Below are 56,122 nucleotides of genomic sequence, written 5' to 3'. Positions count from 1 at the left end.
GGCCGGGGTTGAGGTCGGACTCGGCCAGGTCGTCCGCTCGCAGGCCCGCCTCACGCAGCGCGGTGCGCATCCGGGGCAGATGCCGGGCACGCTGCCGTGTCCAGCCGAAGTCGAGCGGGAGCAGGCCAGGCACCAGCACCTTCACCGTGTGGAGACCGAGTACGCGCTGCTCGGGCGCGGTCTGGTCGACGACCACCACGTCGAATCCGGCGGACGTCACGGCGCTCACCACGGCGAGCAGGTCGTCCCGTACGTCCGGACCGGAGCCGTCGGCGTGCGCCCAGCGCAGGCCAGCCACGCCCACCGGCGCGGAGGGCGGGGACCGGCGGAGCAGGAAGTCGGCGTGGCGGCCCATCTCCGGCACCGCGTACACCAGCGGATGGTCGTGCAGACTGGTGATCTTCCGGAAGTCCTCGGCCATGGCGCGGTACGCGGCCTCGTCGCGCCGGAAGCGCTGCAGCAACTGCACGGAGTCGGTGGCGATCTCGCACAGGGCCGCGGCGAGCGCGGCCTCGGGGTCGAGGGCGGCACCGGCCCCGAAGCACATCCGGGCGGGCCCGCCGTCGAACCGCTCGGCGACCGCGGTGACCACGGGGACGGGGAAGGTGATCCGGGTGTCGAAGAACCTGGCCCGGTAGCCGTACAGGGCCATCCGGTCCACCATCAGCCGGGTGCGCGGGTCGGCGCTGGTCGCCGGGTCGATCTCGGGCAGCGGCTGACTCCCGTGCCAGGCGAGCAGGAAGGCGTCCCGCTCCAGGACCTCCAGCAGGCCGCTGAGTACGGCCTCCTCCGGACTGCCCCCGGACGCACAGCCGTTGGAGCTCTCCTGGACGAACCGGTGCTCGATTCCCGGCTTGTGGTAGAAAGCGAGGATCTCGGGGACGGGCCGGGGCACCGCGTCGCGCAGCGACCAGCCCCACACCCACGGGACGGGCCGGTCCGGGGCGAACGGCGGAACCCAGGGGTTGGCCCGGTGGAAGTCGTCCGTGTACAGGCCGGTCTCACGCGGGTCGACGGCGGCCGGCCCGAGCTCGTCCAGGGAGGCGGTCAGCGTGACGGCGCGGCCCCGGGCGCGCATCCCGCTGTAGCGCTCCAGCCCCTCCAGGATGCCGATCCGGGTGCTGACGCGGTAGGTGTCGGCGTGGCCGCCCCAGAACGTCTCCCGCAGATAGTCGCCGGAGCGGCTGGAGAAGCAGCCCACGGTGGCCGAGGTGGTCGGCGAGGTGACGTCGCACACCACCGACGGCCCGACAGCGCCCCAGTGCGGGTTGGCGAACGCGTCCACCTGGAGGCCGTACGCGTCCACCGGCCGGACCCTGCTGATGCCCGCCCGGTACTTGGGCGCGGGCCGCAGGGCGAGGACGGCCGACCCGGCGGTCACCGGCTCCGGTGCGCCGCAGCCGGGGCAGTCCGGCTCGGGAACCAGCGGATGATGACGGACCGTCAGCTGTTCCAGGTCCACCAGCCACACATCGGGGAACGGCCGAAGCCTGTCCGGGGGAGCGGCGGCCAGCCGGGCGATCAGCGCGGCGACGGCCTGCGCGGCGAACGGCACCGCGTAGGGCCAGAGGCCCGCCTCGCGGGTGCCGCCCCGCAGTTCGATCCCCTCCCGCAGCCCGACCGACCGCACCCCCTGCCACCGGCGCCGCAGACAGCCGCCGCAGCCGGCCCGTCCCTCCGCGGGCCACGGCCCGACCATCACGTGCCGGCCGTAGAGGTGCACCGGAAGAGTGCCGCCCTTCTCGCCCTCACCCTCGTCCTCGTCCTCAAGACGGGCGGTGTCGGCGAAGGCGTCCCGCATGCCGAGGGCGCGGACCGTGATCCCGGGGACCTGGCGGCCGGGTCCGGACGGCAGGTCCCCGAGAGCACGGCGGAGTTCCCCGGCGAAGGGGTGCTCCGGTGCCCCGGACTCCGGTGCCCCGGCCCCGTCGGCGGTGGCGGTGGCTCCGGCGAGGTCAGCGGTCATGGGCGGCCGTCCTGGTGAGCAGTACCCGGACCGTGTGGATCCCGGCCGCGGGCAGGTCGGCGCCGTGCGTGGGCACGACGAACGCGTCCCGCCCGGCGTCGGCCAGCCGCTCCAGGACCTCCGCCCAGGTCACCGCGGGCCGCCCGGCGGGGTTGTCCTGCGCCGTGACCGGTACGTGCTCCGTGACCGGTATCAGCGCCGCGTCGAGATCGGCCAGCAGCGGGTCACCGGTGTCCGGCGCGCCCGGCAGCCCCTCCTCGGCGAGCTGGAGCGCGCCCAGCAGGTCACGCAGGGCGTCGACGGCCGCGGCGGCCCGGTCCAGGGCGGCACCGGTGGCCCACCGCACCGGCTCGTCCGGATCCGCGGGCCGGGTCCTGGCCAGAACGACGGACACCCCGGTGCGGTCCGCCTCGCCGAGATCGAGGAGTTCGACGTCCAGACCGAGATGACCGGCTGAGCGCAGCAGGAAGGCCGCCTCGGGATCGTCGGCCAGTACGGCCGATGGGATCACCGCGGTACGCCCGGCCCCGCGTACGGACCGCTGCAGCGCGTCGTGGGCGAGCGCGGACAGCAGCCCGGCCGCCGCGGCCCCGGGCAGGCCGTCGCCCGCCCCGGCCCCGGCGCGGGACGGTTCGAATCGGCGGTCCTGGTTGTCCGGGCCGAAGGGCCGCACGGCTCCGGCCGGCACCAGCGACTGTTCCTTGGTCACCAGTGAGGTGGCCAGGGCCCAGGAGGCGACCGGGTCGCCCCCGGCGCCGGTGGCCGTGGTCAGCGCGTCCGGGTCCGTCCTCGGCGGCGCGTCCGGTTGGTCCCCGAGGGAGGTACCGCGCGGCGCCGGGGAAGCGGGCACCACATACTCGGCGTAGACCACGGCGGCGGCGTCGAGGGCCCGCAGCCGGGCGCCCGCGGTGTGACGGACGTCGAACGCGACGACGGTCCGGGTCCCGGCCGTGCCCAGAGCGATCTCGACGGCGCCGACCTTCAACGGGCTCTGGGCAACGGGCTCGTCCGCGTACCGGGTGAACACTCCGACGGACGGCCGGACCGCGACGGAGCGGCGGTCGAGCTCGGCAAGCGGCCCCTCGTCCGTCCCGGCGTCCGGGGCGGCGGCGACGACCGGCTGGAAGGCGGGCCGGTCCGGGGCCGCGGTGAGGTCGACGGGCTCGGGAGCGGCGGGCGGGGTACGGCAGAACGGGCAGCGCGGATGGGGCAGCAACTGCTCCGCGAGGACGTCGAAGGAGGCCATGTCCTGCAGCAGGATCTGCCCCCGGGTCTCGGTCGGCAGCGCCTTGGTGACCAGGCGGAACACCTCGTAGCCGAGCAGATTGCCGAGCATCGCGGCGAGCGGTCCGCGCGGCCCGGGGCTACCGGCGGGGCCGGGGTCCGAAACCGTTCCGCCGGTGCCGCTCAGGGCGAGACCGCCCAGGGCGACGCCGCTCCACAGGTCGGCCGCGACCGCCGCGTCCCCCGTCGCGCCGAGCCGCAGCGCCGCGCAGACCGGGCAGCCCGCGGAGTCCTGCGCGCCGAGCGGTCCGACCACGACCCGGTTGCCGAAGCCCCAGGCCGGCAGGAGGAAACGGCCCTCGGGAACACCCTGGCCGAGCAGGGCGACCGCGGTCCGGAACGCCTCCCGGCCACAGGCGGCGACCACCACGGCGTAGCCCTCGTACGCGCTCCAGCCGCCTACTGTGCCCGACCCCGACCCCGACCCCGACCCCGACCCGGTCCCCGCGCCGGCTTCGGCGCCGGGCAGAATCACCACCTCGGCGGGGCTGCCCTGCGCGGTGAGTTCCGCGGCCTCGGCCCGCAGCGCGCCGAACTCCGAGGCGGTGGCGGGATTCTCGGCCAGGGCGGGCTCCACCCCGACGTGGGCGCAGCCGTTGCGGATCAGCGAGAGCGCGCACCAGCGGGCGACCGGACCGTCGCCGAGCACGGCCACGCGGGTGCCGCGGAACGCGGCGAACCTGCCGGCGGCGCCGTCCACGTAGTGGTCGATGTACGCGATCTGCTGCCCGAAGCGGTCGGCGACCGCAGGCGGCACGGCTCCGCCCGGCTCCGCCCCGGCCGGTTCTGGCACGGGCCGGGCGAAGCCGCGGCCGTAGAGCGCCTTGACCAGGCTGCCCACCATCGCCTTCTGCGGGTCCCTGAAACCCGCGCAGATCTCCGCCACGGTCCGGCTCCCGTCCAGGTGGGGGACGAGCAGGGTGGCGAACCGGTAGGCGGACGGCGAGCTGAGCTGGAAACCTCCGTCGGCGTTGTGGAAGACCACGCCGCCGGGTGTCTCGGTGTACAGCACGTCGCGGCGCACCCTGGGCCGGGTGTCCGCGGTCTCCTCGTACGGCGTCGTGGGCATGCGGGGATCACACCTCCGGGTCGGGGCCTGGCGGCCACTCGGTTCTGAACGGGTGGGAAACGGCGAGGCGTTCGTGTTATTCGGCCGGCAGGTCCGGACCACCGGACGGTAGGTCCGGACCACCGGACGCGGCCCGGGGCCGTCGGGCGAAACCTGTCTCGCCCGGTCCGGGCTCAGCCGGTCCGGGCCCGGCCGGATCGGGCGAGGCCGGCTCCGGACGCAAGCGTGTGCAGGGCCGTGTCGGCGGTGGCCTGCGGAAGGTCTCCGGTCCGGGCCGCCCTGTCCAGCGCGTGAGCACGGAACAGGGAGTTCATCCGGAGGGCCCCGGGCTGCTCCTCGTCGAGGAGTCCGGTGTCGAGAAGCAGCTCCAGCACCTCCTCGGCACGGGTCTCCGGGACGGCGAGCGCGGCGGCCGCGCCGGGTACGGAGATCCGCCCGTCGAGCCGTGCCAGGCGCAGGTGGGCGTCCGCGAGCGGGGCGCCCAGCCTGTCCAGGGCGCCGTCGAGGGCCAGCGGTACGGACATCCGGGGATCGTCGGGAAGTGCCAGCCGGGCGGGCAGGTCCCGCAGCAGCCATGCGGTGTGGTCCGCCAGGCGCAGCTTCGGCCTGGTCAGCAGCCGGGCCGCCACGATCCGCAGCGCCAGCGGGAGATGCCCGCACAGGTCCGCGAGGGCCCGGGCGGCCGCGGCCTCGGCCGCCACCCGCTCCTGACCGAGGACGGCGGTGAGGAGTGCGTACGACTCCTGCGGCGGCAGGGCGCCCAGGTGCAGCACCGCCGGGCCGTGCGTGGCGACCAGGGCGGCGAGCCCCATTCGGCTGGTGACGACGACGGCGCCGCAACCGGCCAGGCCGGGTAGCCCGCGTACCTGGTCCGGGTGCACCACGTCGTCGAGGATCACCAGGCACGATCCGAGGCAGGCGTCGGACGGGAGCATGGAGAGCAGTTCGCCGGCGGCCTCGTCGGCGGGCCGTGGCGTGCCGTCGGGTCCGGTCACTGTCACCAGCACACCGCCCCCGGGATACCGGTCCGCCACCAGGCGCGCGGCGTGCAGGGCCAGCCCGGTCTTGCCCGTGCCGGGTCCTCCGGACACCACCGCCATCACCGGACCGGTGTCCGCCCGGCCGCCTGGCAGGCCGCCGCCGAGGTGGCCCACCAGGCGGGCGGTCTCACGGGCGCGCCCGGTGAAGCCGGGGACGCGGGGCAGCCGGGGCGCGGACGGGCGGGTGGCAGCCGGGCGGGTGGCATCCGGGGCCGGCCGGTCGCCGCCGGGCGGGACGGAACCGGACCAGGAGGGGCGTCCGTGCCGCGTCGCCGCGGTTCCGGCCGCTCCGGCTCCCGCCCCCGCCAAGGGTGCCGCCAAGAGCGCCGGACGTGCTGCGGGGACCAGCGAAGCGGCTTCGGCGGCGTTCGGGCCCCGGGGTTCGTCCCCGCGCAGGATGGCCAGTTCAAGGCTCCGGAGCTCCGCGCCGGGGTCCACACCGAGTTCGTCCCGGAGGTGCGTCCTGATCCTGCGGTACTCGGCCAGCGCCTCGATCTGCCGTCCCACCTGGTAGAGGGCCCGCATCAACTGGGCGGTGAGTCCTTCGTGCTGGGGATGTGCCCGGGTGGCGTCCCAGAGGTCCACCAGGACCTCCCGGGACCCGCCCCGGGCCAGCTGGATCTCGCAGACGCGCTCCAGGACGCGCAGCCGCTCCTCGACCAGCCGGGGGACCTCGTCCCGGTGCAGGAGTTCGGAGGGGACGTTGGCCAGCAGGGGCCCGCGCCACAGACCGAGTGCCCTGCGCAGCAGAGGGAGTTCGGACTCCCCGGGCCCGGCCCCGGCCGCCTCGGCCACCAGACGGCGGAAGTGCAGCAGGTCCAGGGTGCCGTCGTCGGCCGGGACGCGGTAGCCCCCCGCGACCGCGACCACGGACTGCTCCTCGATGTCGTACTTCGCGAAGAGCCGGCGTAACCGCAGGACGCAGCTCTGCAGGGCGGCCTTTGCCGTCGTCGGCTGGTCCTCCCCCCAGACGGCCTGCCGCAACCGGTCCACCGGGACCACCTCACCGGGACGGACCAGCAGCGCGGCCAGCAACGACGTCGGTTTGGAAGGCGGAAGGACGACTACGTCACGCCCGTCGGTGATGCTGAGCGGGCCGAGCAGCTGAAAGCGCACCGAGTACCCCTGTTGACCGTCGAACACCTGCTATACCGGCGCACCACGGCACCCTCCGGAACACCGTGTCCTGGGAGACGTGTCCGTCCCGGCCGCGAGCGGGGGCGCACACAGGACCCCGGCGTCCCAGCGGGAGCGGGCGGGATGGAGCACTTGTGAAGTCGGCTTCACGAAGTCGTTGGCCTTGCGGCCGTGGCGAGTGTCTACCGGCGTAGACCGTGGGTCAAGGGGGAACTGTGGATTGCCTGAGAGACGAAATCCGGCCACCGGGACCAGATCTGACGTGCCGTCATGAAAAAATCTTCACAGGTGCGGGACCCGTCGCCGTCCCGTGCGGTATGAACGCCGCCGTACAGCAAGCGCGTTCCCCGTGCAGTGATTTCCCGACGCTGGCGTGATCTGTGCGCCGCGCCCACGGCCACCGGGGCCGGGTACGTTCCCACCGGGAGCCGGTATCTCCGTACGGCCGCTCCCGCAGACACCGCGAACGCCCGGTCCGCGCCCGCTCCCTGGGGCCTGTCAGGGAGAAGACACCGACCGGGCGCTGCCGCACCGGGCCCAGGTCAGGCGGAGCAGGAGGTGGTGCTGCAGGTGGAGCTGGACGTCGAGGTGGAGCTGGTGCTGGTGGAACCGGCCAGGACGACCTCGCTGGCGTCCGAGTAGTCGGAGATCTCGAAGGTCTCGGCCTCGAGTTCGAGGATCTCGTCCGCGAGGGTGCTCAGGTCCTTGCTCATGCTGCCTCCCGATGAGTCGGGCCGGAGCCGCCGTTGCCCGGCGGCCCGCGCCGTGTGCGTACGGCACCATTCCAGCGCCCGCCGCTCACCGTTCGGCACGTCTGCCGCTGACGTCCCGCTGGCATTCCACTGGCACGCGCGCCGGCCGCGCTCGCCGCCGTTGCGACGCCCGATGCGACCCACCGCGCACGGGACACGCCCCAGATCCGTACGACGCCCGTACAGGCCCGGTGCGACCGGGCCTGCGGCAGGCCACTCTTCCGATGCCGCCGTTCACTCGTGAGTCCCTCAAGCGACCGCGTTCCGCCTCCTTTCATATGTCTGCTCTTTGCTTTTTCCTGCTGCATTTCTTCCCGTGTTCACTTCGCTCTCTCGTGTGGACAGCGTTGCCCTATAGTGAGCCGACTTTTGCGTCTACCCGTTCCGGAAACGACGATCGGTGTCCGATGTCAGGTAATGCCCGACGCATTGCACAAGAAACGGCAGAGCGGGAGGACCGCGGCACCGGGCGCTTACCCGTGGCGAACCTCCGGCCGCCGGACGCCGAAGTACCGGTGAACGGACGTCGGCCGGTGGTCGATCCTCGAGCGGTGCTCGGTCTTCAGCGCACGGCGGGCAACCGGGCCACCGCGCGAACCGTGCGGATCCCGTTGGAACCGGGCAACGTGCTGCGCGTGTGCGAGGCCGCCGTGTACAACGGGTCCGCCGCGGGCCTCACACCGGGCAGGCGGGCTCGCGAGCTGCGGAACATCGTGTGGGAGAACCACTGGTCACCCATTTCGGCGGTCTGCGCGAAACACAAATACACCATCGCCGTCCGGATGACCGGGGAGCATTCCGTCCGGCGTATCGCGCAAGGCGCCAGACCCAAGCCGCACGGCATCATGGAGAAATCCATCAAGCCCTCGTCCGTCCGCAAACGGTACGGCACCGGGCCCGGGAAGGCGGAGGGGGACCCGGTGGCCGTGCTGCGTTGGCTGCGCGCACAGGACCTGGACGGCTTCGTCGGCCACTGGGGCGAACGGGGCCTGATCGGCGTACGGATCGACCACCCGCCCCGGGAGGTCCTGGACACGGGAATCGTACGGACCGGTGCCAAGGGCGAACAGTACGTACCGCTCGACATGAACGCGGCCGGCGGCGGCCCGGAGATGATCCGCCTGAAGGCCGATCCCCGGTGGAGGCACTACCTCTACACCGGGGACTACGACCTGCACGAGGTGTACGCGGCGCTCGGCGGCACGGGCGGCGGTCAGATCCCGGAAGCCACACCCGAGAAGGCCAAGTTGCTGAACCGGCTCAACGGCGGGATCGCGCGGGACTCCCGGGAGGAGGTGGTGCGCGGCGGCACGGTGGCCGAGGGGAAGGGCAGGCTGCGGATGGCGGAGGGCTCCGACTACGCCATGTTCCAGCACGGCGACCAGGCCACCTTCCGGATGAACCAGTACCTGGAGGCGCAGGCCGCCGCAGAGGAACAGGCCGCGCTGGAGGGGCCGGTGGCACGGCAGGCGGCGCTGCTGGTGCGGGCGGTGGCCACGGAGAGCGACGAGCCGATGGCGTGGTGCCGCATGGGACAGTGGTTCGTGACCAGGAACCGCGAGGAGCACGCGGTCCTGCGGACCCGCTGGAAACTGGCCGTACCCCACACCTGGAACCCCGAGGAGGTGGAACGCACGGCCCGCGGCGGCTACCGCACCGCCCGCTTCGAGGACTGAACCGCCGACGGCGGAGGCCGCGCGAGGAGGAAGCCCCAGCCGACCTCGACTGCGCCACACCCGAACTCCTGGCCGGCCCAAACCCGCGCGCTGGACGGCCGCGGAGACCTGTACGCCGTCGGCTGCCTGCTGCGCACAGCGCAGCCTCCTCGGACCGAGCCACCCAAGTGACGAGAACGAGCCCGTCGTTCCGCTCAGTCCTACTCCATCGTGAGCGCCACGAACGCCGCCCACTCACTCCGGCCGACCCGCAGCACCGGCCCGCCGCCGACGGCCTTCGAGTCCCGCACGTACACGGCGTCCAGGTCGGCGGCCACCTCCACGCAGTCGCCGCCGCCAGACCCGCTGTAGCTGCTCTTGAACCAGCGCAGTCCGCCCACGTTCTCGGTCACCTGCTTCATGCTCACGTCTCTCCCGCCAGCCGTCCGATGAGCCGTGCAGACTCCACGCTGTTCAAAGCCTGCGATCGCAGCTTGCCATAGCGCAACCCGAAGGCGCTGGCCTCTGCCGGGTCCTGCACCACGCACCCGACTTCCTGGGACTCGACGTACCCGAGGTGCTGGTGCTCCCTGCTCTCCAGCACCACGAACGGCCCGTTCAGGCCCGAGTGGAACCCCGGAGCGGCAGGCATGACCTGCACCTCGACATTGCGCAACGCACCGACCTCCAGAAGGTGTTGCCACTGCCCGCGCATAACCTCCGCGTCGCCCACCGGATTCCGCAGTGCTTCCTCGCCGATGATGAACGACAACTCGGCGAGCGGCACCCGCGTCAGCAACTTCTGCCGACTCAGTCGCGCCTCGGTGTGCTGGTCGATGATCTCCTCGCTCAGCGGAGGACAGTGACCCGCGAACAGGGCCCGCGCGTACCCCTCCGTCTGCAACAACCCCGGCACCAGCAGCGGGTCGTAAGAGAACCGGCTCACCACCTCCGCCTCGATCAGTGCGAAGTTGCGGAAGAACCGGGGCAACTTGGCCCGGTCCACCCCGTCCTGGAGCGCCTCCAGAACCCCGCCCGCGTTCAGCACCCGGTCCGCCGCCCTGGTGAACGTCACCTTGGCCGGCCGCCGCCCCTGCTCCACCGAGGCGACCTGCTCCACCGAGTACCCGATGGCTTCCGCGAGCTGCTGCTGACTCAACCCGGCCCGCTTCCGCAGGAACTGAAGCACCACCCCGTAGGCCGCCCACACACCCGGCACCTCGGGCCCCTCGCCCCCGTTCTTCGCCGTACGTGCGATCCGCGCGTCCCCTGCGTCCCGTACGGTCTTCACCGTCCCACGTCCTTCCGGCCCGCTCCACCCCGCCCACGGCCGCGCTCGCCGCCGCTCCGATGCCCAACGCGACACGCAGGGCCCGGGACACGTATCGGACCCGTACAACGCCCGTACAGAACCCGTACGCTCCGCCCGCCCCCGACCCAGGAGCCGGTACTGTGAGGATCTTCGGGCGGCGTCGGACGGGTCGGCACCCTCTGGCTCCGCACCGGCGACACCCGGCTGCGCATCGAGGCGTGACGGCCCGGCCGCGGCGGCGACCCCGGCCGACCGGACACGAGGCGGCGAGCCCGTGCCCCGGCACACCGGTCGGCCTGGCCGCATCCCTTCAACCACGGCGGGACCAAGGCGGGCGGATGCCTCTGCCGCCCCCTTGACCGCTCAACTTGCTCTCGATCCAGTCGATGGCGAAGCCGACGACCTCCGCGGCCTCGAACAGATGGCAGTCGGCGGCGCCGACTACGCCCCGCCGACCGATTCCCGAGATGAGCATGTCCCGGACGATGACCTCGAACGGATCTCTCCCCTCGGGCACCACGGTCGAGTAGTCGAAGGCCCCGTGTTCCGAGTCGATGTCGTGGAAGCGGCGCCAGACCCGTCGGCCCTCCACGAGGATCGGCTGTTCGTAGTCGACGAACCGTTTGCCGGGGGCCTCGGCGAGTGCCTCGGCGTGGTGCAGCAGCGTCATGGTGTCGAGGGGAGCGCCGAGCAGCAGGACCCGGCCGCCGTGGGCGACCAGCCGTGCGAGGGGGCTGCCGGGGCCATGGGGATCGTCCCAGGGATGGTCGGCCGTCAGCTCGGCGGCCACCGCCCCCAGGGCCGCGAAGCTGACGTCCGGGTGACGGCTGCGGACGGCTCCCGGCAGACGGCGCAGCGCTTCCGGGAGACGGCCGTTGTCGTGGTCGGCCTCGCTGAGGACGGGGTCGTAGGCGGGATGCTCCGCGCGCAGCGCGTCCTGCCGGTCCTGCGGCCAGGTGACGAAGTCATAGGGAGGCGCGTCGTTCCAGCCGCAGGTCACCATGAGGGTTCCCCGTGCTCCGACGACGTCCTGGAGGGCGCCGATGACGGTCTGCGGCCCGCCGGCCACGTAGCCGATGGCGGACATGCGGGTGTGGAACATGACGACGTCGCCGTCTCCGAGCCCGAGCGCGCCCAGGTCACGGCTGATCCGGCTCCGCGTCACGGGACCGCCGGAGCGCTCGGGCAAGCCCATGTCGTCCATGGTGACGAACTTATCCCCGCCCGTGGACTTCGGGCAGCGGACGGCGCGGATCGAGGCGCGAGACCCGGCCCGCCTGTCCTGGGGTCGGACACCGCAACCGCGTTCGAGCCCGGTCGAAGTGATGTGAGTGATCGTGAGTGATGTGGCGCAGGCCGGTCTCAGTCGGTACACCTTGCTCGCTCGGCCGGGACGTGTGAGGACTGCTGCCGTCGTCGACGGCTTCCGCGAGAGTGAACACGGTCGCGCTCCACCGGGAGTCGTCTGCTGTCAGCCGCACCTCCACGCCGACATTGCGGACGGCACCCAGATCCTCGCCGGAGCCGGGCAAGAACGACACCCGCCGCGCACTCGGCGCCTCCGGCAGGGCGTGATGTGCTGCGGCAGGGCCACGACGGTACCCTCGCACCTATCGCAGTCTCATACCGCTCGCGCACGACGCCAGAAAGCCCATGCTCGATCTCAAGGCGGCGGACGGCACGCTCGGCAGCACCCAGAAGTATGTACAGACCTGCTACCGCGAGTTCCGTGCTCTGGCGGAGGGTGCCCTGGCCCGTGCTCAGGAACTCGGCAAGGGGTGGCGGTCCGCCGTTCCCGCCACGGGCGGGGACTCGGGGGCCGTCGGCAGGTCGGTTGTCCGCCCTCTGCGCCTCACCTGCTCACGCCTGGAAATCCCGTCGAGTTCCGTCCGTGCGGCGCCTACCCTGCCGACATGCCCCACGCGAAGACCTCGTACGTCTGCCTCCCCTGCCGGGCCTCGTACAAGCAGCCGTACGACCCCTGCGACCGACCCCGGCAGCGGATCTGTCCCCGCTGCGCGCAGCCGCTGATCCACGCGGGCTCCGCCTTCGCCCCGCCACGCCGCCGCGACACCGCGGCATGGCGGACGCTGTCCGTGCTGCTGCACGTGGGCATCCGCTTCCACAAGAGCTGCTGCGGCGGCCCCGGTTACCGTCCCCGCACCCTGTCCGAGGTCCGTGAGCGGATGACGTACGCCCGGCGCAGCGGCGAGCCCTTCGCACGGGCACTCGTACGGCCGGAGGTGCCCTGACACCGACGCATGTCCGATACGGCAGGCCGGACGTGTCTGTCCGACCCCGACTGCCCCGTGGACTCCGCCTGCGTCCGGCGTGCCCGCAGCACGACCCGCACCGACCGAGCCGCTCTCCGCCTCGATCGGCAGCGTGCCGAGATTCCTGCCTGGGCAACACGGTCGGCCACCTCCTGTACCTGCACGACCGCGCGGCCGACACCGCCGAACTCGGCAGCCTGCCGCACACGACGGCCTCGGCACTCCTGACCCGAGAGGGGAGCGGGCACGGCGTCAAAGTTCCCGCAGGACGCGACAGCCGACGCCAGGTCCCTCCTCGCCCGGCGTCGGCAGGCGGTAGGCGGCAGTTCAGCCTTGCCTGCGGAAGTCCAGCATGCAGAAGACCTTGTCGTAACGCTGTTCGCCGATGGCCACGAAGGCGGGTAGACGGCCGTACTCCCTGAATCCCAGGGACCGATAGAGCCGCAGGGCGACGGAGTTGTCGCCACGGGCGTCCAGGGTAAGGACCTCGATGCCCGACTGCCGCGCGTCAGCGATCAGGGCAGCGGTCAGCGCCCTGCCGACACCACGACCATGGGCGGCAGCGTCTACGGCGATCTTCTCCAGATCGGCGTGCGGCCGGTGGGTCGGGCGGGTGTGGCGCAGCCAGTACCCCAACCCGACAAGCCGTTGGTCCAGGTAAGCGGCACGCAGGGCTCCGTCCCCCGCCCTCGCCGCGGAGACGACGTGACGGAGCAGTTCCGTCACCTCGTCCCGCGAGGGCGGTTCCACCCAGCCCAACGCGGCACCGCCCCCGACCAGGTCCGCGAGGATCTGATGGGCCGACTCCGCGAACCGGCCGGCCAGTTCCGGGTCGGAGGCCGGCTCCGTGCCGTCGACGATGACGGGCTCGTCAGTCACACCATTGGTCATGGCCGGGTCCATGACCAGCAGCCTACGGGCCGTCCCGCGACCGTCGGCGGCCGGTATCAGCGAAACCCAGCCGATGCCGTCGGGGCGAGCGGGGAACGGCCGACGGAAAAACCCGCTCGACGGTGGTCACCGCGGTAACCGATCATGCGTTCATGCCTCTGAGAGAGACACTTGCCCGAGTGGATGCGGACCTGGCCGCAGGCCGGGTCCCGGTCGCGCGACAGCGTCTGCGTGGGCTGGTGTCGTCCTTTCCGAACGACTTGATGCTCCGCCGGCGCCTGGCCGAGGTGTACCGCCTGTACGGAGAACCTGCCGAAGCGGGGCGCTGGATGTACCTCGAACAGGACCGGGACGCGGCTGAGGTCTCCGCCTTCGAGGCGAGATACCGGACAGCTCCGCAGCGTATGAGAGCACTTGCCTGGCAGGGCCTGGAGGCTACGGCCGGAACAGCCTTCGCCGGAGAGCAACTGGCAGCGGTACGAGCAGCCTGCTCCGAAGCCATGGGACACCCCGTCGACTGGGACACCGTGCCGTCCGGCGAGAAGGCGGTCGGCAGGACAAGCACTTTCGTCGGGTTCCTGGCAGGGGTTGGATGCCTGATGGGGGCCCTCGCGTTCCTCGCTGTCTGGATCAACGGACTCATCGCCCTCTTCGACTGACCCAGGCCGCCGAGGCCCGCGGGCGCCGTCGAGGTTCGGCGGGCTGTCCAGAACCGTCGTGAACAGGACACCGGGGACGAGGCCGATACGCCGGACCAGCCCGGTCGGCTCCCGGACGGAAACCCGGACGCGCCGCTCCCCGTCTCCACCATGATCCCAAGCATGCGCAGACTCTGGCACTCCTCTCCGGCAACAGACCTTGCAGGATCCACGGCCCCATCCCGCCAGGCGGCAGCCGGCCTCAGCCGTCCAGACGCACCGGCATCAGGAGGGAGAGGAAGCCTTCGTCGTCGGGTCGGCGGATCGCGATCGGCGCCGTAGAAGTGCCCAGCTCGAGGACCAGTTCGTCCCGGGCTCCGGCAGCGAGGGCCTGCAGCAGGAACTCCCGGTTGACGGCCACGTTGTCCCGGTCGTCGGCACCGGCACCGGCACCGTCACTGCAAATGATCACGGTCCCGTCCTCTGTCGCCCTGAGCACACTGAGGTCAGGAAGCTCACCGGCCTGCTCCCGCGTCTCACCCGTGCGCACCGGACCGGTCTCCAGGGACTTCCGGAAGGCCGCCGTTTCGACGCGGACGAGGCGGCCGGCCGGGAGGCGGACGAGGCGGCGGTAGTCGGGGAACTCGTCACCGAGACTTCGGCCGGACGTCTGCCGGTCACCGGTCTCCAGCGTCACACGGTCTCCGTCCACCACCAGACGAACGGACTGTTCCCGGGTCAGCAGCGCCCGCATCGCGTCGGCGAGCGGAAGGGGAACCACGACCTGCGTGTGTGGCCCCTCATATCCGCCCGTGCGTGCTCGCGCCACCGCCATCCGATAGCGGTCGGTGGCCACGAGGCGCAGTTCCTCTCCTCCGGCATCGAACAGGATCCCGCTGAGCATCGGCAGCTCCGGGTCGGTACCGGCGGCGAAACGGACCGCGTCCAGCGCGGCGGCCAGCTCACGGGAAGAAACGGACAACCGAACGGTCGTGGTGCGGAGCGAGGTCATGGGGTGTGTCTCCCTGCGGTCGAGTAGGGCTCGGAGCGCGGAGAACTCGTTGCGGGCCTCGGACAGCCCCAGTTCGAGACGGCGCAGGTGCGCTTCCAGAAGCCCCCGCACCAGGTCCGTGTCCCCGCCGGTCCAGGCGGCAAGGACGAGGCGGATGTCGGCCAGGGGCGTCCCCGCCCGGCGCAGCCGGGCCAGCAGCCGGGCCTCCGTCAACTGCTCGGGCTCGTACCAGCGGTAGCCGCTGACCGGGTCCACCCAGGCCGGGACCAGCACACCGGCACGGTCGTAGAACCGCAGCGCGCTCACGCTCAGCCCGCCGTCCCGGGCCATCTCCCCGATACTGCGCATCTCGTTCTCCACACCCGGAACCCTGACCCCTCGACAAGGTCGAGGGTCAACCCGACCAGTTCGTCCGCACCCCTACCCGGAGCGGACAGCCAGCCCGCGCGACGGACGGGTCTCGAACAGATCACCAGGCAGTCGGACGGACCCCTGCGCCGGGAGAACGGCACAATGCTCGGCGTGAACGGGTACCACGCGGATCCGGCCGACGACTCCGTCGTGGGCGACCGCCCTGCGGAAGACCTCAGGAATCGGACGTCGATCGCGCTCTTCGACAACTGCCGTGGAGTGCGGAAGACCACCCTGACCTACCACCTGGCCCACATGTTCCGCCGACTCGGGATGACGGTTCTGGCGGTCGATCTCGACCCTCAGGCGAACCTCACCGCGATGTGCCTGGACGAGACCGAGATCGAGGAACTCTGGGACAACGAGTCCGAACTGATTGCTCAGGGGGCGGCTTCCTCGGCCCTGCCCGGAACCGGCCGTGTGAACACCGGGCAGACCATCGCCGACGCGGTGCGTCCCGTCCTGGAGGGCACGGGAGACGTCGCTCCCATCGAGCCCGCGCAACTGCAGCCGGGGCTCTGGCTGCTGGCCGGGAGCCTCGACCTCAGCCGATTCGAGGACAAACTCTCCAACGAGTGGTTCAAGACCTTCGCCGGCGACATCGCGGCCATTCGCACCACCACGGCCTTCCACCGGGTGGTGGAGCAGGCAGCCGACCTGGTCGGCGCGGACATCGTCCTGATCGACGTCGGACCCAACCTCGGCGCGATCAACCGGGCGGCGCTGATCGCGGCCGACAGCGTGCTCATGCCGCTCGCAGCCGACCTGTTCTCCCTCAAGGGCCTCAGCAACCTGGGCCCCACCCTTCGCGGCTGGCGCAGGGACTGGCAACAACTCGTCCTGCCCCGCGTGCGCGAGGGCTTCTCCGCCCCGCGTGCGGAGATGAGGCCCCTCGGCTACGTGATCATGCAGCCGGAGATGCGGCTCGACAGACCGCTGAAGGCCTACGAACGGTGGCTGCAGCGCATTCCCTGGGTCTACTCGGCAGCGGTGCTGGGCGAGCGGGTACCGGTCTGCGCCGACGACCGGTACCGCATCGCGACCCTCCGCAACTACCGCAGCCTCATGCCGCTCGCACTCGACGCCAGAAAGCCCATGTTCGACCTGAAGGCCGCTGACGGCGCGCTGGGCAGTACCCAGAAGTACGTCCAGACCTGCTACCGCGAATTCCGCGACCTGGCCGAGGGCGTCCTGGCACGCGTGCGGCAACTCGGCACCGAATGACGCCGCCCGGTCAGGCGCCGGGATAGCGCCCCCGCCAGTGCTCGTCCCAGCCCGCCGTGTACTCGGTCCCGCTGGGACGGTCGGTGAGCTGGGTGATGAGGTCGTGGGCCAGGGTGTCGAGGACCCAGGCCAGTTCGTGCCGGCTCACCAGATCGACGGGCAGTGCCTCCGCGCCGTGCGCCGCTCCGAGCAGCGCCCCGGTCACACAGGCCACCGAGTCGCCGTCCGGCGCCCCGGCGGCGAAGCGCAGCGCGGCGCCCACCTGGCTCCGCTCCGGGAAGGACGCGGCGACGTACACCCCGCCCAGCAGCGCCGAGGGCGCGGTGGCGTCGGGGGCGATGCGGGCGAGGTGCCTCGCGTCGGCGGGATGGGTACCGGCTTGCTCAAGTGCCGCGGAAAGACTGCCGAGTTCGTCGCCGGTGGCGATCTCGCGAAAGGAGCGGATCCCCTCCTGGAGGGCCTGCCGCACCTGCGGCCGAGGGCCGCCGGCCAGGCAGCGCGCGGCCAGCACGACCGCGTGGGCGGTGGCGGACCGGGCGGCGGGGTCGCCGTGGGTGAGGGCGGCCATCGCGCGGGCCTGCTCGACCCAGTAGCGCGAGTCCTGCCCGGCGACGGCCACGGCGACCGGAAGGGTACGGGTGAGGGCATGGCAGCCACGGCTGGCCGTGGGCTTTCCCGGGCCGCCCGACGTGCCCGCGGTCAGGGCGGCGACGGTCGCGGGTGCCGAACCCCGCCGCTGCGCGAGCACGGGCACCTGGGCGAGCCAGCCGTCCGGCCACGGTCCGCCGCTCCCCGACCCGGGGTGATCCGGCAGCTCTATGCCCTGCAGTGCGGCCCACCGGCGGTAGGCGTGCCACACCACTCCCGAAGGTGAACAGATGCCCTTGTGGTCGCCCCGCACCGACGCGCGGATGGTCCCCTCGGCGGTGAAGCAGGCCAACTGGGTACTCACCCCGGCCCGCAACGAGACCTCGGCCGGCGCCTTCCCCCGGGCCGCGCCCAGGGTGTCGCCCACAGCCAGCCCCAGCAGCAGTCCCCGCACCCGCGAAGCCGCCCACCTCTGCCTCAGGAACCCGGTCCGCTCCTCCGGCTCCGGGCCGACGGCCACCGGGCCTGCCAACGCGTGCACGGTGTCCAGCAGTTCGGCGTGCGCCGACAGGTGCCAGCCGTGCGTCAGCGCGTTCCGCAGGTCCGACAGCGCGGTCTCGGCATCGGTACCGGTGGCCAGGTTGCCGTAGACCGCGGCAACGGCCGGGGTACGGCTCTGACCGGCGACGCAGTGGAGCAGCACCCGCTTGCCCGCCTGACGCAGCCGCAGCACCGCACGGGCGGCCTGGTCCACGACAAAGGGGAGATTCGCGTTGTGGCCGTCGGTGTCCACCAGCCAGACGCGCACATGCTCCACGTCGGTGCCGGGCAGCACGGGCTCCGTGCCCATGCGGCACAGCGACACCACGGCGTCGACGTCGACCGGCTCGGTTCCCTGGAGCAGGGCGAGGTTGCCCAGCACCACCCCAGGGTCGTGCGGATGGGGGACGGCGAAGCCCTGCGGACCACCGGCCGGAGCGGGCATGCGGGCCGCGGAGGGCCAGCCGACGCCGTCGTCCTTGCCGCCCCGGGCGGTGAGCACCGCCAGCCGGACCAGATCGGCAGCCGTCAGACCGGGCCAGCCGTTCACCGCCTGCTGCCACTCCAGCGGGATGCCGGAGCAGCCCCACCGCGCGCCGAGCAGCGCACCGGCGATCGCCGCGACCGTGTCGGTGTCGTTCCCGGCCCGGACGGCGGCCTCCAGGGCGAGCTGCAGGTGCTGGGCGGGGAAGCGCTTTCCGGCGGGGTCCAGCTCCGGCACGGGGGTTCGCGTGATCGCCGACCAGGCGGCCTGGAGCGCGGTGACGACCCAGCCGTTGGGGGAGAAGCGGTGCGGGGGCCGGGCCTCCGCCTCGTCCAGCCGCTCGGCCCAGACGGCCCGGCGCTCGGGAGGAAGCAGGTCCAGGCCGGCGCGTACGCCGCCGAAGGTCCCCTCCAGCACGGCGGTGCGGATGCCGGAGCACCACAGCACGCAGGCGTCGGCGCAGTCGGGGTCCGGGTGGGTCAGCGCGCTGACCGCGACGGCTGCCTCGGCCATCGCGGTCGTGTCCCCGAGGTGGGCGAGGGCGACGATCCCGGTACGCATCAGCGAGCCGTTGCCCGCGCTCTGGAGGTGGGCGGCGGCGTAGTCGCGGGCGGCATCCAGCATCGCCGCGCCCGCCGCTCCGGACGCGCGGCCCGTGGCGTACAGGACGGCTCTGGTCTGGTTGCCGACGTCGCTGGCGCCTTCGCGCAGCCAGCGCCGGAAGTTGGCGGCGATCGCGTCCAGGGCGTCGGCCGAGCGCAGATCGGCTCCGGTCGCCGCGACCTCGGCGACGCAGACCTGCATCTGGGTGTCGTCGGAGTACTCCCCTGGCTTGTACGGTCCCAGGCCGCCGCCGATCATCCGCGGCTGCTGGTCGTCCCGCAGCGTCGCCTGGAACTCGTACGGCACACCCAGCGCGTCACCCACCGCGGCACCGAGCAGCACACCGGCGGCCCGGTCGGTTCTCTGCGCCTTCAGAGGCGGGTCCGGGGTGAATGCGCTCGCCATGGGCACTCCATCTGGTCAAGTCAGGCGGCGCACGGCAGGCGAGCCGGGCCGACGGCGGTGGTGACGCGAGATCCCGCACGAGGACGACCCGACCGCGCCGAAGCCAGGCGGCGTCATATCCGGTGGCTGCCGCCCGAGATCACCGACGTTGTGCCAGCTTGGCACGGCGATCCGATTATCGTCAACTGGACGATAGCGGTCGCCGGGGGATGGCGCCCACGAACGTCAAGGGTGTGCGATGTCGGTGATGACCTGGTCGTACCGCTGGACGTTCCCGGTGAAGGTCGAGTTCGGGTTCTGGGCCCGCAGGCGGGTCAGGGCCGCGTCGACGTAGGCCCACATGTCGTCGACGTCGGAGTGGGCCGCGAAGGTGGCCTGGGCCACCCGTTCCTCTCCGTTCGCCACCACGTACGCCTCGTACTTCTGTTCTTCGGTGGTGACGGCCATGGGCGTATCGGTCTCCTGGATCGTGGTGGCGAGGGTGTCCTCGCTCCTGTCTTTCGCGGCGTCGGCGGCTCCGGCTGTCCCCGCCGTGGTGAGAAGCACCGCCGCTGCGGCCGGCCCGGCGGTGCCCAGTACGGTCCGCCGTGAGATCTCTGCCAAGTCTTCCTCCCCTGAATCGGCACCCCGGGTGAGGGGCCGCAGCCGAACTTACAGTCAAGTCCGTTTCAAGTAACTGCAGTTGGCGGATGGCGGCCGCGTCCGCGCCGTGATCCGGCCGACGGTGCAAATCGTCCCTCGAACCGGCGGATCTCACCATATGGGCGCCTCGTGCCCGTTTCCGCCTCCCTCCGCATAGCATCCGGCCAACCAGAGGAGGCGCGATGGGCGAACACGTGCACGTCCGTATCGGTGCCGGTGTCAGCGTGAGCGACGACGGCGAGTTGGTCGAACTGTCCCGCTGCCGCTGCGGCACCACGTGGACCAAGACCTACCAGGTGGAGGACGGGCTTCCCGAGGAGTGAGCACGGGAGCCGCGCGGGGGCGGGGCACGGACCCCGGCAGGGGTGTCACGGGTGTCATCGCCCTCAGGCCAAGGCGTTCACCGCCGCCGTGAAGAGGGCAGGCAGGCGTGCGGCGGCGGGCGTGATGCGGTGGGCGAGCGCGGGCTGCCGGCGTGCCCTGAGGAGCAGGTCCGTCAGCAGCCGGTGGCGGCGGGTCGCGCGGCGCCAGTCGGCCTCGTAGCGCTCCGGGGTGCCGCGGCACACGTTCCTCACCAGGACCTCGGCCCCGGCTAGGGCGAGCAGCACGCCTTCCCCGGTCAGCGCGTCGACGTAACCGGCGGCGTCGCCGACCAGCAGGACCCGCCCGTGGACACGGGTGCGGGCCCCCTGGCGCAGCGGTCCCGCGCCGCGGACGGCGGTGACGGCCGCTTCCGCGGGCAGCCTGGCCGCCAGGCAGGGGAAGTCCCGCAGCTGGTCGGCGTAGGCGCCGCGGCGGGCGGTCAGCAGCGCGACGCCCACGAGTCCCGGGCCGAGCGGGGTGACGTAGGCCTCCGCGTGCGATCCCCAGTGCACCTCGACACGGGACGACCAGGGCGGCACCGCGTAGTGGCGGCGCAGCCCGTACCGGGGCGCCGCCGCCGTCCGGGCGCTGAGGTCGAGGCCGAGGCGTCGGCGGACGGGGGAGTGCAGGCCGTCGGCGGCGACCAGCCAGCGGGCCCGCAGTCCCGTGCCGGGCAGGGTCACGCCGGTGCCGTCCTGCCGTACGTCCCCGACCGCGAGCGGCAGGACCGGCACCCCGGCCTCCAGCACCGCCCGGTGCAGGGCGGCGTGCAGATCGGTGCGGCGTACACCGAGGCCCGGGCCACGGCGGAACGCGGCATCGGCTCGGCTGCCGTCCTGGACGTACCGGATGCCGGAGAGGTGGTGCCCTGGCAGCTCGATGCCGAGGGCGGTGAGGGCACGGACGGCGCCGGGCATCAGGCCCTCGCCGCACGCCTTGTCGACCGGTGCCGGGCGCGGCTCGGCGACGACGGCGTCGAGACCGGCGCGCGCGGCGTACAGGGCGGTGGCGAGACCGGCGGGGCCGCCACCGGCGATCAGCAGGTCGAGGCTGCCGGTGCCGCGGTTCACGCGGGCACCGCCCGGGTCAGGGCGGTGTTCTCGCAGCGGACGCGGACCGTGAGCAGCACCCCGTTGGCGGCGGTGAACACCGCGGCGGTCAGCCAGGCGGAGTGCACCAGCGGCAGGGCGGCGACCTCGACGACGACGGCGACGTAGTTGGGGTGGCGCAGATAGCGGTAGGGGCCGGCGGCCACCAGCCGGGCGCCGGGGACGACGATGACCCGGGTGTTCCAGTATGGGCCGAGGGTGGCCACGCACCACCAGCGCAGGGCCTGCGCCAGCAGCACGAGCGCCAGGGCGGGCAGGCCGAGGGCGGGCACGAACGGGCGGTCGGCGAGGGCGGGTTCGAGCAGGCAGCAGGCCAGCAGCCCCGTGTGCAGGGCGACCATCACGGGGTAGTGGCCCCGGCCGTGCTCCTCACCGGCGCGGGCGCGGGTCCATGCGGCGTTGCGGCGGGCCACGGCGAGTTCCACGACGCGTTCCGCGGCGACGGCCAGCACGAGCAGGGTGTACCAGGACGGGAAGGAGGTCATGACGGGCCGTTCACCACCGCAGCAGCACGAGTTCGGAGCAGAACCCCGGTCCCATCGCCAGCAGCAGCCCCCAGGTGCCGGGCCCGGGCCGGTGCGGCTCCCGCGCGACGTCCTCCAGGATGTGCAGGACGGAGACGGAGGACATGTTCCCGGCAGCGGCGAGGGAACGCCGCGAGGGGTCCAGGGCGTCGTCCGGCAGGCCGAGCGCGTCGGTGACCGCCGCGAGGATCTTGGGGCCGCCGGGATGGCACAGCCAGGTCCCGATGTCCTGCGGGGTGAGGCCGTGTTCGGCGAGGAAGGCGCGCAGGTGCCGGCCGAAGTGGTCGCGTACGAGGGCGGGGACGCCCGCGTCCATGACGACGTGGAAGCCGTCCGCGCCGATGTCCCACCCCAGGAGCCGCCCGGTGCCGGGGTACAGGCGGCTGCGGGTCGCGACCACCGAGGGCCCGGCCGACGCGGCTCCCGCCGGTAGGGCTCCGAAGGCGGAACCGTCCGCGCCGCGCGCCACGAGCGCGCCCACGCCGTCCCCGAAGAGCGCGCCCGCGACGAGGCAGGCGCGGGAGCCGTCACCCGGCTGGAGCGTCAGCGAGCACAGTTCGACGGTCAGCAGGACCGCGGTGTCGCCCGGGTGCCCGCGCAGATAGTCGTGCACCCGGGCGAGTCCGGCCGCGCCCGCCACACAGCCCAGCCCGAACACCGGAAGCCGTTTGACGTCGGGCCGCAGCCCCACGCGTCCGGCGAGCCGGGCGTCGAGGGAGGGCGCGGCGACCCCGGTGACGGAGGCGCACACCAGGAGGTCGACGTCGTCCGGTGCCAGCCCGGCGTCGGCCAGGGCGCCCGTGAGGGCGTCCTCCGCCAGTTCGAGACCCTGGGCGAGCCAGGCGTCGTTGCGCCGGCCGAAATCGCCGAGACCGGCGTACCGCTCGATCGGCAGGGCGAGGTGGCGGGTGCGCACACCGGCGGACGCGTGCAGGCGGCGCAGCAGGGCGCGGTCGGCTCCGGCGGGCAGACACAGGTCGCCGATCGGTTCCGTGAGGTCCCGCTGGGCGTACCGGTGCGGCGGCAGGACCGTGCGCACCGCGGCGATCGCGGTCGCCGTACCGCCGCCCGCGCCCGCGCCGGCCCTGCGACGACGCGGCGCGACCGGTGCCGACAGGGACGGAACAGTCGGGGGCAGCGCCGGAAGGGCGGTCATGGCCGGAGCCGGAGCCGGAGCCGGAGCCGGAGCCGGAGCGGGAGAGGGGGCGGTCAGGGACGGGACGGAGGGCGCGGCGGGAGGTGCGACGGTCACGGGAACACGCATGTCGCTCATGCCTTCCTCACCGGCCCGCCGCGACTACCGTGCGTACGTGCATCTCCACCCGTCCGGGGTGCCGGCGCGCGGCACGCGCGGTGTCCCGGCGCTGCTGCGCTCGTGCCACCCGGAGCCGGCCCTCGCTGTGACGGCGTTCGTGACCGCCCTCGCCGTGGCGGCGGGCCGCGGCGCGGCGGGCTCGGCGGCCGTGGCCGCGGCGGTGCTGGCCGGTCAGCTCTCGGTGGGCTGGTGCAACGACGCCGTCGACGCGCGGCGCGACGCGCAGTGCGGGCGCGAGGACAAACCGGTGGCCCGCGGCGACCTGCCGCCCCGGACGGTCGCCGTCGCGGCGGGGACCGCCCTGGCGGTGTGCGTGCCGCTGTCGCTGCTGAGCGGGGCCGCGGCGGGAACGGCCCATCTGACCGGCGTGGCCGCCGGGTGGGCCTACGACCTGCGGCTGAAGCACACACCACTGTCCCCGCTGCCGTACGCGGCCGGGTTCGCGTCGCTGCCGTTCTTCGTCACGCTCGGGCTGCCGGCGCCGTCCCGGCCCGCGTGGTGGGCGGTCACGGCCGCGGCGCTGCTGGGCGTGGGCGCCCATCTGGTGAACGTCCTCCCCGACATCGAGGACGACCTCGCCACCGGTGTGCGGGGGCTGCCCCAGCGGCTGGGCCGTCCCGCCTGCCGCCTGCTGGCCCCCTGCGTGATGCTGACGGCCGTGGGCGTCGTGGTCGCGGGACCGCCCGGGGCGCCGGGGACCCCCGGCCGGGTGCTGGCGGTGACGGCCGGGGCCGTGGCCGTGGCCGGTACGGCCCTGGCGCGAAGCACGCGCAGCCGGTGGCCGTTCCGCGCGGCGATCGCGGTGGCCGGTCTGGCCGTGGGCCAGCTGCTGCTGCGCGGAGCGGACCTGGTCCCGCCCCGCGGCTGAGCGGTCCGCGAGCCCGTACGGAAACGCCCCGGCGCCCACGTCGGGCGGGTCTGCTTTCCGGACGGTCGGCTGCATCCTCCGGACCGCGGGGCATACGGAGGGGACGGACGACGAGGGAACGTGCAAGGACGTCCGACAGCGCCCACGCTGGAATGCGGGGGTGGAAAGCCGAACCATTGGAGGGGAGAACATGGCGGGGTCGGAGGACAAGGGGGCCGGCTCGGCGCGGTCCCGGGCAGTGACTGTCGCCCGGCTCGTCCCGGCGCTGGAGGCCATCGGGACGGGGGCGTACGTCGTGGACGCGGGAGGCCGGATCGCGGCGGTCAACAGCCAGGCCGAGGACCTGCTGGGCCGCTCCGCCCCGGAGCTGCTCGGCAGGGACGCCCACGACCTGCTGCACCGCGGGCCGGAGGGGCAGCGGCTGCCCACGACGCAGTGCGGCATGCGGCAGGCGTTCCACGCCGGCCGCCCCGCCCAGCGGGACGAGGACTGGTTCGAACGCGCCGACGGCTCCCTGCTGCCGGTCTCCTGGCTGCTCGCCCCGTACGACCTCGGTGAGTACGGCACCGGCACGCTCATCGTCTTCCACGCCAGTGACGGGGCCCGCCCCTGCGGTCTCCGCGCCGAGCAGCTCGCCCAGCCGCTGAGCGAGCTGGAGCGACTCGCCCTGCTGGCCGAGACCACCACGCAGCTGACCTCCACGCTCGATGCCGACGACGCGCTGCGCAAGCTCGTGGCCCTGGTCCTGCCGCGGCTCGCGGACTGGGCCGTCATCGATGTGATCACCGAGGCCGGCGAGGTGTGGCGTACCGCCGTCGTCCAGGCCGACGGCGGCCGTCTGGTGCACCACGAGGAGCTCGAGGGACCGATGCCGCCGGTCCTGGAGACCTCACTGATGCCGCTGTCCCGGGCCCTGCGGGGCGTCGCCTCCTCCCTCGCCGGACCGGACACCTATCAGGGCGCCCCGGACTCCGGCATCGCGGTCGAGCAGCGCCGCATGTTCGACGCCACCGGCATCCAGTCCGCGGCCATCGCACCCCTGCAGGGCACCCGCCACGTCCTGGGAGCGCTCACCCTGGGCCGTGCCGGGAAACCGGGCGAGTTCACCTCCGCCGAGCTTCCCCTGATCGAGGACATCGCCCGGCGGGCGGGTCTGGCCCTGGAGAACGCCCGTCTCTACCAGCGCCAGCGCGCGGTCGCCGAGACGATGCAGAACCACCTGCTGCCCCAGATGCCGAGCGTGCCCGGACTGCGGATGACCGTCCGCTATCTGCCCGCCCCCGACGCCTCGCAGGTCGGCGGCGACTGGTACGACGCCTTCACCCTGTCCGACGGTGCCACCGCCCTGGCGGTCGGGGACGTCGTCGGCCACGATCTGGAGGCCGCCGCGGGGATGGCCCAGCTGCGCAACATGCTCCGGGCCTACGCGTGGTCCCAGCAGGAGCCTTCCAGCCGGGTCGTCGAACGCCTGGACGAGGCGATCCTCTCCATCACCGACGTCACCATGGCCACCCTCCTCTTCGGCCGGGTGACCCGGATCGAGGACGGTCACTGGCAGCTGTCCTGGACCAACGCGGGCCATCCCCCGCCCCTGCTCGTCACACGCGACGGGGTGGCGCGTTACCTGACCGACGGCCACAGCCTCCTGCTGGGCACCGGCGTGCGCACGGCCCGCCCGGACGCCACCGCCGAGCTGCCGCCCGGCGCCACGCTGCTGCTGTACACCGACGGTCTCATCGAGGCCCCCGGGCAGACCCTCGACGAGGGTCTGGACCGGCTGCGCCAGCACGCCGCCGCCCTGGCCCACCGGCCCCTGCCGGTCTTCACCGACCAGCTCCTGCACCGTGTGCGCCCGCCCGGCCTCGACGACGTCGCCGTCCTGGCCCTGCGGACCCCGTCACCGACGGCCGCCCACCGGCCGACCGGCCGTCCCGACGGCCCCGGCGCCGAGCACGCCGAGTACCCAGAGCACGCCGACCGCGGCTGACCGACCGCCGACGTGAGCTGCCGACGGCGGGATCAGTGGCCGTCGAGCTCCGTGGCGAGCAGGGCCGCGAGGCGGTCGAGCGCCGGACCGGCCGCCTCGTCGTCGGAGGCGAGGACGACCTTCTCGCCCTCCCGGAGGCCCAGGCCCATCAGCTTGAGCATGCTGCTCACCGCGACCGGTTCGCCGTCCGTCCTGCGGATGGTGACCCGGTGACCGGCCTCGGCCGCCGCGCGGGCGAAGGCGGCGGCGGGCCGGGCGTGCAGGCCCTGCGAGCACAGGACGGTGGCGTGACGTTCCGGCATTTCCCACTCCTAGGGGTTTCGGGTATCGGGGTTTCGGTGTGTCCGAAGGTGTTTTCCGGGCGCCGTTCCTTTTCCCGTGGCGCCGGAAACCGGGGTGAAGACGGGTGTCAGGACGAAGAGACGTCGGCGGTGGTCCGGCCGGTGGACACGGGCGGCAGAAATCCCACCTCCACGACCTCGGCACGGTTTCCGGTGAACTCGACGGTCGACACACTGGAATTGCCGAGCGGTACGACGCCCGTGCCTCCGAGGTGTGTCAGATAGGTGACGAGGGTGATGCCGTGGCTGACGACGAGGACGTCGCCGTCCGGGTGGGCGCGGGCGATCCGCCGGAACACGTCGACCACCCGGACGAGATACGCCGCGGCGGGTTCCCCGCCGGCCAGCCCGGGGTGCCTGCCGTTGATCACGTCAGCAAAGAATGCCCGTGGGTCCACCTGGCTGAACAGCTCGCTCTCGGGACGGCCGTCCAGCTCGCCGAACCCGTACTCCCGCAGTCCCTCGTCGGTCCGCAGCCGCAGCCCCGCGTGATGGCGCAGGATCTCCCGCGCGGTGGTCCGCGTCCGGCCGGACGGGCTGGCCCAGGCCGCCGTGAGGCGGACGCCGGACAGATGGCCGGCGGTGGCCCGCAGCTGATCGAGTCCGTCGGGCGTCAGGGGCGAGTCGCACCAGCCCTGGAGCCGCCCGGAGGCGTTGTACTCGGTGCGCGCGTGCCGTACGAGATGCAGCCTCATCGCCGCCCCGCCGAAAACGCGGCGGAGGGCGCCGGGGCGGCGGCGGGGCCGGCCGTGAGGACGCCGGCGATCCTGCCCGCGCCGAGGATCACCCGCTGGACGTCACACGTTCGCAACCGCACTCCCTGCTGACTTCGGGCCGCCCGCGGCGGCCGCGGACCGCACAAAAAAAGACCCGGGAGCCGTTGCCGTGGGGCAACGCGTCCCAGGTCTTGCCCGGCTGGTGCCGGTCACAATCCGTGCCACGGACCATAGCCGCGCCCCGGTCCGGACGTCAACGTGATCCTGCCGGGCCGTATACGGACTGTGCGGCCCGCCGGAACGCGGCCGGGGTCTGGACACGGGGAATTCCTGCGTCTATCGTCTCGCCCCAAGACACCGCCAGGTGTTCTGGCAAAAGCTGGGATTGTTACTGGACCGCAGGCAAAACCCAAGCTGAGACCCGCCTTTCTCAGGAAAGGCAGATCCGGGTCACAGCTTGGGTTTTTTTGTTGCCCGAGACAACGGGGCGGGCAGGTCCGGGACAGCGGGGCTCGAGGAGGAGCCGTGACAACAAGCAAGTACGCAACGATCGCCGAGGACGTCCTGCGGGGCGTCGGCGGCAAGGACAACGTCAGATCCCTCGCCCATTGTGCGACCCGGCTGCGTTTCGTTCTCGTGGATCCCGCCAAGGCCGACAAGGCCGCCGTCGAGGCCACGAGCGGCGTCATCACCGTCGTCGAGGCCGGCGGCCAGTTCCAGGTCGTCATCGGCAACACGGTGGGCAAGGTCTACGAGGCGGCCCTCGCCCAGGGCGTGGAGGCCGGCTCCGCCGCGTCCTCCGGCGGCCTGCTCGCCCGCACGATCGACCTCGTCACCAGCATCTTCACCCCGTTCCTGTGGACCCTGGCCGCCGTCGGTCTTCTCAAGGCATTCCTCGCGGTCGCCGTCAAGATCAGCCCCGGCTTCGGCACCTCGTCGACGTACGCGATCTGGTTCGCGGCCGCCGACGCGGTGTTCCAGTTCCTGCCGATCCTGCTGGCCGTCACCGCGGCCAAGCGCTTCAAGGCCAACCAGTTCACGGCGATGGCCGTGGCCGGCGCCCTGATCTACTCCGCCACCGTCGCCGTCATCCCCGGCAAGGGCGGCGCGACCCTGACCCTGCAGGCGTTCGACGCGGCAGGCGGGAAGCTGACCTTCCTCGGCATCCCGGTCGTGATGGTCAGCTATCTGTCCGCCGTCATCCCGACCGTCCTGGCGGTGTACTTCCAGTCCCACGTGGAGCGCCTCGCGGAGCGCGTCGTGCCGTCCGTGGTGCGCAACTTCGCGGTCCCGCTGATCGCCATCGCGATCGTCGTGCCCGTCACCTTCCTCGCCATCGGACCCGCCTCGACCTGGATCGGCGACGGCATCGCCTCCGGCGTCGACAACCTCTGGGGCCTGGCGCCCTGGGCGGCCGGCGGGGTGCTCGCCGGTCTGTGGCAGGTCTTCGTCCTCTTCGGCGTCCACTGGGCCTTCGTCCCGATCATGACGCAGCAGCTGACCGCCTCGGGTCACTCGGTGATGGTGGCCTCGCTGTTCGCCCCCGTGCTCGCCCAGGCCGCCGCGACCTTCGCGGTGGTCCTGCGGACCCGCAACCGCGACCTCAAGGTGGTCGCCGGACCCGCCGCCGTCTCCGCCTTCCTCGCGGGCATCACCGAGCCGGCGATCTACGGTGTGACGCTGCGCCTCAAGCGTCCCTTCGTCTTCGCCTGTGTCGGCGGCGCGATCGGCGGTGCCGTCGCGGCCGCGGGCGGCTCGGCGGCCAACGGCTTCGTCTTCCCCGGCGCCATCACCGTCACCGCCACCCTGGGCGTCGGCAGCTTCGCCCTCCAGCTGATCGGCTGCGGGATCGCCATGGCCGTCGCCTTCGGCCTGACCCTGGTCCTCGGATTCAAGGACCTGCCCGCGGCGGCCCCGACGTCCGGCGCGGCAAACGCCCCGGCCGGTGACGCCGCCGAGGACGCGGTCGCCACGCTCCAGATCCCGGTCGCCGGCAAGGTCGTCCCGCTGGAGGAGGTCCCCGACCAGGTGTTCGCCTCCGGGGCGATGGGGCCCGGCCTGGCCGTGGTCCCCAGTGACGGCAAGGTGTACGCGCCCGTCTCGGGCATCCTGGAGAGCGCGATGCCGCACGCGTTCGGCATCCGCACCGACTCCGGCGTCGAGGTGCTCGTGCACATCGGCCTGAACACCGTCGAACTGCGGGGCAAGGGCTTCACGCCCGCCGTCACCCAGGGCCGGCGGGTGAACGCCGGCGACCTGCTGACCGAGGTCGACCTGGAGAAGGTCATGGCGGCGGGCTACAACCCGATCACCGTACTGATCGTGACCGACCCGGGCCGCCACACCTCGGTCGTGCCCACCGCCACCGGTGTCGTGGAACCCCGCCGCGCCGCCCTCGAACTCATCGGCTGAGGAACCGCATCAACATGACCGACTCCACCCCCGCCCGCCCCTTCCCGCCCGGCTTCCTCTGGGGCGGCGCGACCGCCGCCAACCAGATCGAGGGCGCCTACGCCACCGGCGGCAAGGGCCTGTCCATCCAGGACGTCATGCCCCGCGGCATCGCCGGCCCGCGCACCGAGCGGCCCACGCCCGACAACCTCAAGCTGGAGGGCATCGACTTCTACCACCGCTACGCCGAGGACATCGCGCTCCTCGCCGAGATGGGCTTCTCCGTCTTCCGGTTCTCGATCGCCTGGAGCCGCATCTTCCCGAGCGGCGACGACGAACTGCCGAACGAGGAGGGCCTCGCCTTCTACGACCGGGTCCTCGACGAACTCGAGAAGCACGGCATCGAGCCGCTCGTCACCATCTCCCACTACGAGACGCCGCTGGCGCTCGCGGAGAAGTACAACGGCTGGACCAGCCGCGAGCTGATCGGCTTCTACGAGCGCTACGTCCGGGTCCTCTTCGACCGCTACGGCCGGCGGGTCAGGTACTGGCTCACCTTCAACGAGATCAACTCGGTGCTGCACGCCCCCTTCATGAGCGGCGCGATCACCACCCCGAAGGAGGAACTCTCCCCGCAGGACCTCTACCAGGCCGTCCACCACGAGCTGGTCGCCAGCGCGCTCGCCACCAAGATCGCCCACGAGACGGCGCCGGACGCGCGGGTCGGCTGCATGGTCCTCGCCATGCCCGTCTACCCGCTCACCCCCGCACCCGCCGACGTCCTCGCCGTGCTGCACGCCGACCACGCCAACCTCATGTTCGGCGACGTCCATGTGCGCGGCGCCTACCCGGGCTACGCGCTGCGCCACTTCCGCGAGAACGGCATCGAACTCGACATCACCGACGAGGACCGCGAACTCCTCAAGCACACCGTCGACTTCGTGTCCTTCAGCTACTACATGAGCATCTGCGAGACCGCCGACCCCGAAGCGCGCAAGGCCGGCGAGGGCAACATCATGGGCGGTGTGCCGAACCCGACCCTCCAGGCCAGCGAGTGGGGCTGGCAGATCGACCCGACGGGTCTGCGGATCGTGCTCAACCAGTTCTGGGACCGCTGGCAGAAGCCGCTGTTCGTCGTCGAGAACGGCCTCGGGGCACGGGACGAGCTGATCGAGGCGGACGGCCGGCTCACCGTCGAGGACGACTACCGCATCGCCTACCTCAACGACCACCTGGTCCAGGTCGGCGAGGCCGTCGCCGACGGCGTCGAGGTCCTCGGCTACACCAGCTGGGGCTGCATCGACCTCGTCAGCGCCAGCACCGCCCAGCTGAGCAAGCGGTACGGGTTCATCCACGTCGACCGTGACGACGACGGCACCGGCACCCTCGCGCGGCGCCGCAAGAAGTCCTTCGACTGGTACGCCGGCGTCATCCGCAGCCAGGGCGCGTCCCTGCTGCGGGGCGACGACGGAGCGTAGTCCCCGCCACGCTCACGGCCGGGCCCGGGGGACGGGTTATCCTGCCCCCTGGGCCCGGCAAGTAAGGACTCACCTGCGATGCGCGTCAAGAAGATCTTCAACAACAACGTGGTGCTCGGCGCCGACGAGCACGGCGCCGAGACCGTGTTCATGGGGCGCGGGCTCGGTTTCCAGGTCAGGCCCGGGGACCTCGTGGACGCCGCGCGGGTCGACCGGCAGTTCGTGGCCCAGGCGATGCCCGCCGAGCGTCTCGCCGCGCTGGCCGCCGAGATCCCGCTCGACGAGATCGAGGTGATGGAGGAGGTCGTGGCCGCCGCCAGGGTCCGGCTCGGCGACCGGATCAGCGAGCACGTCCTGCTGCCGCTCGCCGACCACGTCCATTTCGCGCTCGCCCGGGCCCGTGAGGGAGCCTCGATCGAGTACCCGCTGAAGTGGGAGATCGAGAACCTCTATCCGGCCGAGACCGAGATGGGCACGGCCGCCCTGGAGATCATCGAGCGGCGGCTCGGCGTGCGCATGGACGCCACCGAGGCACTGCCCATCGCCCTCCACTTCGTCAACGCCCAGATCGGCTCCGGCGACATCGCCGCCACCGTGCAGATGACGCAGTGGCTGAAGATCGCCCTCGACACCATCGGGGAGGACTTCGGCCTGGTCGTCGACCAGCGCTCCCTCGCGGCGGCGCGGTTCATCACGCATCTGCGCTACCTCTTCCTGCGGGCCCGGGACGGCAAGCAGTCACCGGAGACCGGCGGCGCGATCGGCGAGGCGGTCCGCAGCGCCAAACCCCTCGAGTACGCCTGCGCCGAGCGCCTGGCGCACCGTATGGCGGAACTCTTCGGGCGGGAACTCGTCCAGGAGGAGATCCTCTACCTCGCGCTGCACGTCAGCCGGCTCACGGCCCAGCCCGACATCGCAGAAGGGACGACCCGTGCCGGCACCTGACGGCGAGGCCCCCGCGGACCTGATCCTGCGCTGCGCCGGCGGCCCCGGCAACGTCACCCGGCTGACCCACTGCTTCGTCCGCCTCCGCTTCCGCCTGCGCGACCCCGCGGCCGCCGACCTCGACACCCTCCGCGCCCACCCCCTCGTCGCGCTCGCCGTGTGGCAGGCGGACGAACTCCACATCGCCCCCCGCCGCGACCTCTTCCGCCTCTTCGCCGACCTCCGGGCCGTGCTCGGCGACACCGCCGTGTCCTGACGGCCCGGTGGTCCGACGGCCGGCGGCGCGGGCCGCGGTGCCCGCGCCGCCGTGCTCAGACGGCGGGAGCCGGTTCATGGGACGGGGTCCAGCGACGGTGGAGGTGCTGCCGGCCGTCGTCCTCCGCGCGCAGCAGGGACAGCCGGGGGCGTACGGCGTCGGTGCGCGCGCCGGGCGGTTTGCGGCGGCCGGCCCCGAACTGCCGGGGCCACTCCGCAGCCGGGCCCCGGTACTCCTGGTCGGCCGCCGCGTGCAGCGTCCAGTGCGGATCGTAGAGGTGGCCGCGGCCCACCGCGCACAGGTCGGCGCGGCCCGCCAGCAGGATGGAGTTGACGTCGTCGTACGAGGCGATGGCGCCCACCGCGATCACGGCCGCGCCGCTCGCCGCGGCGACCTCGTGACGGATCCGGTCGGCGAACGGGGTCTGGTAGGAACGGCCGTAGGCCGGGCGCTCGTCCCGGGTGACCTGGCCGGTGGACACGTCGATGCCGGCCGCGCCGTGGGCGATGAAGGCGCGGGCGATCTCGACGGCGTCGTGCTCGGTGGTGCCGTCCGGCACCCAGTCGGTGGCGGAGATCCGCACGATCACCGGCCGGTCCGCCGGCCAGACCGCCCGTACGGCGTCGAACACCTCCAGCGGGAACCGCAGCCTGTTCTCCGGTGTTCCGCCGTACTCGTCGGTGCGGTGGTTGGCGACGGGGGAGAGGAAGGAGGAGAGCAGGTATCCGTGGGCGCAGTGCAGTTCCAGGAGGTCGAACCCGGCCTCGGCGCCCCGGCGTGCCGCGGCGGCGAAGTCGGCGGTGACCCGTTCCATGTCCGCCCGGGTCATCTCGCGGGGGACCGCCGACGCGGGACCGTACGGCAGGGCGGAGGGGCCCACGGTCTCCCAGTTGCCCTCGGGCAGCGGGTCGTCGATGCCCTCCCACATCAGCCGGGTCGAGCCCTTGCGCCCGGAGTGGCCGAGCTGGAGCCCGATCCTGGCGGTGCTGCGCTCGTGCACGAAGGAGACGATGCGCGCCCAGGCGTCCCGCTGGCCGTCGGTCCACAGCCCGGTGCAGCCGGGGGTGATGCGGGCCTTCGGCGAGACGGTGACCATCTCCGTCATCACCAGACCGGCTCCGCCCATGGCCTTGGAACCGAGGTGCACGAGGTGGAAGTCGCCCGGTACCCCGTCGACGGCCGAGTACATGTCCATGGCCGAGACGACCACCCGGTTCTTCAGCTCGAGGCCGCCGATCCGGAACGGCTGGAACATCGCCGGTACGGGGCCGGTGCCCCGGTCACCGGCGAACGCGGCGTCCACCCGGTCGGCGAACTCCGCGTCGCGCAGCCGCAGGTTGTCGTAGGTGATACGGCGGGAGCGCGTCAGCAGGTTGAAGCAGAACTGGGCCGGTTCCTGGTCGGTGTAGAGCGCGATGTTCTCGAACCACTCCAGGGAGGCCTGCGCGGCGCGCTGGGTCGACTCCACCACCGGCCGGCGCTCGGTCTCGTAGGCCGCCAGCGCCGTGCCGACGTCCGGGTTCTCCTGAAGGCAGGCGGCGAGAGCGAGGGCGTCCTCCATGGCCAGCTTGGTACCGGAGCCGATGGAGAAGTGGGCGGTGTGCGCGGCGTCGCCGATCAGGACCAGGTTGCCGTGGTGCCAGCGGGTGTTGCGGACGGTGGTGAAGTCGAGCCACTTGGAGTTGTTGGCCAGCAGCCGGTGTCCGGCCAGCTCCTCGGCGAACAGGTCCCGCAGCCGTGCGACGGCCTGTTCGTCGGAGACACCCGGTGCGAACGGTGTCTCCTCGGTGGCGTCGAAGCCGGCCCGGCGCCAGACGTCCTCGTGCATCTCCACGATGAAGGTGGAACCGCCGTCGGAGTACGGATAGCCGTGCACCTGCACGACCCCCCACGGGGTCTGCTTGATGTGGAACTGGAAGGCCTCGAAGACCAGGTCGGTGCCGAGCCACATGTACTTGTTGCGCCGCCGGTCCAGCCGGGGCCCGAAGACGTCGGCGTGGGCGGTCCGTACGGCCGAGCGGGCGCCGTCGGCACCGATGACCAGGTCGTGGGAGGCGCGCAGCGCGTCGGTGTCCGGGGCGGCGGTGGAGAAGTGCAGGACGACACCGAGGGCCCGGCAGCGGTCCTGGAGCAGCTGGAGGAGTTCCCGGCGGCCCATGGCGGCGAAGCCCTGCCCGCCGACGGTGTGGGTCGCGCCGCGGAAGTGGATGTCGATGTCCGTCCAGCGGGCGAACCGCCGGGCCATGGACCGGGCGACGACGGTGTCGGCGTTCTCGATGCCGCCCAGTGTCTCGTCGGAGAACACCACCCCGAAGCCGAAGGTGTCGTCGGGCGCGTTGCGTTCCCAGACGGTGATCTCGCGGGTGGGGTCGAGCTGCTTGGCGAGCGCCGCGAAGTACAGCCCTCCCGGGCCGCCGCCGATGATCGCGATCTTCAAGGGGGTTCCTCTCACTGCTCGGCGGCGGCCGGTGCGGCCTGTCCGGTACCGGCCCGTTCGGTGCCGGCCTGTTCGGTGTCGACGATCCTGCGCAGCTCGAACCGTTGCAGCTTGCCGCTGGCGTTGCGGGGCAGTGCGCTGACGAAGTGCACGTCCCGCGGGTACTTGTAGGGCGCCAGCACCTGCTTGACGTGGTCCTGGATCTCCTTCACCTTGTCGGCGCCGCCGGGTACACCGTCGCGCAGGACGACAAACGCGCACACCACGGTGCCGCGTTGCGGATCGGGCCGGCCGACGACCGCCGACTCCATCACGTCGGGATGGGTGTCGACGGCGGCCTCCACCTCCGGACCGCCGATGTTGTAGCCGGAAGAAACGATCATTCCGTCGAGGCGGGCGTGATAGTGGAAGTAGCCGTCCTCGTCGCGGTGGAAGATGTCACCGGTGACGTTCCAGCCCGCCAGCACGTAGTCCCGCTGGCGCTCGTCGTCGAGGTAGCGGCAGCCCACCGGGCCGATCACGCCCAGCTGCCCCGGCTCACCGGGCGGCAGCTGGGCGCCGTCCGGACCGAGCACGGCGGCCCGGTAGCCCGGGACGGGCCGGCCGGTGGCGCCGGGGCGGATGCCGTCACCGGCGGCCGAGACGAAGATGTGCAGCAGCTCGGTGGAACCGATCCCGTCGACGACCCGCAGACCGGTCCGGTCACGCAGCTCCTCCCAGGTGGACCGGGGTATGTGCTCACCGGCCGACACCCCGATCCGCAGACCGGAGAGCCGCTGTTCCGCACCCTCCCGGAGGATCGCCTTGTACGCGGTGGGCGCGGTCGCCAGCACCGTGACACCGTGCCGCTCGACCAGTTCGGCGAGCTGTACGGGCGTCGCGGACTCGGTCAGCAGCGCGCAGGCCCCGGCCCGCAGCGGGAAGACCACCAGCATGCCCAGGCCGAAGGTGAAGGCGAACGGCGCGGTGCAGGCGACCAGGTCGTCGGGCGTCAGGCCGAGCAGATGGCGGCCGAACGTGTTGTCGATGGAGAGCAGGTCGCGGTGGAAGTGCATCGCGATCTTCGGTACGCCGGTGCTGCCCGAGGTCGGCCCGAGCAGCGCGACGTCGTCGGCCGCGGTGTCCACGGCGGTGAAGTCACCGGACTTGGTCCCGGCGAGGGTCACCAGGTCGTCCGGCCCGGTGCCGCCGTACGGGACGAGCCGCAGGCCCGGCAGCACGCTGTTGCGCACCTCCTCCAGTTCGGCCGTGAACCGGTGGTCCACCAGCGCGACGGAGGGCCGGGTGCGCTCCACCACCGGGGCGATCTCCCGGGCGCGCAAGGCGGCCATGGTGGTCACCACGACGCAGCCGGCCTTGAGCACGCCCAGCCAGGCGGCGACGGTCCAGGGGTTGTTGGGGGAGCGCAGCAGGACGCGTTCCCCCGGGACCAGGCCGAGGTCCTCGGTCAGCACCTGGGCGACCTGGTTGGCCCGGGTGTGCAGGTCGCCGTAGGTCCACAGCGTGCCGTCCGGGGTGCGCAGCGCGGCCCGGCCGGGGCCGAAGGCGGCCAGGGGCACGTCGATCAGTTCACAGCCGGCGTTGAGCCGTTCGGGATACCGCAGTTCCGGGGTGGTGAACTCGACCGTCGGCCACAGCGGGACGGGCGGGAGGTGGTCGCGGGTGAAGGTGTCCACGTGCGCGGACGGCGTGGCAGAAGAGGGGAGAGCCAACGGAAGGGTCCTTCCGGGAGCCGCCGGTCGTCCGGCGGTCAGGCGGAACGGATCACGCCCTCCTGGACGACAGTGGCCAGGTGGCGGTGGTCGCGTGTGAAGAAGCGGCCCGTGGCCAGGCCGCGGCCCGCGTCGGCGGACACCGCTTCCTGGACGTAGAGCAGCCAGCCGTCCACCGGTCCCGGACGGTGGAACCACATGGCGTGGTCGATGCTGGCGGTGACCAGGCCGGGCTGTGCCCAGGCCAGGCCGAGCACCCGGAGGACGGGTTCGAGGATCGTGTAGTCGCAGACGTAGGCGAGTGCGGCGAGGTCGCGCTGACGGTCCGTCAGTCCCTCGACAGGGCGGAGCTCGTCGAACGGCTTGACCCACACCGCCTGGTGAGGTGTGCGTTCGCCCTCGACGGTGAGGTAGACCGGTCCGGGGACGTGCCGCAGGTCGAAGCCGCGTCCGTGGGACCAGTAGGCGCGGGCGCCGTCGGGTGCCGTGCCGTCGTGGCCGCTGAGGTACTCCGCCGAGCCGGGCAGTTCCGCCGGGGCGGGCACCTCGCCGGCGAGGGGTGTCTCGAAGACCGGGCCGGACTCGCCCGCGGCGAAGCCGGCGAGGGAGACGAAGATCGGCCGGCCGTTCTGGTGGCCGCGCACCTGCCGGGTGCTGTAGCCGCGTCCGTCGCGCAGCACCTCCACCTCGTAGCGCACCTCGGCACCGATGTCCGCCGGGCGCATGAAGTAACTGTGCAGGGAGTGGAGCGACTTGCCGTCGGTGACCGAGCGCATGGCCGCGGCCGCCGCCTGGGCGACCAGGTCACCGCCGTAGGCCTTGGGCCAGGGGCAGGGCTGGGTGGTGCCGGTGAAGGCGAGGTCGAAGTGCTCCGGCCGCGCGGGCTTCAGGGTGACGGCGGAGGTGAACACGGCCGAGGTGGCTGCGGCCGGTGCGGGTACGGAGGTGGCGGGTAGGGGAGTGGTGGGTACGGGGGTGTCGGGGGTGCCCGTTCCCGGGGTGTCCGTGCCGGGCCCGGTCATCCGCGGTCCAGCCAGTCGCGCAGCTCGGCGTCCCGTACGTCGGGCAGGTTGACCACGATGTTCTCCGGGGTGCGGGTGGTCATCCAGACCAGGGGCCGGCTGCGCGAGAGGTTGCACTCGACGTGCGGCATGAAGGGCGGCACGAACACCCAGTCGCCCTCCTCCATGTCGACGTAGTCCTCGAACTTCTCGCCGAAGTAGATCCGGGCACGGCCCGACAGGACGTAGCCGCCGGTCTCGGCCTCGCCGTGGTGGTGGGTGACCGAGCGGTAGCCCGGCTCGTTGCTGACCTTGCCGTACCACAGCCGGGTCGCCGGGGTGTGCTGCGCGCTGACGCCGGAGACCCGCACGGCCCCGCCGGAGTCGGCGGTGTCGGCGTTCTCCAGGCCGCCGCGGGTCACCACGGGGGCGACGATGCCGCTGGGCAGCCGGTACATCGAGTTGTCGCCTTCCAGGCGGTACGAACCGAGGTCGGGTTCCATGAGCCGTGCTCCGTTTCCCTGGGGGTGAGTCGATGAGCTGTGCCCGGCGGGCCGCTGGGGTGAGGTCGCGCCGAGACGCCGTCACGGGGCCGGGACCGCCGCGCGGATCCCGCGAGCCGGTTCTCACGGCCGGCGGTGGCCGGCCGGGGGCAAGGCCGCTCGCACCGGAACCGGGATGAGGTCTTGCTATGTCTCGTATTCTTCACGACCGTCATTTATTGTCAATGCCTCCGGTGATGTACCGGAGGCGCACCCATCGATCCGGAGGTCCCATGGCTCCCGTCGCAGTGAACCCGGCCGCGCTTCCCGCCCCGCGCGGCTACTCGCACGGCACCCTGGCCGGGAACACGCTCCACCTGGGCGGACAGACCGCGCTCGACGCCGGTATGCGGATCGTCCCGGGCGGTATCGTCGAGCAGTTCCGCCAGGCCTTCGGCAATGTGCTCACCACGCTCCGGGAAGCGGGCGGCGAGCCGGAGGACCTGGTCAGCATCACCCTGTACCTCACGGACATCCCCGACTACCAGGCGCACGGCCGGGAGATCGGTGAGGTCTGGCGGGAGCTCGCCGGCTCCGTGTACCCGGCCATGGCGGGCATCGGCTGCACCGCGCTGTGGCAGCCCGAGGCGATGATCGAGATCCTCGGCGTCGCGGTGATCCCCGACGACCGCCTGGTCCGGCCGCGCCCGCCCCGGGCGGACTGACCCGGCCGTGGGCGCGCTGCCGCGTCCGTCATACTGACCTGCGTGAACGATGCGCAGGGAGCCGAACCGGCGGCCGTACGCCGCTCGCGCACGGTGCTGGTGAGTTTCTTCGGGTCCGTGGTCCGCAAGATGGGCAACTGGATGCCGATCGCGGGCTCCGTCGAACTGCTCTCGCTGGCCGGGGCGGACGCCTCCAGCGTCCGCACGGCGGTCTCCCGGCTCAAACGGCGCGGCTGGCTGGCGGCGGAGAGCCGCGCCGGGACACGCGGCTACGTCCTGACGGCGACGGCGCTCGAGGCGCTCGCCGCCGGGGACGAGGTCATCTGGCACGCCCGGCAGCCGGCCGACCTGGCGGACGGCTGGTGCGTGGTCAACTTCTCGGTGCCGGAGTCCGCCCGCGCCAAGCGCCACCAGCTGCGCTCCCATCTGGCGTCGCTGGGGTTCGGCAACATCGGGTCCGCCGTGTGGATCGCCCCGGCGCGCATGCTGGACGCGGCCCGGCGGGCGATCGGGGAACTGGAACTGACCGACAGCTGCGCCGTGTTCGTCGGCGAGTACGTCGCGGGCCCGCGCCTGCGCGACCTCGTCGGCAGCGGCTGGGACCTCGCCGAGATCGACCGGCAGTACCGGAAGTTCGTCGACGCCCACGGCGAGGAGGCCGACCGGCTCGCGGCCCGCGCCGTCATCCCCGGCCAGGAGGCGTTCGTCCGCTATCTCTCCGTGGTCGACCACTGGCGCAAACTCCCCTTCCGGGACCCGGGACTTCCGCCGGAGGTGCTGACCGAGGACTGGAGCGGCCCCGCCGCCGTCCAGGTCTTCGAGCGCATGGTGGCGACACTGGAGGGGCGGGCGCTGGCGTACGCGGCGGGCCACTGGCCGGGCGACGGCGACGGCAGGCGTGACGGCTGACGCCGGGAACGGGCGCGCGACCGGCAACGGGCGTGCGGGCGGGGCCGGTCGAGGAACCGCCGTCCGCCGGGTCAGCCGGTGAGGCGGACCGTGTTGCGCAGGGTCCCGATGCCGGTGACCGAGGTCTCGACGACGTCGCCGTCGGCGAGGAACCACTGCGGTTCCCGGGCCGTCCCCACCCCGCCCGGCGTTCCGGTCAGGACGAGGTCGCCCGGCCGCAGCACGGTGAACGTGGAGATGTAGGCGAGGAGTCCGGCGGCGTCGAAGACGAGCGAGCCGGTGTCGCCCCGCTGCACCTCCTCGCCGTTGACCCGGCAGACCACGTCCACGCCCGCCACCGGGTCGATCTCCTCCGGGGTCACCACGACGGGACCGGCCGGGGTGGAGGCGTCCCAGGCCTTGCCCTGGAACCATTCCAGGGTCCGGTACTGCCAGTCGCGCACCGAGATGTCGTTGGTCACCGTGTAGCCGGCGATGCCCGCCGCCGCGGTGTCCCGGTCCACCGAACGCAGCACCGCCCCGACCACCACGGCCAGTTCGGCCTCCCAGTCGAGCTGCGTCCCCCGGGGCAGCACCAGATCCGCGTCCGGACCGGTGAGGGTGTCCGCGTACTTGGGGAAGAGCGTGGGGTACTCGGGCAGCGCGCGGCCCGTCTCCCGGATGTGGTCGCCGTAGTTGAGCCCGCAGCAGATCACCTTCCCTGGGCGGGGCAGCGGCAGCAGCGGCCGCGCGTCCGGCACGGGACCGCCGGCCAGCGCCGCGGCCTCGGCGAACGTGGTGGCCCCCAGGAGCTCCGACAGGTCGGCCCAGGGCAGTGCGTGCCAGGTGTCCTGGGCGAGGACCGCGGCGGTGGGGCCGGCCGGCCCGGAAAGGGTGGCGAAGTGCATCGGTGTCCTGTCCCGTCCTCGGTACGCCTCCGCGGCGTGCGTGTCCCATAAATGTCACGCCCGTCACAAAGACGTCAAGAGTGGACGGGAGGATCACACGTCCGTCACGCGCAGCCCCGCGTGCGCCCGGTAGCGGCGGTTCACCGAGATCAGGTTGGCGACCAGCGACTCCACCTGATGGGCGTTGCGCAGCCGCCCGGCGTAGACGCCGCGCATGCCGGGGATGCGGCCGGCCAGTGCCTGGACGATCTCCGTGTCGGCCCGCTCCTCGCCGAGGACCATCACGTCGGTGTCGACGCGCTCGACCGTGTCGTCCTGGAGCAGCACGGCGGAGAGGTGATGGAAGGCGGCGGTGACCCGCGAGTCCGGCAGCAGGGCGGCGGCCTGTTCGGCGGCGCTGCCCTCCACGGGCCTGATCGCGTACGCGCCCTTCCCGTCGAAGCCGAGGGGGTTGACGCAGTCGACGACGATCTTGCCCGCCAGCTCCTCGCGGAGGGAGGCCAGGAGGGCCGCGTGCCCCTCCCAGGGCACGGCGACGATCACCAGGTCACAGCGGCGGGCGGCCTCGGCGTTGCCGGCGCCCTCGACGCCGTCGCCCAGTTCGCCGGCGGCGGCCTCCGCGCGTCCGGCGTCCCGTGACCCGAGGATCACCTTCTGGCCGGCCGCGGCGAGCCGGCGGGCCAGCCCCTTGCCCTGCGGTCCGGTGCCGCCGAGGACGCCGACGACGAGCCCGGAGACGTCGGGCAGGTCCCAGGGATCCCGGGCGGGGGTCTTCGCGGGGGTGGCCGGCTGCGCACTGTCGGTAGGAGTCATGGGGGGGGGACTGTACGGGTATTTCGTTAAAGTTGGGTTTCACATCTGTGCCGACCGTCAGGAAAGCGTTACGTTGCTCCCGTGCCACTAGGACGGAGACGCACTGATGGACATCGAGAACGGTGAACGTCCCCTCGAGGACGGCATCACCACGGATTTCAGCCAAGCGCTCGACTACGGGACCTATCTGGACCTGGACCGGATCCTCGGTGCCCAGCACCCGCTCAGCACACCCGCGCACCACGACGAGATGCTCTTCATCATCCAGCACCAGACCACCGAGCTGTGGCTCAAACTGGTCCTGCACGAGCTGCTCTCGGCCCGTTCCCTGCTGGACACCGACGAACTGCGGCTCGCGCTGAAGCGGCTGGCCCGGGTCAAGGCGGTGCTGCGCACCATGACCGAGCAGTGGAGTGTGCTGGCGACCCTGACGCCCAGCGAGTACGCCCAGTTCCGGGACACCCTCGCGTCGTCCTCCGGGTTCCAGTCCTACCAGTACCGGGCCGTCGAGTTCCTGCTGGGCAACAAGAACGAGCGGATGCTCACCGTGTTCGACTCACGGCCCGACGCGCAGCGCGTCCTGCGCACGCTGCTCGACGAGCCGACGCTGTACGACGCCTTCCTGCGACTGCTGGCCCGGCGCGGGCACGCCGTCCCGCAGGACCTCCTCGACCGGGACGTCCGGCGCGCCCATGTACAGGTGGACGCCCTGGTCCCCGTCTTCCGCGAGGTGTACGAGAACCCCGCGGCGGACTGGGACGTCTACGAGGCGTGCGAGGACCTCGTCGACCTGGAGGACGCCGTCCAGGCCTGGCGGTTCTGGCACCTGCGCACCGTCCAGCGCACCATCGGCATGAAACAGGGCACGGGCGGTTCGAGCGGCGTCGGATTCCTCCGCAGGGCCCTCGACCTCACTTTCTTCCCCGAACTCCTCAGCGTCCGCACCACGATCGGCGCCTGAGCCCCGCCGCCGGGCCCGGCCCGGCACCCGGCACCCGGCCGCCGGTCCCGCGGCCCGGCACGGGCGGCACTCCGGACTTTCGCAGACCGAGCGGCGCCAGCCGCTCCCTCATGGAGGTCGACTCAATTGACCACTGACCCCGCCGTGCCCGGCGTGTCCGCCGACGCGGTGCTGAACCGGGCGGCAGAGCTGGACGCCCGCGACCCGCTCGCCCACCTCCGCCGGCGCTTCGTGGAACCGGGCGAGGACCTGGTCGCCTACTTCGACGGGAACTCGCTCGGCCGGCCCCTGACCGCCACCCGGGAGCACCTGGCCCGGTTCGTCGACGAGGTGTGGGCCGCGCGTCTGATCCGCGCCTGGGACGAGAACTGGATGGACTCCCCGACCGAACTGGGCGATCTCATCGGCCGGGTCGTCCTCGGCGCGGGTCCCGGACAGACCGTGGTGGCCGACTCGACGACCGTGCTGCTGTACAAACTCTGCCGGGCCGCGGTCCGGGCCCGCCCCGGCCGCGGGGAGATCCTCCTGGACCGCGACAACTTCCCCACCGACCGGTTCGTGCTGGAGGGTGTCGCCGAGGAGTGCGGGCTGCGGCTGCGCTGGATCACCCCGGAGCCCGGGGAGGGCGTGACGGTCGAACAGGTCGTGGCGAACACCGGCCCCGACACGGCGCTGGTGCTGCTCAGCCATGTCGCCTACCGCTCCGGCCACCTCGCCGACATGCCGCGGATCACCGCCGCGGCCCACGACGCCGGGGCCCTGGTGCTGTGGGACCTGTGCCACTCGGCCGGCGCGGTGCCGACGGAACTGGACGCCTGGGACGTCGACCTGGCGGTCGGCTGCACCTACAAGTACCTCAACGGGGGACCGGGCGCGCCCGCCTTCGCCTACGTCGCCCGGTCCCTCCAGCCGGACCTGCGCCAGCCGGTCCAGGGCTGGATGGGCGCGGCCGACCCCTTCGCGATGGCCGACTCCTACCGGCCCGCGGACGGCATCCGCCGGATGATCAGCGGCACCCCGCCGGTCCTGGGCATGCTGCCGATGAGGGACATGCTGCACCTGATCGACGAGGCGGGCATGGCGGCCGTGCGCCGCAAGTCGGTCGCCCTCACGCAGTACGCCGTCGAACTCGCCGACACGCTGCTCGTCCCGCTCGGCGTCCGGGTCGCCTCCCCGCGCGACCCCGACCGCCGCGGCAGCCACGTCACCCTCGACCACCCCGCCTTCCGAGCGGTCACCGCGGAGCTGTGGAAGCGCGGGGTCATCCCCGACTTCCGGCCGCCGCAGGCCATGCGGATCGGTCTCTCCCCGCTCAGCACCAGCTTCACCGAGGTCGCCCGCGGTCTGACCGAGGTACGTGACGCGCTGCTGCGGGCGGAGGCGGGGTGAGCGCCATCCTGGACGACATGGACTCACGGCCCGGGAGCGCCACCTCGCTCCTGCGGACCGTCGTCGGCACCTACCTCCGGGGCATGGGCGGCTGGATCGCCGTGTCCCACCTGGTGGAGCTGATGAGAACCGCCGGGGTCTCGGCACCCCGCACCCGGACCGCGCTCAGCCGGGTGAAGAACAAGGGACTGCTCACGCCCGAGGTCCGCGACGGGGTGCCGGGCTACCGGCTGCTGCCCGAGGCGGTGCCCATGCTGGTGAGGGGCGACCGGCGCATCTACACCCCCCGGTGGATGACCGAGGACGACCGCTGGTGCCTGATCTCCTACTCGGTGCCCGAGGAGAACCGCGGTCTGCGCCACCAGCTGCGGCGCCGGCTCCACTGGATCGGCTGCGGCTCGGTCTCGCCCGCCCTCTGGGTGTGCCCCGAGTACCTGGCCGAGGAGGTGCAGGAGATCGTCGACGACCTCGGCCCGGACACCGGCGCCACCCTGTTCCTCGTCGACGAGGTCCGCGGATCCGTACCACTGGCGCGGCAGGTAGCCACCTGGTGGGACCTGGACGCCATCGGCGATCTGCACGAGGCGTTCGTGTCCGCCCACGGCGAGCAGATCCGCTCCCTGGGCACCGACCCGAAGCCCGAACGGGCCTTCGCCACCTGGATATCCAGTCTCGACACCTGGCGGATCATCCCCTACCTCGACCCCGGACTGCCCGCCTCGCTGCTGCCGGCGGACTGGCCCGGCAAGGAGAGCATTCCGCTCTTCGACTCCCTGCAGAAGACCGTGCTCACCCGCGCCGCCGCCCATGTCCGCGCCGTGACCGGAAGGGAAAACCCGCGCACCGGCTCCCCCGAGCAGACCCAGGAGATGCCATGACGACCTTCATAGGGCCGACGGCCGGAGTCGGGGCGCTGCGCGCCGCGTTCGCCGGGTTTCCCTCCGGAGTGGTCGCGCTCTCGGCGCGGCTGGCCGACGGCCCGTCGGTGCTGATCGCCTCGTCCTTCACCGTCGGGGTCTCCCTCGACCCGGCCCTGGTGTCGTTCGCCGTGCGCAACGCGTCCGCCACCTGGCCGCCGATGCGCGCCGCCGGGCGGCTCGGTGTCTCCGTGCTCGGCGCCGAGCAGGCCGCCCTGTGCCGGCGGCTCGCCTCACCGGACCCCGCCGCCCGCCTCGCCGGCGAGCCCCTGGAGACCACCCCGGAGGGCGCCGTCTTCTTCCCCGGCGCGGCGGTGTGGCTGGACTGCTCGGTCTTCGACGAGGTCCCCGCCGGTGACCACCGGGTGGTGCTGCTGGAGGTCCACCGCCTCTGGCACGACAGCGACGCCGAACCGCTGGTGTTCCACGGCTCCGCCTTCCGCAGGCTCGCCTCGTGACCGCCGCCCGGCACCTCCTGCTCCTGGACGGCTGGCAGCACCGGCGCGGCCCCGGCCACTGGCAGGGCCTGCTCGCCGAGCAACTGGCCGACGAGGGCTGGACGGTCGAGTACCTCACCCTGCCCGCGCCCGACGCACCCCGCAGGGCGGCCTGGACGGCGGCGGTCCGCCGCGAACTGCGCAGGACACCGGGCTGCGTGGTGGCCGCGCACGGGCTCGGCGCCCTGCTCTGGCTGCGGCTGGCGGAGGAACGAGCCGGTCCGGACGTCCCCCCGGCCGCCCGGGTCCTGCTGGTGGCACCGCCGGCGCCGGACCGCGCGGCGGGGGACCTGGGCGGGCCGCTCCTGGCCGGCCCGGCCGCGGTGCGTACGCTGTCCGCGGCACCGCCGCTGCTGGTCCACGCGGCGGACGACCCGTGGGCCCCGCAGGGAGCGGACACCTGCTACGCGCGCCCGCTCGGGCTGCCCGTCGTCACCCTGGACGGCGGCGGACACCTCAACGAGCGCTCCGGGTACGGCCCGTGGCCGGCGGCCGCGCGCTGGGTCCGCTCGGGCGTCTGGCCGGCCGCACCGGACCCGGTCGCCGTTCCCGCCGTACCGGACCCGGTCGCCGTCCCCGGCCCGGCCGCCGCCGCGGAGCCGCCCCCGCAACCGGTCCGCGTCGACGGTCCGCAGGCCCTCCTCGAAGCGGTCCGTGCCGCCCACCGCCCCGCGGGCCACCGCCTCGGCATCCTGCTCGCGGCCGACCTCGACCCCGCCGTCGAGGCGGAGGTGGCCCGGCTGATGACCCGTCACGGCCAGTCCCCGCTGCGGCGGTTGGCCCGTCCGCGGCCCCGGCCCGGCGAGCGGCGCGTACGCGCCGACGACCTGGTCGACTTCCTGCGCCGTTACGGCCACGAATACACGGTGGCCGTGGCGGACGAACCGGAAAAGCCGAAAAAACGAGATGCGCTCCTATCTGCCGCACGCGACGAAGGATGCATACTACTGATGGTCTAACGGAATCGTGACGGCCATCAGGCAAGTGAAACATGCAGGAAATCGTCGCGTCATCCCTGGCTCATTCCGCTCCACCAGTGTCGAACCACCCTGAGAACGGAACATTTCATGTCGCACTTCCCCCTCCGTGAATCCAGAAACGGAAGGACCGCCGCGGTCCTCGGCAGCCTGGCCGTGACCGGCATACTCCTGGCGGGCTGTTCCTCGGCCGCCACGAAGGACACCGCCGCCGGCGCCTCCGCACCGCAGGCCGACAAGGAACTCGCCGCCCTGCTCCCCGCCGCGGTCCGCAAGGCCGGGACCGTCAAGCTGGGCGCGCTCTGGGAGACGCCCCCGCTGATCAGCGTCGCCGCGTCCGACACGACCAAGCCGGTGGGGGTCGCCCCCGACCTCGCCGCCGCCGTGGGGAAGCTGCTCGGTGTCTCCGTGACCTGGAAGAACCTCCAGTGGCCCGCCCAGCTGCCGGGAGTGCAGTCCGGCACGGTCGACGCCCTGTGGGGCCAGGTGACCGCGACCGAGGAGCGGGAGAAGTCGATCGTCGACCTGGTGCCGTTCTACAAGAGCACAGAATCGATTCTGCTGCTGGACGCGAACAAGAGCGGGGTGTCGGCTTTGGCCGACCTCTGCGGCAAGAAGATCGGCGTGCCCGTCGGCTCGATCCAGGCCACGGCGGTCAAGGCCGCCAGCAAGAAATCCTGTGCGGACAACCCCATCAAACTCGCCCAGTACAACGGGGCGACCGCCGCCATCAGCGCGGTGAAGGCCGGCAGCGTCTTCGGATGGCTCGACGACACCACCAGCCAGGACAAGATCGTCCAGGCGGGCTCCGGCACATTCGCCGCCGCCGTGGTACCCGACGGGGAAATGCCTCCCACGTACAACTCCATTGCCGTCGGCAAGAATCAGGCGGGATTGTCGAAGGCGTTCGCCGCCGCGCTCAAGAAGCTCGTCGCCAATGGCGAATACGCCAAGATCATGGCCAAGTACGAGGTGACCTCCGCCGAGGTGACCGCCGCCGAGGTCAAGATCAACCCGATCACCGGCACCCCCGCTGGCTCCAAGGCCTGACCGCCGGACCCTCCGCACGGCACCCGCACCGGCCCATCCTCCGCGGCGGGCACCGGACGCGCCGCCGGCAGCCGCCCACGAAGCGGCCACCGCGCACCGGGGACCGGCTCACCGCCCCTCGGACCCCGTTCTGCCCGGTCCCGTACGGAGCCGGCCTCCCGAGGACGAGCCGCACCGGCCTCCCGGCCCGATCACCTCGGGCCCGCGGCCCCGAGCCGCCGAAGACTCCTCCCGCCGCACGCCGATGACCCGGCCGGCCGGACACCCCCGCCGGCATCCCGGCGCCCGCCTCCCGTACCGCGAGCCTCCCGACCCCTCCGGCTCCGCGGACTCCCGCCACCGCACACCGCCGGACCCGGTCCCGCCGCGTCGTCCGCCGGCCGGTCCCGCGGCACACCGCACGACGTGCACCCCGGCCGCCCGCACGACATACACCCCGGCGCAGGCACCAGATCCCGATCCCAGCCAGCCTCCCCCTACCGAAGGAGGGCCGCGTGACCCGTACCGAGGCTTCCCCCGTCCCCGCCCCGAACGGTGGCATCCCGCCTGGCGCGGCGAGCGTGCCGTCCCGGACGGCGACACGACAGGAGACGACGCGATGACGGACACCTCGACAGCGGAGGGCGAGAAGACACGTCCGGCCGCGGACCGCGGCGGCCCCGGTACCCCCGCCGCACGCCGGTGGCCCCGGTCCCGGCACGGCACCCGGCCGGACGTGGTGCCGGTACGGCACTGGGGACGTACGGCCGGCGCGGTCGTCGTCGTCCTCGTCCTGCTCGGCATGCTCTACGGGCTGGCGACCAACCCCAACCTGAAGTGGAGCGTCGTCGGCGAGTACCTCTTCAACGGCGACGTCCTGAACGGTCTGCTCCAGACCCTGGAGATGACGGTCGTCGCGATGGTCTTCGCGCTGGCCCTCGCCGTGGTCATCGGCGTGATGCGCACCTCGCAGAGCAAGGTCATATCGGGCTTCGCCGCCGGCTGGGTGTTCCTCTTCCGCGGTGTCCCGCTGATCGTCCTGCTGATCTTCATCGGCAACCTCGGCCTCTTCTTCAAGAAGATCACCGTGGGCATCCCGTTCACCTCGCTCGACCTGTGGAGCGCGCCGGTCGGCTCCGTCGTCACCCCGTTCGTGGCGTCGGTCATCGGCCTCGCGGCGGCCGGCTCCGGCTACATGGCGGAGATCGTCCGGGCCGGGCTGCTGTCCGTCGGACGCGGCCAGCACGAAGCGGCCAAGGCACTCGGCCTGGACACCGGCCGCACCCTGCGCCATGTGGTGCTTCCCCAGGCGCTGCGCATCATCATCCCGCCGCTGGGCAACGAGTTCATCGGCATGCTGAAGGCCTCGGCCATCGTCTCCGTCATCGCCGGCGGTGACCTGCTGACGGTGACCCAGGGCCTGTCCAGCGTCAACTTCCGCACCATCGAAATGCTGATGGTGGCCACCATCTGGTACCTGCTGGTGATCGTCGTCTACTCGGTCGCCCAGTTCTACCTCGAGCGCAGGACGGCGGAGCGATGACCACGGGAGCGGAGACGGCGGCGGACCCGGCGGTCATGGTCGCCGTCGAGGGCGTCAGCAAGTGGTACGGCAGCACCCAGGTCCTCTTCGACGTCGACCTCACCGTCGCCACCGGCGAGACCCTCTGCATCATCGGTCCCTCCGGGTCCGGCAAGAGCACCCTGCTGCGCACCATCAACCACCTCGAGGAGATCGGCTCGGGCAGCGTCCGGGTGGACGGCGAACTCGTCGGCTACCGCGAGCACCGCGGCCGGCTGCACGAACTGCGCGAGTCCGAGGCATGCCGGCAGCGCCTGGAGATCGGCATGGTCTTCCAGCACTTCAACCTCTTCCCGCACATGACCGTGCTGGAGAACGTCTCCTTCGCCCCGATCAAGGTGAAGGGCGTGCTCCAGCCGAAGGCCCGGGAGTACGCGGCCTCGCTGCTGGCCCGGGTGGGCCTCGCGGGCAAGGAGTCCGCGTACCCGTCCAGGCTCTCCGGCGGCCAGCAGCAGCGGGTGGCGATCGCACGGGCCCTGGCGATGCGGCCGAAGGTGATGCTCTTCGACGAGCCGACCAGCGCGCTCGATCCCGAACTCGTCGGCGAGGTGCTGTCGGTGATGAAGGACCTGGCGCTCACCGGCGGCATCACGATGATCGTGGTGACCCACGAGATGGGCTTCGCGCGGGAGGTCGGCGACCGCGTGGTGTTCATGGACGCCGGACGGATCGTGGAACAGGGCCCGCCGTCCCAGGTGCTCTCCGCACCCCGCCACGAACGCACCAGGGCCTTTCTCTCCGCGGTGCTGCGATGACCGGTCCCTCGCCGCAGCCGCCGTCCGTCCGCGCCGACCCGCTGCGGGACCGGGTGGCGCTGGTGGCCGGCGCCACCGGCCCCGTCGGGCGCGCGGTCGCCGCCGCCCTGGCCGCCCGGGGGACGAGGGTGGCCGTCCACTACCGGGGACGGCGGGCCGAGGCGGAGCGGGTGGCGGCCGCCCTGCCCGGCCGGCACCTCGCGGTGGGCGCGGACCTGACGGACCCGGCGGCCCTGGAGGCCGCGGTGTCGGCGGCGGAGGAACGGCTGGGACCGGTCGGCGTGCTGGTCAACGCCGCCCACCCGGCCCTCTCCGTCCCGGCGCCGGTCGCGGAGACGGACCCGGCGGTCCTCGCCGGGCACCTCGCCGCGGTCGGTGTCCACGCCGCGCTGTGCACCCGTCTGGTCCCGGGCATGCGGGCGCGCGGCTGGGGGAGGGTCGTGTACGTCTCCGGTGCGCTGATGGCCCGCCCCGCGACCGGCTTCGGCGCCTACGGCGCCGCCAAGGCGGCCGCGACGGTACTGACCCGCTACCTCGCCTGGGAGGAGGGGCGGGCCGGGATCACCGCCAACGTCGTCGCCCCCGGCCGGGTCGTCGACCCGGCCGACGACACCCCGCTCACCGGCGCCCTCGCCGGCCTGTCCGACGCGCTGCGGCAGCGCATGGCCCTGCCCGACTTCCCCACCCCCGCCCAGGTCGCGGACGCCGTCACCGGCCTGCTGGACGCGGAGGCGATCACCGGCCAGACGGTCTGGGTGACCGGCGGCGAACCGGTCGCCGCCTGACGCGCCCGCACCCCCGGGCAACCCGCCCGCCCGCACCGTACGACCCACACCTGAGGATGTCCCATGAGCACCACCACGACTTCGGCGGCCGAACAGAGCCCCGGCATCGAACTGCGTGACCCCGACTCGCCCTCCGCGGTGATCGAGAACACCCGCGCCCTGCTGCCGCTCGTCGCCGAGGAGGCCGACGGCATCGAGGACGCCGCACGCCTCACCCCCCGCGCGCTGACCGCCATGCGGCGCGCGGGCGTCTTCGAGATGGGCTTCCCGGCCTTCCGGGGCGGCCTGGAGATGACGCTCTCCCAGCAGGTGGAGGTGGTCGCCGCCGTCGCCGCGGTGGACGCCTCTGCGGGCTGGAACATCGGCGTCCTCAACGCGGGCGGCTACTACGCCGGACGCCTGGGCGACCGGGCCTACGCCGAGCTGTACCCCACCCGGGACATGCCGACGAGCGGCTCGTTCCACCCGCGCGGCCGGGCCGAGATCGTGGACGGCGGCTTCCTGGTGACCGGCGCCTGGGACTGGGGCAGCGGCAGCTACAGCGCCGAGCACATAGTCGGCGGAGCGCTCGTCTTCGACGGCGACACGCCCGCCCCGGGCCCCGACGGCAAGCAGCGCCACCTCGGTCTCTGGCTGCCGCGCGAGGCCGTCGAACCGGCCCACAACTGGCAGACCCTGGGCGTGCGGGGCTCGGGCAGCACCTCGTACGCCATCACCACACCCGTCTTCGTCCCGGCCGACCACTCCTTCGACCGCGAGGCCCCGTACGACCACACCAAGGACCCCCTCAACCGCAGTGTCAAGCTCTCCCACTTCGCACTGACCGGCGTCGTCCTGGGCGTCGCCCGGCATCTGGTGAACCTCACCGCCGACACCGTGCGCGGCAGGCTGGGCGACGGCGGCGCCGCCCGGCTGGACACCGCGACCGCGCAGGCCCTGGGCGCCGCGATGGGCGAGGTCGACTTCGCCTACGCGGGGGTGCGGGAGACGGCACGCATCACCGACGACATCATCTTCTCCGACGACGTGCTCACCCCCGTCCACGAGGACCGTATGACGGCCGCCAACGCCGTCGCCGCGCTGGGCCTGCGACGCGTCGTGGACCTGTGCACCGAACTCGCCGGGGCGCGCTACATCCTGGACACCAGCCCCCTGCAACGCGTGCTGCGCGACGCCTACGGAGCGCTCGCCCACGCCGGTACCCGCCGCATGCACCTGGGCACCCTCGCCCGGACCGCGCTCACCCACCCCGCGACGGGACTGACGGTGCCGGACGACACGGCCCGGGGCGGCGGGGTGCGGGACCGGTGCGCGTCATGAGCCCGGAGCAGCCCATGCTGCCGCCGGCCCCCCGGGTGCGTGTGGTGGTGGACCGGGCGGACGCCCCGCGCTGCGGCATCAGGACCGGTGACTGGGTGGACGTCGACGGGCCCGGCCTCTCCACCCGCGGCCGGCCGTTCTGCCCGCTGGCCCTCGCCGCCGTCCTGCCGGTGCTGGGCATGCGGCAGAACCCGCTGCCCGCCGACGACTGGCTGGTCCGCAAGCCATGGCTGACCTGCCCGGACGCGCGCGAGAACGTCGTCCTGCGCCTCGACGTCGTCCCGGACGGCGTCTCGCCGGACGACCTGGCGGAAGCGGCCGGGGACGGCGCACCGGCCGCACCGGGCGGTTCGCGCGGGGCGGCGACATGAGCGGGATCCGGGTGCGCTGCACCGTCGAGGCGATGAACTACTCGGCCTGCGGACTGGAGATCGGCGACTGGTTCGAGACGGACTCCACCGGGCTGACCGTGCCGGAGGGCAAGCGGTTCTGCTACTTCGCCGTCGCCTCCGTCCTGCCCGCGGTCCTGGGCCGGCTGGACGCCGCGGAGCCCGACGGATATCTGCGCGGTGAACCGCTGCTGGCGTGTCCCGACCCGCCCGAGGGTCTGCACATGAGGGTGACGACCGTCACCGACCGCGAACCGGACGACCGCGAACCGGACGACCGTGAACCGGACGACCGTGAACCGGACGACCTGAAGGAGAACGGGACATGAGGCCCGTGGTGTTCAGCGCCCGCATCGGCGGCCATGGCATCGGCACCGTCGTCGACAGCGCGCTCGCCGTGGAGGAGGCCGGCTTCGACCAGGTGTGGACCGGCAACGACATCTTCGGCGAACCCGGACTCGTCACCCTGGCCGCCATCGCGATGCGCACCACCCGCATCAGGTTCGGCTCCGGCGTGATGGATCCGGTGTCCCTGCACCCCGCCCAGATCGCCATGTTCGCGTCCGGACTCCAGGAACTGTCCGGCAACCGCTTCCTGCTGGGGATCGGGGCCGGCTCGGACGTGTTCTTCCGGTGGGCGGGGATCCGGCCGAAGCCACCGGTGGTGCGCACCCGCGAGGCCGTGCTCGCCATCCGGGAACTCGTCAACGGCCGCAGCCCGGCGGGGGTGGACGGCGTGGCCGACGGCTGGACCGAGCAGGCGCTCCTGCGGTTCTCCCGGCCCACCCCCGTCTACGTCGGTGCGATGGGACCGCAGATGCTGACCATGGCCGGCCGCATCGCCGACGGCGCGCTTCCGCTCTGCCTGCCGCCGGGCCATGTGCACACCGTGATGGAGCGGCTCGCGGCCGGTGCGGCCAAGGCGGGCCGGGACGTCTCCGATCTCGACGTCGCCGCGTGCGTCTGGGCGTCGATCTCCGACGACCGCGCCCACGCGCGCCGCCTGCTGGCCCGGCACATCGCCCTGTACAGCGGGTCGCTCTCCGTCGAGGCCCTCAAGTCGTCCGGGCTCGACCCGGAGGAGTTCGCCCGCACCCAGGACCTGATGCTCCAGGGCCGGGAGGAGGAGGCGATCGCCTCGGTGACGGACTCGATGATGACCCTGGGCATCGTCGGCGGCGTCGACGACGTCATCGAACAGTGCGCCCAGCTCATCGACGCCGGGGTGCGCCACATCTCCTTCGGACCGCCGATGGGGCCCGACCCCCTCGCCTCGGTCCGGCTGCTCGGCCGGCACGTACTGCCCGTCCTGCGCGCCCAGTTCGCCGGCTGACCCACCGATCGCCCGTCGGCGTCCGCCCTGCGGCCGTCCGCTCCGGCGAGACCCACACCATGAGGAGAACACCGAAATGATCATCATTCACGGCGGGGTCGTCGTGGACGCCGCCCGCACCGACGAGGTCGCCGCCGCGGGCGCGGCCTTCCAGCAGGCGTGCGCCGCCGAGGAAGGCTGCGTGGAGTACCAGCTCTCCTGGCGGGCCGGGGAACCGCGGAACCTGCGTCTGCTGGAGATCTGGACCAGCCGCGACGCCCACAACGCGCACAAGGAACAGGCGCACACCAGGGAGTGGACCGAGTTCGTCGCCGGTGCCGCCGCGGCGCCCCCCGCCTTCACCGAGTACGAGTTCACGACACCGTGACGGCCGGGCGGCGGCGCCCCCCCCGCGAACCGTGCACCGGCGACCGGGTGTTCCCGCCGCCTCCCGCGCAACAGGAATGCGTCACTGTTCTGTTGACGTCGTATCAGCCGGTCCGAGGTCGTCGCCGGCACGGCGGATCCCTTAGGGTCCGTCCTGTCCGCGACGGGGAGCGGCGGACGCGGCCGGTCCTGCCGGGGGAGGGGAGGAACGGACGCGGCGGGTGAAGGGGCCGAAGCGGTGCGGGACGTCACAGCCATCCGTGCTGGGCGGCCTTCACGCCCGCTTCGAACCGGCTCTGGGCACCGAGGCGTTCCATGATGGCCGACATCTGGCGGCGCACCGTACGCAGTCCCAGGCCGAGCCGTTTGGCGGCCGCCTCGTCCGTCATGCCCTGCGCCAGCAGGGACAGCAGTCTGTGCTGGGCCTCCGTCAGATCGTTTCTCCAGCGCGGGTGCTGGTCGGCGGTGTAGGGGACGGCACAGGACCACGCCTGCTGGTAGGTCGAGGCGAGTGTCGCGACGACGCCGGGTTCGCGGGTGATGAGAGCGCCGGCGCGGGAGTCGGCGGGGTCGATCGGGATGACGGCCACCTTGCGGTCGAAGATCAGCATGCGCGGGGGCAGGACCGTGGCGGTGCGCACCTGCGCTCCCCGCCCGATCAGCCACTCCGCGTAGGAGCGGGTCGCCTCGTCGTGGCGCATGGTGGCCTCGTAGAGGTTCAGCAGGGAGATCCCGCGTCTGAGCGCCTCCTCGTCGAGCGGCCGGGACGCGTCGAGGCTCGCCTGTGACTGGGCCCCGCCGGGGAGCACCGCGAGACATTCGTCCTCGGCCTCCTGGGCGAGGATCTCCAGTCTGGTCTCGATGGCGTCGATGCCGATCAGCCGTTCCGTGCCGTCGTGCACGAGGTTCAGTGTCGCCGCGGCCTCCGCCACGGCGGCCCTCTTCGAGGTCAGTTCCTCGACCTGCCGGGCCAGTTCGGCCTCCTGGCTGCGCAGCAGAATGGTGAGAGCGACGGGGAAACTCACCGCGCGCACACTCTCGGCGGATTCTCTCGACGGGCGGACCAGGGACAATTCGGTGAGTTCGTCGAGGGCTTTGGCTATTTCGCCCTCTGTGAGGCCGGTGGGTGCGGTCAGTTCGCCGGGGCGGGAATGCGACTCGCTCACTAAAGCGGTGTAGACCGCTTCGGCGATCGGGCTGAGACCCAGAATGCTCAACATCGTCACCGCGCCTGATTTCTCCCGTCCTTTTCCCTTCCCCCGTGGTTCGTGCGACACCCCGAGTCTGCCAGCAGGTCGGAGTCCCTTCAACCACGCCTTGTGTGACCTGCGGTTTCTCACCGCCGGATGTGGCACCTACGTGCCCAGGCACCTAGGTGCCAGGGAAGGAGTGTTCCGCCGGTGCGGGTGACTCGCGCAGACTGACGATCGCAGGCGACCGCCTCGACCGGACGGAACGGTTCTCCCCCAACCGAATGGTGAGATCGTCCTCCAGGGATTTGTCTAGACCGCACGCTGCAACGTGGATCAGGAGTTCTTCCCATGCTCAAGAAAACCGGCCCTGTGGCCTCCGCCGCTCTCGCCGTCGCTTCTCTCCTCGCCCTGGGAGTGGCGGCGACCGCTTCCCCCGACGGCGGCGACATCGGCTGGGACCACACGGAGACGGTCTCGGCGCTGCATGCTCCCGGCCTGTCCGCCCGGACCGCCGTGGCCTCCGACAACGTTATCGAAGGGCGCTGACCCTGCGTCCCCCCGGTCCCGAGCACGTACAGACCCCCCTTGGCCGAAGGAGTCGACCGTGACCTCGACACAGGGTCAGACCGCACTGCACCGTGCCGAGTTCGTGTCCCGTCCGGCGGACCGGCCCGTCCGCCTGGTCGTCCTGGACGAAGATCCGATCCTGCGGGCCGGGATCCGGGCGATCCTCGACGCCTACCCGCAGATCGAGATCATCGCCGACTACGGCTCGGCGCGACAGGCGGCCGCACGCACCCTGCACGCCAGGCCCGACGTACTGCTCGTCGGAGGTGACTCCCTGGAGGACCGGGCCGGTGCGACCCTCGCCGAACCGGCCCCCGCGGGACACCGGCCGGCGGTGGTGACCCTGATGCAGCCCGACGACCCTGTCGCGCTGCGCAGGGCCGTGCAGTCCGCGGTGCGCGGTTTCGTGGACCGCAACACCAGTCAGCGGGACCTCGGCACCGCGGTCCTGGAGGCCCATCACGGGCGCACCTATCTGTCCGCCTCGATCGCCGCGGTCCTGGTCGGCTGGATGGCGGACGGGATGCGGCGTGAGCACCTGTCGCTGCCGCAGGTCGAGGACGTGCTGACGGAACGGGAGCTGGAGGTGCTGGAAGCCCTGGGCCACGGCATCACCAACACCGCGATCGCTCGTCGCCTGCACGTCCAGGAGGCCACCGTCCGCAGCCACGTGTACCACATCCTCACCAAGCTCGACCTGCGCACCCGTACCGAGGCGGTGCTGCTGGGCCACAGCTACGCCAACGCCCGCCCGGTGCTGAGGCCGTCGGGCTGACGGGACGGACACGACGGAGCCGGTGGCCCGCCCCCGAGGGGGCGCCGGTGTTCGTCCTCGGGCTGTTTGGTCCAGGCCGTCACGAGGTACGACAGCCGGAAC

General features: G+C 72.6%; 52 protein-coding genes (1 of these 52 cut by a window edge). 29 read left to right on the top strand and 23 right to left on the bottom strand.

The window, feature by feature from the left end; all coding sequences use genetic code 11:
• The 4 genes from ABZ862_RS29515 to ABZ862_RS29500 form a co-directional block, all read right to left on the bottom strand.
• Positions 1–1,966 carry the 5' portion of a TOMM precursor leader peptide-binding protein gene (locus ABZ862_RS29515; RefSeq protein ID WP_360964439.1) on the bottom strand. The gene continues 17 nt to the left of window position 1, outside the view, so only the first 1,966 of its 1,983 coding nucleotides appear in the window; it begins with the start codon at positions 1,964–1,966; its stop codon lies beyond the left edge, outside the window.
• Complete coding sequence (locus ABZ862_RS29510; RefSeq protein WP_360964435.1) at positions 1,956–4,319, bottom strand: TOMM precursor leader peptide-binding protein; 2,364 nt, start codon at positions 4,317–4,319, stop codon at positions 1,956–1,958. The genes ABZ862_RS29515 and ABZ862_RS29510 overlap by 11 nt, the downstream gene beginning before the upstream one ends.
• Positions 4,320–4,492: 173 nt before the next feature.
• The gene (locus ABZ862_RS29505) at positions 4,493–6,475 is read right to left on the bottom strand and encodes an AfsR/SARP family transcriptional regulator (protein ID WP_360964432.1); all 1,983 of its coding nucleotides are present in this window, start codon (positions 6,473–6,475) and stop codon (positions 4,493–4,495) included.
• 563 nt (positions 6,476–7,038) lie between these two features.
• Entirely contained in the window at positions 7,039–7,209 is a 171-nt protein-coding gene (locus tag ABZ862_RS29500) for a thiazolylpeptide-type bacteriocin (RefSeq protein ID WP_360964429.1), read from the bottom strand.
• 572 nt (positions 7,210–7,781) lie between these two features.
• Here ABZ862_RS29500 and ABZ862_RS29495 point away from each other — a divergent pair.
• On the top strand, positions 7,782–8,924 hold the full coding sequence (locus tag ABZ862_RS29495) for a hypothetical protein (RefSeq protein ID WP_360964426.1): 1,143 nt from the start codon (positions 7,782–7,784) through the stop codon (positions 8,922–8,924).
• A gap of 200 nt (positions 8,925–9,124) precedes the next feature.
• On the opposite strand, the gene ABZ862_RS29490 is transcribed toward ABZ862_RS29495, so the two are convergent.
• From ABZ862_RS29490 to aac(3), 3 genes are all read right to left on the bottom strand, one after another.
• Entirely contained in the window at positions 9,125–9,325 is a 201-nt protein-coding gene (locus ABZ862_RS29490) for a DUF397 domain-containing protein (protein WP_360964423.1), read from the bottom strand.
• A gap of 2 nt (positions 9,326–9,327) precedes the next feature.
• Positions 9,328–10,161: a helix-turn-helix transcriptional regulator gene (locus ABZ862_RS29485; protein ID WP_360964608.1), complete on the bottom strand. Its 834-nt coding sequence runs from the start codon at positions 10,159–10,161 to the stop codon at positions 9,328–9,330.
• Between the two features lie 364 nt (positions 10,162–10,525).
• On the bottom strand, positions 10,526–11,419 hold the full coding sequence (aac(3), locus tag ABZ862_RS29480; protein WP_360964421.1) for an aminoglycoside 3-N-acetyltransferase: 894 nt from the start codon (positions 11,417–11,419) through the stop codon (positions 10,526–10,528).
• Positions 11,420–12,128: 709 nt separating this feature from the next.
• On the opposite strand from aac(3), the gene ABZ862_RS29475 reads away from it, so the two are divergent.
• Entirely contained in the window at positions 12,129–12,467 is a 339-nt protein-coding gene (locus tag ABZ862_RS29475) for a deoxyxylulose-5-phosphate synthase (protein WP_360964418.1), read from the top strand.
• A 348-nt stretch (positions 12,468–12,815) separates the two neighbouring features.
• Here the strand turns inward: ABZ862_RS29475 and ABZ862_RS29470 are convergent, their stop codons facing one another.
• Positions 12,816–13,379 carry a GNAT family N-acetyltransferase gene (locus ABZ862_RS29470; RefSeq protein ID WP_360964415.1) on the bottom strand — a complete coding sequence of 188 codons (564 nt, stop codon included), beginning with the start codon at positions 13,377–13,379 and terminating at the stop codon, positions 12,816–12,818.
• A gap of 152 nt (positions 13,380–13,531) precedes the next feature.
• Between ABZ862_RS29470 and ABZ862_RS29465 the strand changes: the two genes are divergently transcribed.
• Positions 13,532–14,038, top strand: a complete 507-nt coding sequence (locus ABZ862_RS29465; RefSeq protein WP_360964412.1) for a DUF6584 family protein — start codon at positions 13,532–13,534, stop codon at positions 14,036–14,038.
• A gap of 241 nt (positions 14,039–14,279) precedes the next feature.
• On the opposite strand, the gene ABZ862_RS29460 is transcribed toward ABZ862_RS29465, so the two are convergent.
• Complete coding sequence (locus ABZ862_RS29460) at positions 14,280–15,377, bottom strand: MerR family transcriptional regulator (RefSeq protein ID WP_360964410.1); 1,098 nt, start codon at positions 15,375–15,377, stop codon at positions 14,280–14,282.
• Between the two features lie 174 nt (positions 15,378–15,551).
• Here ABZ862_RS29460 and ABZ862_RS29455 point away from each other — a divergent pair, with 174 nt between their 5' ends.
• Positions 15,552–16,664: an AAA family ATPase gene (locus tag ABZ862_RS29455; RefSeq protein ID WP_360964407.1), complete on the top strand. Its 1,113-nt coding sequence runs from the start codon at positions 15,552–15,554 to the stop codon at positions 16,662–16,664.
• Positions 16,665–16,674: 10 nt separating this feature from the next.
• Here ABZ862_RS29455 and ABZ862_RS29450 read toward each other — a convergent pair whose 3' ends face one another.
• Together ABZ862_RS29450 and ABZ862_RS29445 are read right to left on the bottom strand one after the other, a co-directional pair.
• Entirely contained in the window at positions 16,675–19,284 is a 2,610-nt protein-coding gene (locus ABZ862_RS29450) for an ADP-ribosylglycohydrolase family protein (protein WP_360964404.1), read from the bottom strand.
• 225 nt (positions 19,285–19,509) lie between these two features.
• On the bottom strand, positions 19,510–19,887 hold the full coding sequence (locus tag ABZ862_RS29445) for a hypothetical protein (RefSeq protein WP_360964401.1): 378 nt from the start codon (positions 19,885–19,887) through the stop codon (positions 19,510–19,512).
• Positions 19,888–20,108: 221 nt separating this feature from the next.
• Between ABZ862_RS29445 and ABZ862_RS29440 the strand changes: the two genes are divergently transcribed.
• Complete coding sequence (locus ABZ862_RS29440) at positions 20,109–20,249, top strand: hypothetical protein (protein ID WP_360964398.1); 141 nt, start codon at positions 20,109–20,111, stop codon at positions 20,247–20,249.
• 63 nt (positions 20,250–20,312) lie between these two features.
• On the opposite strand, the gene ABZ862_RS29435 is transcribed toward ABZ862_RS29440, so the two are convergent.
• From ABZ862_RS29435 to ABZ862_RS29425, 3 genes are read right to left on the bottom strand one after another with little or no spacing between them, the layout of a single operon-like run.
• A complete protein-coding gene (locus ABZ862_RS29435; RefSeq protein ID WP_360964395.1) occupies positions 20,313–21,359 on the bottom strand; it encodes an NAD(P)/FAD-dependent oxidoreductase in 1,047 nt (348 codons plus the stop codon).
• Positions 21,356–21,883: an isoprenylcysteine carboxylmethyltransferase family protein gene (locus tag ABZ862_RS29430; RefSeq protein WP_360964392.1), complete on the bottom strand. Its 528-nt coding sequence runs from the start codon at positions 21,881–21,883 to the stop codon at positions 21,356–21,358. The genes ABZ862_RS29435 and ABZ862_RS29430 overlap by 4 nt, the downstream gene beginning before the upstream one ends.
• A 10-nt stretch (positions 21,884–21,893) precedes the next feature.
• Positions 21,894–23,078, bottom strand: coding sequence for a 3-oxoacyl-[acyl-carrier-protein] synthase III C-terminal domain-containing protein (locus tag ABZ862_RS29425; RefSeq protein WP_360964390.1), 1,185 nt, complete (start codon positions 23,076–23,078; stop codon positions 21,894–21,896).
• Positions 23,079–23,184: 106 nt separating this feature from the next.
• Here ABZ862_RS29425 and ABZ862_RS29420 point away from each other — a divergent pair, with 106 nt between their 5' ends.
• Positions 23,185–24,105 (top strand): UbiA family prenyltransferase, encoded by a 921-nt coding sequence (locus ABZ862_RS29420; RefSeq protein ID WP_360964387.1) that lies wholly within the window; start codon positions 23,185–23,187, stop codon positions 24,103–24,105.
• A gap of 190 nt (positions 24,106–24,295) precedes the next feature.
• Positions 24,296–26,092, top strand: a complete 1,797-nt coding sequence (locus ABZ862_RS29415; protein ID WP_360964384.1) for a SpoIIE family protein phosphatase — start codon at positions 24,296–24,298, stop codon at positions 26,090–26,092.
• A 32-nt stretch (positions 26,093–26,124) separates the two neighbouring features.
• On the opposite strand, the gene ABZ862_RS29410 is transcribed toward ABZ862_RS29415, so the two are convergent.
• Together ABZ862_RS29410 and ABZ862_RS29405 are read right to left on the bottom strand one after the other, a co-directional pair.
• A complete protein-coding gene (locus ABZ862_RS29410; protein WP_360964381.1) occupies positions 26,125–26,394 on the bottom strand; it encodes an HPr family phosphocarrier protein in 270 nt (89 codons plus the stop codon).
• A 107-nt stretch (positions 26,395–26,501) separates the two neighbouring features.
• The gene (locus tag ABZ862_RS29405) at positions 26,502–27,128 is read right to left on the bottom strand and encodes a histidine phosphatase family protein (RefSeq protein ID WP_360964378.1); all 627 of its coding nucleotides are present in this window, start codon (positions 27,126–27,128) and stop codon (positions 26,502–26,504) included.
• Positions 27,129–27,674: 546 nt separating this feature from the next.
• Between ABZ862_RS29405 and ABZ862_RS29400 the strand changes: the two genes are divergently transcribed.
• The 4 genes from ABZ862_RS29400 to ABZ862_RS29385 all read left to right on the top strand — a co-directional run bounded on the left by ABZ862_RS29400 (position 27,675) and on the right by ABZ862_RS29385 (position 32,219).
• Positions 27,675–29,561, top strand: coding sequence for a beta-glucoside-specific PTS transporter subunit IIABC (locus ABZ862_RS29400; protein ID WP_360964375.1), 1,887 nt, complete (start codon positions 27,675–27,677; stop codon positions 29,559–29,561).
• Positions 29,562–29,575: 14 nt separating this feature from the next.
• Positions 29,576–31,018 (top strand): glycoside hydrolase family 1 protein, encoded by a 1,443-nt coding sequence (locus ABZ862_RS29395; protein ID WP_360964372.1) that lies wholly within the window; start codon positions 29,576–29,578, stop codon positions 31,016–31,018.
• 78 nt (positions 31,019–31,096) lie between these two features.
• Positions 31,097–31,963, top strand: a complete 867-nt coding sequence (locus ABZ862_RS29390) for a PRD domain-containing protein (RefSeq protein ID WP_360964369.1) — start codon at positions 31,097–31,099, stop codon at positions 31,961–31,963.
• On the top strand, positions 31,950–32,219 hold the full coding sequence (locus ABZ862_RS29385) for a PTS transporter subunit EIIB (RefSeq protein ID WP_360964366.1): 270 nt from the start codon (positions 31,950–31,952) through the stop codon (positions 32,217–32,219). The genes ABZ862_RS29390 and ABZ862_RS29385 overlap by 14 nt, the downstream gene beginning before the upstream one ends.
• 55 nt (positions 32,220–32,274) lie before the next feature.
• On the opposite strand, the gene ABZ862_RS29380 is transcribed toward ABZ862_RS29385, so the two are convergent.
• From ABZ862_RS29380 to ABZ862_RS29365, 4 genes are read right to left on the bottom strand one after another with little or no spacing between them, the layout of a single operon-like run.
• Positions 32,275–34,656, bottom strand: coding sequence for a bifunctional salicylyl-CoA 5-hydroxylase/oxidoreductase (locus tag ABZ862_RS29380; protein ID WP_360964363.1), 2,382 nt, complete (start codon positions 34,654–34,656; stop codon positions 32,275–32,277).
• A gap of 11 nt (positions 34,657–34,667) precedes the next feature.
• Positions 34,668–36,368, bottom strand: a complete 1,701-nt coding sequence (locus ABZ862_RS29375) for an AMP-binding protein (RefSeq protein ID WP_360964360.1) — start codon at positions 36,366–36,368, stop codon at positions 34,668–34,670.
• Positions 36,369–36,406: 38 nt separating this feature from the next.
• Positions 36,407–37,390, bottom strand: a complete 984-nt coding sequence (locus ABZ862_RS29370) for an acyl-CoA thioesterase domain-containing protein (protein ID WP_360964357.1) — start codon at positions 37,388–37,390, stop codon at positions 36,407–36,409.
• Complete coding sequence (locus ABZ862_RS29365) at positions 37,387–37,872, bottom strand: cupin domain-containing protein (protein WP_360964354.1); 486 nt, start codon at positions 37,870–37,872, stop codon at positions 37,387–37,389. Before ABZ862_RS29365 ends, ABZ862_RS29370 begins: the two co-directional genes overlap by 4 nt.
• 272 nt (positions 37,873–38,144) lie before the next feature.
• On the opposite strand from ABZ862_RS29365, the gene ABZ862_RS29360 reads away from it, so the two are divergent.
• Both ABZ862_RS29360 and ABZ862_RS29355 read left to right on the top strand, forming a co-directional pair.
• Positions 38,145–38,576 carry a RidA family protein gene (locus ABZ862_RS29360; protein ID WP_360964351.1) on the top strand — a complete coding sequence of 144 codons (432 nt, stop codon included), beginning with the start codon at positions 38,145–38,147 and terminating at the stop codon, positions 38,574–38,576.
• A gap of 42 nt (positions 38,577–38,618) precedes the next feature.
• On the top strand, positions 38,619–39,485 hold the full coding sequence (locus tag ABZ862_RS29355) for a PaaX family transcriptional regulator C-terminal domain-containing protein (protein WP_360964347.1): 867 nt from the start codon (positions 38,619–38,621) through the stop codon (positions 39,483–39,485).
• Positions 39,486–39,556: 71 nt separating this feature from the next.
• Here the strand turns inward: ABZ862_RS29355 and ABZ862_RS29350 are convergent, their stop codons facing one another.
• Both ABZ862_RS29350 and npdG read right to left on the bottom strand, forming a co-directional pair.
• Positions 39,557–40,372 carry a fumarylacetoacetate hydrolase family protein gene (locus ABZ862_RS29350; RefSeq protein ID WP_360964344.1) on the bottom strand — a complete coding sequence of 272 codons (816 nt, stop codon included), beginning with the start codon at positions 40,370–40,372 and terminating at the stop codon, positions 39,557–39,559.
• Positions 40,373–40,465: 93 nt separating this feature from the next.
• Positions 40,466–41,185, bottom strand: a complete 720-nt coding sequence (npdG, locus tag ABZ862_RS29345) for an NADPH-dependent F420 reductase (protein WP_360964341.1) — start codon at positions 41,183–41,185, stop codon at positions 40,466–40,468.
• A 106-nt stretch (positions 41,186–41,291) separates the two neighbouring features.
• On the opposite strand from npdG, the gene ABZ862_RS29340 reads away from it, so the two are divergent.
• The 14 genes from ABZ862_RS29340 to ABZ862_RS29275 all read left to right on the top strand — a co-directional run bounded on the left by ABZ862_RS29340 (position 41,292) and on the right by ABZ862_RS29275 (position 53,486).
• Positions 41,292–42,146 carry a tryptophan 2,3-dioxygenase family protein gene (locus ABZ862_RS29340; protein ID WP_360964338.1) on the top strand — a complete coding sequence of 285 codons (855 nt, stop codon included), beginning with the start codon at positions 41,292–41,294 and terminating at the stop codon, positions 42,144–42,146.
• A gap of 126 nt (positions 42,147–42,272) precedes the next feature.
• Positions 42,273–43,535 carry a kynureninase gene (kynU, locus tag ABZ862_RS29335; protein ID WP_360964335.1) on the top strand — a complete coding sequence of 421 codons (1,263 nt, stop codon included), beginning with the start codon at positions 42,273–42,275 and terminating at the stop codon, positions 43,533–43,535.
• Positions 43,532–44,413 carry a PaaX family transcriptional regulator C-terminal domain-containing protein gene (locus ABZ862_RS29330; RefSeq protein WP_360964332.1) on the top strand — a complete coding sequence of 294 codons (882 nt, stop codon included), beginning with the start codon at positions 43,532–43,534 and terminating at the stop codon, positions 44,411–44,413. The genes kynU and ABZ862_RS29330 overlap by 4 nt, the downstream gene beginning before the upstream one ends.
• Positions 44,410–44,910: a flavin reductase family protein gene (locus ABZ862_RS29325; RefSeq protein ID WP_360964329.1), complete on the top strand. Its 501-nt coding sequence runs from the start codon at positions 44,410–44,412 to the stop codon at positions 44,908–44,910. Before ABZ862_RS29330 ends, ABZ862_RS29325 begins: the two co-directional genes overlap by 4 nt.
• On the top strand, positions 44,907–45,908 hold the full coding sequence (locus ABZ862_RS29320) for an alpha/beta hydrolase (RefSeq protein ID WP_360964326.1): 1,002 nt from the start codon (positions 44,907–44,909) through the stop codon (positions 45,906–45,908). The genes ABZ862_RS29325 and ABZ862_RS29320 overlap by 4 nt, the downstream gene beginning before the upstream one ends.
• Positions 45,909–46,016: 108 nt before the next feature.
• Positions 46,017–46,976, top strand: a complete 960-nt coding sequence (locus tag ABZ862_RS29315) for a transporter substrate-binding domain-containing protein (RefSeq protein WP_360964323.1) — start codon at positions 46,017–46,019, stop codon at positions 46,974–46,976.
• 598 nt (positions 46,977–47,574) lie between these two features.
• Positions 47,575–48,498, top strand: coding sequence for an amino acid ABC transporter permease (locus ABZ862_RS29310; protein WP_360964320.1), 924 nt, complete (start codon positions 47,575–47,577; stop codon positions 48,496–48,498).
• A gap of 35 nt (positions 48,499–48,533) precedes the next feature.
• Positions 48,534–49,292 (top strand): amino acid ABC transporter ATP-binding protein, encoded by a 759-nt coding sequence (locus ABZ862_RS29305; RefSeq protein WP_360964605.1) that lies wholly within the window; start codon positions 48,534–48,536, stop codon positions 49,290–49,292.
• Positions 49,289–50,077, top strand: coding sequence for an SDR family oxidoreductase (locus ABZ862_RS29300; RefSeq protein WP_360964317.1), 789 nt, complete (start codon positions 49,289–49,291; stop codon positions 50,075–50,077). The genes ABZ862_RS29305 and ABZ862_RS29300 overlap by 4 nt, the downstream gene beginning before the upstream one ends.
• 63 nt (positions 50,078–50,140) lie before the next feature.
• Positions 50,141–51,397 carry an acyl-CoA dehydrogenase family protein gene (locus ABZ862_RS29295; protein ID WP_360964314.1) on the top strand — a complete coding sequence of 419 codons (1,257 nt, stop codon included), beginning with the start codon at positions 50,141–50,143 and terminating at the stop codon, positions 51,395–51,397.
• Positions 51,394–51,768: a TIGR04076 family protein gene (locus ABZ862_RS29290; protein ID WP_360964311.1), complete on the top strand. Its 375-nt coding sequence runs from the start codon at positions 51,394–51,396 to the stop codon at positions 51,766–51,768. The genes ABZ862_RS29295 and ABZ862_RS29290 overlap by 4 nt, the downstream gene beginning before the upstream one ends.
• Complete coding sequence (locus tag ABZ862_RS29285; protein ID WP_360964309.1) at positions 51,765–52,115, top strand: TIGR04076 family protein; 351 nt, start codon at positions 51,765–51,767, stop codon at positions 52,113–52,115. Before ABZ862_RS29290 ends, ABZ862_RS29285 begins: the two co-directional genes overlap by 4 nt.
• Positions 52,112–53,119 carry an LLM class flavin-dependent oxidoreductase gene (locus ABZ862_RS29280; RefSeq protein ID WP_360964306.1) on the top strand — a complete coding sequence of 336 codons (1,008 nt, stop codon included), beginning with the start codon at positions 52,112–52,114 and terminating at the stop codon, positions 53,117–53,119. Before ABZ862_RS29285 ends, ABZ862_RS29280 begins: the two co-directional genes overlap by 4 nt.
• A gap of 76 nt (positions 53,120–53,195) precedes the next feature.
• Entirely contained in the window at positions 53,196–53,486 is a 291-nt protein-coding gene (locus ABZ862_RS29275; protein WP_360964303.1) for an antibiotic biosynthesis monooxygenase, read from the top strand.
• A 247-nt stretch (positions 53,487–53,733) separates the two neighbouring features.
• Here the strand turns inward: ABZ862_RS29275 and ABZ862_RS29270 are convergent, their stop codons facing one another.
• Complete coding sequence (locus tag ABZ862_RS29270; protein WP_360964301.1) at positions 53,734–54,705, bottom strand: LuxR C-terminal-related transcriptional regulator; 972 nt, start codon at positions 54,703–54,705, stop codon at positions 53,734–53,736.
• A 321-nt stretch (positions 54,706–55,026) separates the two neighbouring features.
• Between ABZ862_RS29270 and ABZ862_RS29265 the strand changes: the two genes are divergently transcribed.
• Complete coding sequence (locus ABZ862_RS29265) at positions 55,027–55,224, top strand: hypothetical protein (RefSeq protein ID WP_360964298.1); 198 nt, start codon at positions 55,027–55,029, stop codon at positions 55,222–55,224.
• A 58-nt stretch (positions 55,225–55,282) separates the two neighbouring features.
• Complete coding sequence (locus ABZ862_RS29260) at positions 55,283–56,020, top strand: response regulator transcription factor (RefSeq protein WP_360964295.1); 738 nt, start codon at positions 55,283–55,285, stop codon at positions 56,018–56,020.
• Positions 56,021–56,122 lie beyond the last annotated feature (102 nt).

Origin of the sequence: Streptomyces sp. NPDC047000 (assembly GCF_040644295.1) — a bacterium.
Lineage (GTDB): Bacteria > Actinomycetota > Actinomycetes > Streptomycetales > Streptomycetaceae > Streptomyces.
This window is presented reverse-complemented; position numbering and strand designations above follow the sequence as displayed.

Bases quoted from the DNA above. Each gene is read 5' to 3' on its own strand.
- ABZ862_RS29280 (WP_360964306.1), top strand. From the start codon at position 52,112: ATGAGGCCCGTGGTGTTCAGCGCCCGCATCGGCGGCCATGGCATCGGC.
- ABZ862_RS29365 (WP_360964354.1), bottom strand. From the start codon at position 37,872: ATGGAACCCGACCTCGGTTCGTACCGCCTGGAAGGCGACAACTCGATG.
- ABZ862_RS29370 (WP_360964357.1), bottom strand. From the start codon at position 37,390: ATGACCGGGCCCGGCACGGACACCCCGGGAACGGGCACCCCCGACACC.
- ABZ862_RS29390 (WP_360964369.1), top strand. From the start codon at position 31,097: ATGCGCGTCAAGAAGATCTTCAACAACAACGTGGTGCTCGGCGCCGAC.
- ABZ862_RS29430 (WP_360964392.1), bottom strand. From the start codon at position 21,883: ATGACCTCCTTCCCGTCCTGGTACACCCTGCTCGTGCTGGCCGTCGCC.
- ABZ862_RS29410 (WP_360964381.1), bottom strand. From the start codon at position 26,394: ATGCCGGAACGTCACGCCACCGTCCTGTGCTCGCAGGGCCTGCACGCC.
- ABZ862_RS29350 (WP_360964344.1), bottom strand. From the start codon at position 40,372: ATGCACTTCGCCACCCTTTCCGGGCCGGCCGGCCCCACCGCCGCGGTC.
- ABZ862_RS29450 (WP_360964404.1), bottom strand. From the start codon at position 19,284: ATGGCGAGCGCATTCACCCCGGACCCGCCTCTGAAGGCGCAGAGAACC.
- npdG (WP_360964341.1), bottom strand. From the start codon at position 41,185: ATGACTCCTACCGACAGTGCGCAGCCGGCCACCCCCGCGAAGACCCCC.
- ABZ862_RS29465 (WP_360964412.1), top strand. From the start codon at position 13,532: ATGCCTCTGAGAGAGACACTTGCCCGAGTGGATGCGGACCTGGCCGCA.
- ABZ862_RS29475 (WP_360964418.1), top strand. From the start codon at position 12,129: ATGCCCCACGCGAAGACCTCGTACGTCTGCCTCCCCTGCCGGGCCTCG.
- ABZ862_RS29395 (WP_360964372.1), top strand. From the start codon at position 29,576: ATGACCGACTCCACCCCCGCCCGCCCCTTCCCGCCCGGCTTCCTCTGG.
- ABZ862_RS29415 (WP_360964384.1), top strand. From the start codon at position 24,296: ATGGCGGGGTCGGAGGACAAGGGGGCCGGCTCGGCGCGGTCCCGGGCA.
- ABZ862_RS29440 (WP_360964398.1), top strand. From the start codon at position 20,109: ATGGGCGAACACGTGCACGTCCGTATCGGTGCCGGTGTCAGCGTGAGC.
- ABZ862_RS29510 (WP_360964435.1), bottom strand. From the start codon at position 4,319: ATGCCCACGACGCCGTACGAGGAGACCGCGGACACCCGGCCCAGGGTG.
- ABZ862_RS29460 (WP_360964410.1), bottom strand. From the start codon at position 15,377: ATGCGCAGTATCGGGGAGATGGCCCGGGACGGCGGGCTGAGCGTGAGC.
- ABZ862_RS29420 (WP_360964387.1), top strand. From the start codon at position 23,185: ATGTCGCTCATGCCTTCCTCACCGGCCCGCCGCGACTACCGTGCGTAC.
- ABZ862_RS29500 (WP_360964429.1), bottom strand. From the start codon at position 7,209: ATGAGCAAGGACCTGAGCACCCTCGCGGACGAGATCCTCGAACTCGAG.
- ABZ862_RS29340 (WP_360964338.1), top strand. From the start codon at position 41,292: ATGGACATCGAGAACGGTGAACGTCCCCTCGAGGACGGCATCACCACG.
- ABZ862_RS29360 (WP_360964351.1), top strand. From the start codon at position 38,145: ATGGCTCCCGTCGCAGTGAACCCGGCCGCGCTTCCCGCCCCGCGCGGC.
- ABZ862_RS29295 (WP_360964314.1), top strand. From the start codon at position 50,141: ATGAGCACCACCACGACTTCGGCGGCCGAACAGAGCCCCGGCATCGAA.
- ABZ862_RS29315 (WP_360964323.1), top strand. From the start codon at position 46,017: ATGTCGCACTTCCCCCTCCGTGAATCCAGAAACGGAAGGACCGCCGCG.
- ABZ862_RS29290 (WP_360964311.1), top strand. From the start codon at position 51,394: ATGAGCCCGGAGCAGCCCATGCTGCCGCCGGCCCCCCGGGTGCGTGTG.
- ABZ862_RS29405 (WP_360964378.1), bottom strand. From the start codon at position 27,128: ATGAGGCTGCATCTCGTACGGCACGCGCGCACCGAGTACAACGCCTCC.
- ABZ862_RS29470 (WP_360964415.1), bottom strand. From the start codon at position 13,379: ATGACCAATGGTGTGACTGACGAGCCCGTCATCGTCGACGGCACGGAG.
- ABZ862_RS29265 (WP_360964298.1), top strand. From the start codon at position 55,027: ATGCTCAAGAAAACCGGCCCTGTGGCCTCCGCCGCTCTCGCCGTCGCT.
- ABZ862_RS29490 (WP_360964423.1), bottom strand. From the start codon at position 9,325: ATGAAGCAGGTGACCGAGAACGTGGGCGGACTGCGCTGGTTCAAGAGC.
- ABZ862_RS29270 (WP_360964301.1), bottom strand. From the start codon at position 54,705: ATGTTGAGCATTCTGGGTCTCAGCCCGATCGCCGAAGCGGTCTACACC.
- ABZ862_RS29285 (WP_360964309.1), top strand. From the start codon at position 51,765: ATGAGCGGGATCCGGGTGCGCTGCACCGTCGAGGCGATGAACTACTCG.
- ABZ862_RS29275 (WP_360964303.1), top strand. From the start codon at position 53,196: ATGATCATCATTCACGGCGGGGTCGTCGTGGACGCCGCCCGCACCGAC.
- ABZ862_RS29325 (WP_360964329.1), top strand. From the start codon at position 44,410: ATGACGACCTTCATAGGGCCGACGGCCGGAGTCGGGGCGCTGCGCGCC.
- ABZ862_RS29425 (WP_360964390.1), bottom strand. From the start codon at position 23,078: ATGACCGCCCTTCCGGCGCTGCCCCCGACTGTTCCGTCCCTGTCGGCA.
- ABZ862_RS29310 (WP_360964320.1), top strand. From the start codon at position 47,575: ATGACGGACACCTCGACAGCGGAGGGCGAGAAGACACGTCCGGCCGCG.
- ABZ862_RS29305 (WP_360964605.1), top strand. From the start codon at position 48,534: ATGGTCGCCGTCGAGGGCGTCAGCAAGTGGTACGGCAGCACCCAGGTC.
- ABZ862_RS29300 (WP_360964317.1), top strand. From the start codon at position 49,289: ATGACCGGTCCCTCGCCGCAGCCGCCGTCCGTCCGCGCCGACCCGCTG.